Raw genomic sequence first — 57035 nt, 5'->3', positions numbered from 1 at the left:
ACGGCCGGGCGCCCGGGCTTCCAGCGTCCCCCGACTCGCTGAGGGCTGCACGCACCCTCTCCCGCAGCCGTATGCCGTGTGGCTCGGCGGTCCTGTGGAGCTCGGCCTCGGGCCGAATCAGCACGAGTTGTGCCGATTCGGGCCCGGGACCCGCTCGTCGTTCCCTAGAGTCGCGACGCGGCACGGGACAGGGGAAGACGACATGGCGGACGGTGGGTCGGCTCGCACGCGCGCGGAGGAGCTGTGGGCGCGCGCGGCTGCTGAGCGAGAGCGGGAAGAAGTGGCTCGGCGCCGGGCAGAGCAGCTCGAGGCACGGGCCGGAGCCTGGGCTGCGGGCGCCGAGGGTGAGCGCCGGGTGGCGCGTGTTCTCCGGGACCTGCCCGAGGGGTGGGTCGTTCTCCACGACCGGCTGCTGCGACCCGGCACGGGCCTGACGAACCTCGACCATGTCGTCGTCGGCCCAGGCGGCGTGTTCCTCGTCGATGCCAAGAACTGGGCGGGCGGCGTCAGCGTGCACGACGACAACCTCTGGCAGCACGCCGGCCGCAGCTCCGCCAAGGGCGCCGAGCTCGACAAGCTGGCCGGCTTCGCCGGAGAGATGGAGACGGTCCTCGGCGTGCCGGTCGTACCGGTCGTCGCCCTCACGGGTCGTCACGGCGCAACGTTCCGCGCCCAGCGCGTCCGCGGTGTTGAGGTCGTCCCGCACGGCCGGCTGACGAAGTGGCTGCGACGCCAGCCCGCAACCACGGACGCGATCTCTGCCGAGCTCCTGTCTCGCAAGATCGCCCACACCTACCCGCCCGCCTCGGGCGACGTCCCGACCGACGGGGGTCCGTCGACGACGAACCTCACCGTGCCCGCAGTACTCAGCGCCCCTCCGTCGAGCAACGGGACCTCAGCGAAGCGACACCGCGCCACGGCACACCCGCGCCGCCGGCGACCGTCCGCGCTCAAGGCCCTCGCCGGTTTCGGCCTGCTAGTGGCGCTCAGCCAGCTGGGGCCTCGCCTTCCCGACGTCGTGGCCGGTGCAGTGCCGAAGCTTTCGTTTCCCCAGTCACGTTCATCGGGGACGACGCCGGCGGCGCCCGGGAAGGACTGCCAGACGTTGATGAGGCCCGTGATCGCCAGCACGACCGGCGCGAAGGTCGTCATCGAACAGGCGCGCGCCGGCGATGTCTGCGCCTGGTGGCTCAGCAAGCCCCGGTACTCCAGCGACCGGGCTGACCTCACCGTGACCACGGGCATGTCGGTTCGGGTCAGCCTGTCCGTCACGGGATCGGCGGAGTCGAGGATCGACACGATGCCGGGGGAAGTGACCGCATGGCTGCCTGAGGGCACGACACTCGCGGGGTGGAAGCCGAGCAGCAAGGCGTCGCAAGCGTTCTCGCTCTCATTGCGTTTCAGCTACCCCGAAGGTGCCAGCCGCAGGGAGGCGCAGGCCGCCGAGACTGCGGCTGAGAAGACGGTGACTCGGCTCGCCGAGCAGACAGCCATCGCACTGGCTCGGCGCGAGACCACTCGGTAGCCCCTTCCCTCCCGGTCAGCGGACGACCATGACGGGGCACGGGGCGTCGTGGATGACGCGGTGACTGACCGAGCCGAGCAGCATCCCGGTGAAGCCGCCGTGTCCGCGCGAGCCCATGACGATCAGGCCCGCCGCGACGTCCGTCGCGTAGCCGGCGATCGCCCGTCCGGCCGCTCCCCCGACGACGTTGGTGCGCACGTCGAGACCCGGGTGGGCCCGTCGTGTCTCGTCCGCGACGTCGCGTGCCGTCTTCTCGACCTGGCGGTGCAGCGACTCGGCGACCTCCTCACGGCCGAGCATCGTGTCGGTCTCCGGCCACGCCTCGAGGCCGCCGACGTTGTCCACCGACACGATGTGGAGCGCGGCCTCGGCTGCCGCCGCGACCTGGGTGGCGGTCCGGAGGGCGGTCTGGGCCGGCTTCGAGTCGTCGAAGGCGACCACGACGGGGTGGTTCGGTCCTGCATGGACGACGGACGGGCCACGCACGACCACCGCTGGGCAGTGCGCGTGGGCGGTGACGGCATACGACGTGGAGCCGAGCAGCCCCGACGAGATGGTGCCGTGACCGCGCGACCCGGTCACGAGAAGGTCTGCCTGTGACGACACACCCACGAGTTCCGCGGAGGCGTTGCCGACGGCGCTCAACGGGTGGATGTCGTTGCGGCCCAGCTGGTTCGAGGCGATCTCGATCGCCTCGGCGAGGACGCCGCGCGACAGCTCGTCGTACGTGTGGGCCTGGACGTTGGGGTCGTACGCGCGGAAGGTCGGCGTCATCGTCAGACCCACGCAGTGCAACAGGGTGAGTGGGCGCTCGTCGCGCTTCGCGGTCTCGATCGCCCAGTCCAGGGCCAGACGCGCCCCTGGCGACCCGTCGTAGCCGACGACGATGCCCTGGCTGGTGGTGGTGTTCGTCGGGTCGGCTTCGGCGCCCATCGCTCTGCCCTTCCGTGCCGGTCGAGGCCGTGTGCTCTCGGCCACGTCCATCGTCCCGCCTCTCGGCCCTGACGGCACCAGCCGGTGACCATCGAGACCGCCGGCGGCGGGCGGCACGTGCCTGCGCGCCCGCCGCCGGAGGTGTCACTTGCCGAGCAGGACGCTCACCGAGGTGTTGCCCGTGCAGTCGGGGATCTCACGGATCGCCCACCTGCCACGCAGGCCGTTCCCGTCGAAGTTCGACTCGGCGTCGCGGTCCTCGACCTCCCCCTCGGACGCCGTCCAGCCACGGGTCGTGTACGCGTGCTGCATGTCCTCGAGGGTCTGGGCGAACGGCTTCGGTGACACGGCAGTGACCACGGTCCGCCCCTGGGTGCGTGCCTGGACGCCGGTCACGACCATGCCGTCGGGCAGGGCCGCCTGCGCTGGGAAACCCTCTGGCAGGTCGACCGGCTTCGCGTCCGCTGCGCACACGAGGGCGGCAGAGGTGGAGCCCGAGACCGTCTCCGCCATCGCGCCCTCCATCTCGTCGGCGCAGCCGGTGAGCAGGCTCACCGCGGCGACGGCCCCGACGGCGACCAGGGCGCCGCGCACCCTCATCGGGTGACCTGTGCCTGGCGCCGGTTGTCGGCCTCGTTCGACTCGCGCACGTGACCGTCGGGGTCGGCCAGCACCGCGAAGGTGTGGGTGCCCTTGCCCAGGCGTACGCCCGGGAAGCTCAACGTGGTCGACCGTCCGGCGACGAGGTCGGTGGGAACCGACGTGCCTGCGTTGACGCCGTCGACGAAGAGGCGGGTCGTGACGCCGGTGGCGACGGACCTGCCGTTGTTCGCAACCGTCGCGTTGGTGACGTAGAGCCCGTTCGCCTTGGACACCGACAGTGCCGTCGGCGTCAGGTTGGGCAGCGGGTCGTTGGCCGCGTAGAGCGTGTTGCCGGACTGCTGGCGGGCGATGGTGGCGTACGCGTCGAAGTTCTGGGCGCCGCCGGGCTGGGCGCACGCACCGGTGCAGCCGTCGGCGTAGCCGACCTCGACCCGGCCCGTCCGGTCGACCGTGGCGTCCATGAAGTCGAGCAGGTTGCGGTCCTTGCCGCACGTCGTGCCGGCAGTGCAGATGGACCCGCGCTGCACCGGGTCGCTCGGCGTCGTGTCGACGGTGACCCAGCTCTTGCCACCGTCGTACGTCGTCGAGACGTAGAGGTGCCAGACGCCGGTGAACGTCGCGGCGTCCTGGTAGTTGCCGGGGGTGGTGGTGCCTATGAAGGCGAACGAGGCCCGGTCGTCGTCGCCGGCCACCACGGCGGGGAACACGGTGTTGTGGATACCGAGGCCCGCGCCGACGTTCTGGTCGTCGGTCCACGTCTTGCCCTTGTCGCGGCTGACGGCGATGCGCGGCGTGCCGTCAGCGGCCTGGTAGCCCATGTAGACGGTGCCCCTGGCGCCGATGCCGACGCTGGGATCGGAGTCGCCGACGGTGCTGGCCGGGTTCTTGCGCACCGACCACGTCGTGCCACCGTCCTCGGAGACGGCGACGGCCTGGTTGCCACCGCACGACTTGTTCGGGACGTAGACGGTGCCGTCGACGGGTGCGACCTTGACGTGCCCGTGGAGCCCTCCGCAGTCGAGGAGGGAGTACATCGGGACGGCTGGCCCGAACGTCACGCCACCGTCATGGCTCGACGCACAGTTGGCGTCGGCGATGTCCTGGCTGCAGTAGTACACGGCGTTCGGGTAGGTCGAGGTCGGCAGCGGGCCGACGCCGTTGGGAGAGTAGGGACCCCCACCGACGGTCTGGTGGTCGACGCCAGAGTTGAGGCCGCCGCCCTGGCTGGGCGACCAGGTCTTGCCCGCGTCGTCGGAGTAGCACATGAGGGACGTCTTCCCGGCGAGCTGGCTCTCGAAGACACGGCCCGTGGCCGGGTCCGTGAAGCCGATCGGGTCGAGCGAGGTGGCACCGCCGGTGGCGCAGCCGTTGGACGGCGTCGCAGACACGTCGGCCCAGGTCACCCGCGACGGTGAGACGCTGTCGTCCCAGCTCGCCTTGAAGGTGCCGAAGAGCGCCTGGTAGAAGGTCGCGTCGGCCTTGTGGCTGCTGCCGATGGACGGCTCGCCGGCGTCGTGCGCCTGCGCGAACCCCTCCGGTGCGCCGTACTGGCTGAAGGTCGGGGGTGTCGCCGTGCCGGGCGGCGGGTTGGCCGGCAGGTCGGTCAACGTCGCCGTGCCGGTGACGGTGTCGCCGAGCGGCGCAAAGGGCACGACCCGCACCGTGTAGTCGCCGCTCGCCGGCGGTGCCACGATCACCTCCGGGTCGGACGACGACGCTGCCGATGCGACGACGGCGCCGCTCCGGTCGAGCAGGTAGACGTCGAAGTCGGCAGCAGCGGTGGGCCACCCGACCTTGATCGTCAGCTGATGGGTGTCGCCGTAGCCGCTCGGCGTGGCCACGTGCAGTGCGAAGTCGTCACACAGCCCGGGCCCGCACGTGACGTCGCCGGCGGTGCCGGTGACGTTGGGAGCGGCGAAGGGTCCAGCGCTCCACTGGACGCTCGTGCTCGTGTCGGATAGGGACCCGGAGTCGGGGGTCGCCGCGAGCGCCGGTGCGGCTGCACCGAAGGCAGCGAGCAGGGCGGCGGCCGCCACGAGTGGCAGAGCACGGGAACGTTGACGGGTGGATGGTGTCGGCATGCGGGCAGCTCCTGGATCCGCTGGGAGGAGAACACCCCCGAGGCGTTCGGTCCGGTGACCGGCGAGCGACTACACGCGTGTACTCGCTCTCCGGGTCCAACGAGATGCGGTCGGCGCCGGCTATGCCTCCGTTGGTCAAGAGACGGTCAGGATGTGCTGAGGTCTGGCTGGGGCATGACTGGACGATCGCTGGGAGGACGCAGTCGGGTGTCGTACGGGATGTCGACGCCCTCCTGCCCCTGGGCGACCGCCGGCCCTGCGGCCCGGCGGGTCACCCCTGGGACGCGGAGGCGAGGATCGCGTCGGCGGACGCGTCGATGTCGGCCTCCGTCGTCGTCGCGTTCGAGACCGAGACCCGGATGAGGCGCAGCCCCCGCCAGGTGGTGCCGCCGACCCAGCACGTGCCGTCCCGCTGCACGCGCTCGATGACCGCGTCAGTGTCAGCGGGGTCCCCGATGCTGACGAGCACCTGGTTGAGCACGACGTCGTTGTGGATCGTCGCACCACCTGCACGGAGCCGCCCGGCCATGCGCTGCGCCAGCGCGCACGACCGGTCGACGAGATCGGCCACCCCGTCGCTCCCCAGCTCTCGCAACGCCGCCCAGACCGCGAATCCCCTTGCCCGTCTGGAGGACTCGGGAGTGAGGTCGCCGAGGACGAAGTCCGTCGCCGCCCCCGACCCGGTGAGGTACGCGGCGGCATACGACATCGTCGAGGCGTGCAGCGCCGCGTCGGCGCAGATGGCGAGCCCGCAGTCGTAGGGGACGTTGAGCCACTTGTGGGCGTCGACACCCCACGAGTCGGCGAGGTCCAGACCGTCGACGAGGTGGGCGGTCCGTGGAGACGCCGCCGCCCACAGACCGAAGGCACCGTCGACGTGCACGAAGGCTCCGTGTTCCCGTGCGATCGGGATCGCCGAGCGCAGGTCGTCGCACGCGCCGGTGTTGACGTTGCCTGCCTGGAGGCAGACGACCACGGGACGCCCGGCCACCGCCTCCAGCGTCCGGGCCAGCTCGCCGACGTCGATGGCTCCCTGCGTCCCGCACTCCACCGGCACCACGCTCGCCGTGCCGAACCCGAGCAGCCGCGCGGCCCGGTCGATCGTCGCATGCCGCTCGGCCCCGGCGACGATCGCGACGCGCGGCGCCCCGAACAACCCGTCGCGCGCGACGTCCCAGTACACGTCTGCCAGCACCCCCTGCCGCCCGACCGCGAGCCCCACGGTGTTCGCTGCCTGCGCCCCGGTCACGAAGCCGACGGATGCCGTCGCCGGAAGGCCCAGCAGCTGCCTGACCCACGATCCCGCGGCCCGCTCGGCGGCACCCGCGGCCGGTGACAACGCCTCGTTGTACGCGCACTGGTCCCACCCGGTGGCCAGGAGGTCGGCAGCGGTGGCTGCGGGAGAAGAGCCACCGATGACGAACCCGAAGTAGCGCGGACCCACGGTGCCGACCAGCCCGGGGGTGGCGGCCGCGACCAGCTCGTCGACGACCTGGGCGGGCTCGGTCGGACCCGCCTGGAGCGGAGGTCCGAACGCCTGGGCGAGGGCGACGGGGTCGGCGTAGGGGTGGACGGGGCGATCGGCCACGGTCGCGCGGTGGCGGGCCCCCTCGGCGGCCGCGCGGGTGAACAGCTTCTCGAGGTCGGTGTCCATGTGCGCACGCTCCTCTCGCGCAGACGGAGGGCGCAAGGGCCGCGGTCGACGTCCCCGGGCCCGGTCGGCAGCGCACTTGCAAAATACGTTAGTGGTCACTAACGTTTTACTCGTGATCGACGCCCTCTCTGCCGCCGCAGAGCCCAACAGGCGCCGCATCCTCCAGCTGCTGGCGAAGGGCCCGCTCACGGTCAGCGAGATCGCCGGGGAGTTCACCGTCACGCGGTCGGCGATCTCGCAGCACCTGCTCGTCCTCGCCGAGGCCGGTCTCGTGGAGGCGGAGAAGGTCGGTCGACAACGCATCTACCGCGTCCTCCCGTCCGGGCTCAGCCGCCTGCAGGCGGAGATCGACCGGTTCTGGACCGACGAGCTGGACCAGCTCGTCGCCGACGCGCACACCATGAGGAGCACCAGATGAGTTTCACCAAGACCGCACACCTGCCCGTCACTCCCGACGAGGCGTTCGCGTTGGTCACCGAGCCCGAGCGCCTGCGCCGCTGGCAGACGGTCTCGGCCGTCGTCGACCTGCGCGCGGGCGGCGACTACCGCTGGACCGTCACCCCGGGGCACGTCGCGGCCGGCACGTTCCGAGAGCTCGAGCCCGGCCGGCGCGTCGTCTTCGGCTGGGGCTGGGAGGGCAGCGACGAGCTGCCGCCCGACGCCTCCACCGTCACCGTGACGATCGAGGCCGCCGAGGGCGGATCCACCGTGACCCTGGTGCACGAGGGCCTGTCGGCCGAGCAGGCGGCCATGCACGCCGAGGGGTGGAACCACTACTTCGACCGTCTCCAGCGCCTGGCCGCCACAGGAGACGCCGGGCGGGACGACTGGTCGAACGTCCCTGCCGAGATGACGCCGGTGACCGTGGCCGAGGCCGCCCTCGCCGGGCTCCAGCCGGTCCTGCGTGCGCTCACCGACACCGACCGCAGCAAGCAGACGCCGTGCGACGACTTCACCTGCCACGAGCTGGTCGAGCACCTCTTCGCGTCACTCGAGCAGCTCGGTGCCATGGCCGGGACCACCGTGGTGAACCCGGAGCAGGGGTCCCTCGAGAACCGCGTGTCCGTCATGGCTGCCCAGGCAATCGACGGCTGGCTCTCGGTCGACCTCGAGGGCACCGTTCCGGGGCCCGGAGGCAGCGAGATGCCCGCTGCCTTCGCGGCGAGCATCCTCCCCGTGGAGCTCGCCCTGCACGGGTGGGACCTCGCGCAGGCGAGCGGCCAGACCCTGGTGCTCTCGGACGAGGTCGTCGCCTACCTCAGGACACTCGCCGAGGGCCTCGTCCCGGCCGGTCGCGAGTCCGGCTCGTTCGCCGCAGAGGTGGGTGCGCACGACGACGCGAGCCCCCTCGACCGGCTGGCTGCCTTCTCGGGGCGTACGCCGCTCCTCGCCCCCTCCACCATCTGAACCAGCAACCCGCACAAGGAGATCACCATGAGCAAGTACGTCTTCATCTACCACGCCCCCGTGACGCCCGCCGAGGCCGCTCCCCCTTCGCCCGAGCAGATGGATGCCGTCATGGGTGAGTGGAACGCCTGGGCCGCCCGGGTCGGCGACGGACTCGTCGACTTCGGCACCCCCCTCGCCGGGGGCGTGCGCGTCACCAAGGACGGCACCTCGCCGAGCAGCCGTGAGGTGGCCGGCTACTCCATCATCGAGGCCGACGACATGGATGCCGCTCTCGAGCTCGCGAAGGGGCACCCGCACCTCAACATGCCCGGAGGCTGCGAGATCGAGGTCCACGAGGCCCAGCAGATCCCGGGGATGTGAGCAGGTAGCAGCCACCCTGCGCCTCGGACGAGGCGCAGGGGGCTGCGCCGGGTCACCTCACCGTGAGGACGACCCGCATCCACGGGTGGACGCAGCACTCGAACATGTACGTGCCCGGCATGAGACCTGCCGTGCTGAACGCCTCCTTGGTGCCAGCGTTCACGAAGACGTTGACCGGCGACGGCGGCTGGGGGGCGAGATCGCCGTTGGGCAGCGTCGTCGCGCACTCGGGGGCCGGCACGGGGTTGCCCGACAACCCGTTGAGCGGGGCGATGAAGCCTCCACCGAACATCTTGACCAGCGTGAACGTGTGGGTCTCCCCGCCGCGGTTGTCGAGGATGACCGGACGGCCCTCCTTGATCTTGAGCATGGACGGCTTGAACGTCCAGTCCTCGACCGCCTTGGTGGCGGTGAGCTCGGCCAGGAAGGCGTTGACGTTCGTCTCCCCGTCACCGACGCACACGCCGGGCCCGAAGGCTGCGTTGAACGACGTGGGATCACAGTCGTCGAGGATCCTGATGCGTTGGGCCCCCTGCCGGGCCGCCTCGGTGGGGACGGCGAACGCGAGGGCGCTCAGTGCTGCGAGAGAACCGGCTGACAAGGCGATGCTGATCTTCTTGGGCCACATGTCATCTCCACTGCGGGCGCGGGCGTCGGGTGCCGGGTGCGCCCTAGCGGGGGCCCGCACATGCCGCAACCCAGCACGCTACGCCCGGGGCCGGGGGCAGGTATGGCGATTGCGGAAAGCGGCACCTGCGGATGGGGTGAATGTGCACTTGCATCCCAATTGTGCTGGGCCAGCTCGTGATTCGACATCCGCACCGGTCGCGAACGGCTCTGTCAGCGAGGCTCCAGCCCGAGGCGCGCCGCCACCTGGTTGCCGCCGATCTCGCGGACGAAGTCGGGGTCGCCGACGACGACCAGCTGGTCGGTGGCGCGGGACATGCCGACGTAGAGCATCTCGCGGGCCCGGTCGGTCGACGTCGCGTTGACGCACAGCACGACGGCGCGCCGTTCGAGGCCCTTGCAGCCCAGGACGTGGCCGTAGAAGACGTCGTCGTCCTCCCAGAACGACCGCCAGTAACCGACGTGGCCGTCGGCTTCCTGCCGCTCGACCTGCGCGGGGTGACGTGACCCCATCGTCAGCAGGGCCACGTGGTCGGGGCGCCACCCGGCGGCCAGGAGCAGGTCGACCTGGTCGTCGGCTGCCGCGATGGCCCCGTCGAGGGCGGTCGGCACGAACGTCACGTCGGCGCCGTCTCCCCCGCGCAGCCGCATACGCGTCGGGGCCAGCGGGCCGAACGCCTTGGCGATCTGCTGGGTGTTGCGCAGGTTGTGGTCCAGGACCAGCGGGACGAGCGGCACCGGTGGCCGGCCGTAGCGGGCGAAGATGCGCTGGTTCTCGTCGCTGTAGACGAAGAGGCCGCCCTCGTCCTCGTCGCGCAGGGACCTCATGAGCGGGTGCCACCAGTGGTCGGCGAAGTCCTGGGCCTCGTCGACGATGACCGCGTCGAACCGCTTGCCCTCGGGAAGCGCCGACGCGACCTCGGCCATCCGGGCCGCGAGGTCGCGTTCCCAGAAGCTCGCGTCGTTGCGGTCGTGCGAGGCCGTGTCGATGCCCCAGAGGTTCGCGAGGTCCTCGAACGACCCGACGAACGCGGGCTGGTGGTTGCGGGGCACCCCGGCGAGCTGCCGCTTGAAGTACTGGGAGAGCCCGATCGAGTAGCAGACGAGCGCCACCCGCTGTGCCTTGCGGTCGCCCTGGCCCCGGGTGAGGTCCTTCGCCTGGGTGAGGGCGAGGATCGTCTTGCCGCTCCGGGCGCCGCCGCGGATCTCCATGCGCCGGATGAGCCGGGTGACCTGGAGCAGGGCAGCCTGCTCGAGCGTCAGCCGGTCGGCCGCGGCCTCGCGGTCATCGGCATCGGCCGCGATGTCCGGCGCGGGAAAGCTTCTGCCCGCGAGGATCTCGACGATGAGGTCGATGTCGTCGCGGGTCGGGACGCGCTGCTCGTTCGTCTGGCGCGCTGCGACCTCGTGGAGTCGCCCGGCGAGGTCGTCGAGGTCTCGGCTGCCGCTGATCATCCATCGCGGGCAGTCCGTGGTGGCGAAGTCGTCCGCGACGTCGGTGAAGGGCACGACGACCGCGTGACCGAAACGCACCCTGCTGCGGTGGTTCTTCCAGCGGGGGTCGGCCTCGATGAACTCACGCAGGGCGTACTTGCCGTCGCGGCACTGCTCGACGGGCCGCACCCGGCTCTTCCGGGCGCCGCCGCCCGACCACCACCGTTCCTGCCCGTCGACCGACACGCTGCCGCCCTTCACCTCGACGACGACGATGCCGACGTCCGGCATGAGCACGACGACGTCGAGCTCGTGGTCCTTGCGCTGCGACGTCAGCCGCAGGTTGGGCAGCAGGACGGTGCCGTCCGTCACCGTGCCACTGAGCCGCTCCCAGACGAGGCGCTCCGACTCGTGCGCGAACCGCGCACCCTCCCCCTGTGCCGTGGCGGCAGGCTAGCCACCACGGGCGACCGGATGCCGCACTTCGGGCGTCTGCCGTCCGGCGCGGCGAGGGGCGAATGCGGTCATCGGGTCCTCCTCGAGGGCAGATCCCCCAAAGCGGTCCCGGGGAGCACGTCCGCGCGTACGCTCGGGAGTCGTGTGGACTTCCGCTCCGCATGAACGACCCCGAGTGAGGCCCGCGCGACGCGTCGGTGCAGATACCCCTCGGAGGTGCTCATGCGAAAGACCATCGCCACCGGCGGAGCCGCAGCCATCGCTGCAGCCCTGCTGAGTCTGCCAGGAGCCGCGAACGCCGCCCCTTCTGACACCCGCCAGGTCCCATCCACTGGCACGACATCCATCCGTTCGCTCGCTGCTGGCGCCGACGGGCTGCAACAGCCTGAGCTGCGAGCCGGACCCGACGACGAGGAGGCCGGGGTTCCTTCCACCCGGCCTGATCCGAACTTCAAGCACGGAATCTTCCCCAAGCACCCGCTCGATGCCCCGGTGGTGGCATCCAGTGCTGTCGCGGCCACCAACCCGGCCGTGCAGGCCAGCATCCAGGGCCTCAACCATCGCGACCAGCGCCTCGCCAACGGCGGCAACCAGTTCTCGCTCGAGCCACCCGACCAGGCTCTCTGCGTCGGCAACGGCTTCACCGTCGAGTCCGTCAACAGCGTGCTGCGCGTGTACGACTCGCACGCCCAGCCGCTCACCGGGGTGCAGGACCTCAACACGTTCTTCGGCTACCCAGCGGCGATCAACCGCACGACCGGCCTCCAGGGCCCCGACGTCATCGACCCGATCTGCCACTTCGACCCCGACTTCGGGCGCTTCGTCGTGGCCATCACGACCCTCCACGTCGTGCCCGAGACGGGCGACTTCACGGGCCGCAACACCATCGACGTGGCCGTCTCGAACACCGGGGACCCGACGGGGAGCTGGACCATCTACTCCGTCCCGGCGCAGAACGACGGGACGGAGGGTACGCCCGACCACGGCTGCACGACCGACGGCACCACGCACGGCCCGTGCTTCCAGGACTACCCGCACATCGGTGGCGACGCGAACGGCATCTACATCACGACCAACGAGTACGACCTCTTCGGCCCGAACTTCAACGCCGCACAGGTCTACGCCTTCTCCAAGGCGCAGCTCGCCGCCCACCCGGGCTCGGTCCGGGTCACCCTGGTGCCCAACCTCGAGCTGGCCGGCACGCCCGGCTTCACCGTGTGGCCCGCGACGTCACCGGCCAACCAGTACGCCACCGACGCCAACGGCACGGAGTTCATGCTCAGCTCGGTCGCCGGCGACGGCTCCGAGACCGGCAACCCGACCGGTACCGCACGGCGCATCGGCCTGTGGGCGCTGACGAACACGGCGTCTCTCAACGCCGCGACGCCGGACGTCCGTGTGACGAACCGTCTGGTCACGAGCCAGACGTACGTCTTCCCGCCCAAGGTGGAGCAGAAGCCCGGCGACTTCCCGTTGGGGCAGTGCATCAACGACACGACGACGGTCGTCGCGGGCCTGACCGGGTGCTGGCAGCTCTTCTTCGCGCCCGCGGACGAGCCGGCCCATGACGAGGTCATCTCGAGCCTCGACGCCAACGACACCCGCATGCAGCAGACCTGGTTCACCAACGGTGTGCTGTGGGGGGCCCTCGACACCGCGGTGCGGGTCGACGGCGAGCTGCGGGCCGGCATCGCCTGGTTCTCGCTCGAGCCGAAGATCAACGGCAGCGGCAAGGTCGGGGGTTCGATCAAGAAGCAGGGCTACCTCGCGCTCGGCAACAGCGACCTGACCTACCCGGCGATCACGATGCTGCCGAGTGGACAGGGCGCCATGGCGTTCACCGTCGCCGGCCCCAGCCACTACCCGAGCGCGGGCTACGTCTCGATCTCGTCCTCGGGCACGGTCGGACCGATCCATGTCGTCGGCGAGGGCCTCGGCCCGGCCGACGGGTTCACGAGCTACAAGGCGTTCGTCGGCACGCCGATCCGCACCCGCTGGGGCGACTACGGCGCGGCCGTCACCGACGGCAGCTCGATCTGGATGGCGTCGGAGTACATCGCCCAGACGTGCACCCTCGGGCAGTACCTGACCGCACCGATCGGAAGCTGCGGCGGCACGCGGACGTCGCTGGGAAACTGGTCCACCCGCCTGACGAAGATCACGCCGTAGTGTCCGCCTGACACCCGGCCACACACGTGTGCCGCCCAGCCTCTCGAATCCGGCTGGGCGGCATACGTTCTCGGGCGGGAGACCTCAGGCGACGCGCTGCTGCGGTGCCGTCTCGGTCGTCTTGCCGGGGTCGCGCTCGACGACGTCGCCCAGGACGTCGTCGATCTTCTTCATCAGCTCGGGCTCGAGCTTCACTCCGGCGGCCTTGACGTTCTCGGCCACCTGCTCGGGACGCGACGCGCCCACGAGAGCCGCGGCGACATTGGGGTTCTGGAGCACCCACGCGACCGCGAGCTGAGCCATCGTGAGGCCCGCCTCCTCGGCGACCGGCTTGAGGCCCTGGACGCGCGTGAGCACCTCGTCGTTCATGAAGCGCTTGATCATGTCCGCACCGCCCTTCTCGTCGGCGGCGCGCGAGCCCTCCGGAGGCTGCTGGCCGGGCTGGTACTTGCCGGTGAGCACACCCTGGGCGATAGGGCTCCACACGATCTGGCTCACGCCGAGCTCCTCGCACGTCGGCACGACCTCGCCCTCGATGACGCGCCACAGCATGGAGTACTGCGGCTGGCTCGAGATGAGCTGGAAGCCCAGTTCCTTTGCGAGAGCGACGCCTTCGCGGATCTGGTCAGCGGTCCACTCGCTGACGCCGATGTAGAGCGCCTTGCCCTGGCGCACGACGTCGGCGAACGCCTGCATGGTCTCCTCGAGCGGAGTCTCGGTGTCGTAGCGGTGGGCCTGGTAGAGGTCGACGTAGTCGGTCTGGAGTCGCTGCAGGGAGCCGTTGATCGACTCCATGATGTGCTTGCGGGACAGCCCGGTGTCGTTCTTGCCGCCCGGGCCGGTGGGCCAGTAGACCTTGGTGAAGACCTCCAGGCTCTCGCGCCGCTCGCCCTTGAGGGCCTCGCCGAGCACCGTCTCGGCCTTGGTGTTGGCGTAGACGTCGGCGGTGTCGAAGGTGCTGATGCCCGCCTCGAGCGCGGCGCGGACGCACTGCGTCGCGACGTCGTTCTCGACCTGCGAGCCGTGGGTGAGCCAGTTGCCGTAGGTGATCTCGGAGATCTTGAGTCCGCTGTTACCCAGGTATCGGAAGTTCATTCCCCCACCGTATGCCGCCCTGTGCGTGAGGACGCAGTGGGCAAATCGGGTGGTGAGACGGGTGTCGAAGGAACTGTCCGGGCGGGTACAGACGTTGCGGTGAGACCAGCGGCAACGCTGCTGGCCTCGGTGGAATCTTCATGTTCACTTGAACGTTGATCAGCTGAGTGACGCGTGGACAGAGTGTCCACGCCTGGACCTGAAGGGGGTGCACCCGATGCGGCAGAGGAAGTATGAGGAGTTCGAAGAGGACAACGGCACGATGCTGCGCTACGTCCGCCACGAGAACGGCGGCGGCTTCGTGGAGTCGCACGCCCACGTCGACCCGACCGCATACATCGGGCCATCTGCGTACGTCGACCGCGACGCGGTCGTCGGAGCCGGAGCCCGCATCGGCAAGGGCGCGTGGGTGGACCGGGAGGCTGTCGTGCACCCACACGCCGTCATCGGCTCGACCGTGCACGTCGGTGCCGGAGCCGTCGTCGGGCGTGACGCCAAGATCGGGGCGCGCGTCAAGATCGGCAGCCACGCCCACATCTGGGACGGCGCGCGTGTCGACAGCGACGACGTCGTCCGCGACGGCACCGTCGTCAGTGCCGGCTCGCGGGACCGCAGGGCGGCCTGAGGTTCGGGGCAGCTCTCGCGCCGGCTGACCGGTGCGCGGCCTCCCGGGCCGGGCCGGCGTCAAGCCGTTCCCGCCCCTTAATTTTGGGGGCTTTGAGCCCCTCAACAGTGGCTTCGGGGCCCTCGGCCCGGTGCATACCCTTCACCGCATGGTCCACGCGCACCTGCGCGCGGTGAAGAAGAGCACTGGAGGCCACCATGGCCACGTCACACTGGTTCGCGCGCGCCGCAGCGGACCCCGCATCCCCCACGTGTCCCTCGTCCGCCTCTGCTCCCAGACCCGGTGCCCCGCACGGCCCGGGTGCCCGGCGCGCCCGGCAGGCCGTCGCGGCCGGCGCCGTCGCGATGCTGATCACGGCCGGCGGGCTCTCGGCCCTGGGAGTCGGGGTGGCGCAGGCAGCGGTGCCCGGCACCGCGCCCGGCGTCGTCAACGAGCCGCCGACGGGCGGCCACTCCGTCATCGCCTTCCCCCAGCGCGACTTCGTGTCCGCCAGCGGCTTCGCGGAAGGCCACACCTACACGGTGGACCTCCTGCACCCCAGCGGTGTCGTGGTCACCGCGGGATCCGGCCTCGTGCCGCAGGACGACCCGCGGACCGCGGGCTTCGACGGGCTCGTCGAGGTCAACCACCCCGGCGGGTACTGCTGGGCGGGCCTCACGCCAGACATCCGGCCCGGCGACAAGGTCCGGATCGTCGACGACGCGGACGGCGTCACCGACCAGACCACGGTGGCGAACGTGACGGCCGCCCGCCCCGTCCAGACTGCTCCTGACACGGTCGTGGTCCACGGCACCGCGGCGCTGGCCGACGGGTCCCAGATCCCCGTGGCCGAGATCGAGCAGCGCCTGGTCGCCAACCGGCAGCTCTTCCTGGCCAGCGGGTCGCGCACCCTGCGTGCCGCCTCCGTGGCACCTGTCAAGGGTGGAGGCCTGCTCACCTACGACAGCGCCACCGGAAACGCGTGGACGGCCACCTACACCGGCCTCGCCCCGGCCGATGTGACCATGGCGCTCGGTGCCGAGTCCCGCGGCCTGTGGCTGGGCAAGGCGATCGCCCCCGCCGTGGAGTCCACCATCTTCGAGAACGGCGCCGGCATCGTCGCCGGACCGGCGGCGCCGTGCACCGCGCCGCTGGAGAAGATCCCGCCCCCGCCCGGCGGCGACGTGTCCGCCCCGTCCGCCCCGTCGAGCGTGACGGCGACGGTCAGCGACAACAACACGGTCACGCTCGGCTGGTCGGCGTCGTCCGACGACGTCGGAGTCGTCGACTACGGCGTCTTCCGCGACGGCACAGCCATCGCGACGGTGCAGAACCCCGACGGCACGGCTCCGGCGCCGACGACGTTCGTGGACAAGAATGTCCCCCCGGGCACCTACACGTACACCCTCGACGCCGGTGACGCGGCGGGTAACCGCTCCGCGGAGTCGTCGGGCGCCACCGCGACGACCACTGGTGCCCCGGCGCCGGCTGTGCCGGTCAACGAGCCACCGTCGTCACCCGTGTCGATCATCTCCTTCCCCTCGCGCGACTTCGTCTCGCCGGCAGGTTTCGAGCCCACGGACCTCGTCAACATCTACGTCATCCGCAGCGGCAAGGTCATCAGCAGCGCCACCGGTCAGGTCCCGCAGGACGACGAGCGCACTCCCGGCTTCGACGGGCTCGTCGAGGTGAACCACCCCGGTGGTGGCTGCTGGGAGGGCATCACCCCCGAGCTGCGCCCGGGTGACGTCGTGCGCACCGTCGCCTACGCCAACGGGGTGGTCCGGACCATCGACCAGACCCGCACCTCCGACGTCACGGCGACCAGGGTCTCGATCGTGAAGCCGGCCAGCAGCGCGACCGCGCGGGACGGCGTGGTGGAGATCCACGGCACCGCTGTCGGCCCGGACGGCAAGCCGATCGCCTTGGCCAACGTCGAGCAGCGCCTGGTCGCCAACCGGGACGCCTTCGACCTGACCGGCAAGCGCACCCTCCGCGCCCCGGGCAGCGGCACCATGACCTACGACACCACGGGCAACCCGACCGGGGAGAAGTGGACAGCGACCTACAGCGGCCTGTCGTCCGACGACGTGTACCGCGCCGCCGGAGGTACGAGCCTGACCGGTCGCACCTTCGCCGGTTCGGAGTCCCGCGTGCTGTGGCTCGGCGCCAATCCCCTGTCGGGCCAGGAGCTGACCATCTTCGAGGTCGGCCTCGCCGACCCGCCGGGTCCGGTCGCCGCCTTCTGCACCGCACCGCTCGAGCGGCCCGACAGTGCGGCGCCCTCGGCGCCGACGGGCCTGACCGCCACCCAGACCGGAGCGTCCGACCTGACGCTGTCCTGGACGGCCTCGACAGACGACTGGTACGTCGCCGGCTACCAGGTCCTCGACAACGGGGTGCCCGTCGCGAAGGTGGGCGGCAGCTTCGCAACCGCGGGCGACAGCACGAGCACGTTCACCGTGCCCACGTCGTACGCGCTCACGAACGTGGCAGCGGGCGCGCACCGCTTCACGGTCAAGGCGTTCGACGACGCCAGCCCGCTCGGACCGGGTGTCACCGACGTCGAGAAGGTGGGGGCCGGCATCGGGAACCCCTACGGCAACGTGTCCGCGCCGAGCGATGCGGCAGCAGTGACCCAGCAGGACGTCACCAAGCCCACCGTGCCCGGAGCCGTCACCGCCAAGGTCACCGGTTCCGACGTCGCCATCACCTGGAACGCGTCGACCGACGACGTCGGTGTGACCGCGTACCGCGTCTACCGTGACGGCGTCCAGCTGGCCGACCTGGCCGGCACGGCCACCTCCTACACGGACACCGCCGTCAGCCCGGGCTCCTACGGCTACACCGTGGACGCCGCCGACGCCGTGGGCAACCGGTCGGCGCAGAGCACCCCGCCGGCGACCGCGACGGTCACACCGGCACCTGACACCACGCCACCGTCCGAGGTGCCCGGCCTCAAGGCCGGCAACAACCCCGACATCCACGGCAGCAACGTGCTGGTGCAGTGGAACGCGGCGACCGACGCGGTCGGCGTCTCCGGCTACGGCGTCTACCGCAACGGCACCAAGGTGGCTGACGTCAACGCGCCGTCGCTCTCCTTCCTCGACGTCAACCTGCCGGCGGGCACCTACGCGTACACCGTCGACGCGGTCGACTCCGCGGGCAACCGCTCGCTCACGAAGCCCGCGCCGGTCACCGTGGTCGTCGCCAACGACCCGCCCGCGGCGGGGCACGACATCATCGGGTTCCCGGCCCGAGACTTCATCTCGGCCACCGGCTACCGGCCCAACACGCCCTACACCTTCGCGCTGGTGCACCCGGACGGGACGACCTTCGCCTCGACGACGGTGTCCTCCGACGCGACGGGAACGGTCGAGGTGAACCACCCCGGTGGGGCCTGCTGGATCGGCCGGACGCCGAACATGAAGCCCGGAGACGTCATCCGGGTCACGGACCCGTCGACCGGCGTCGCCGAGCAGACGACCGTCTCCAACGTCACCGCGGAGCGGCCGATCGTCACGGCGGTCGACCCGGTCACGGGTGGCGGCACGGTGGAGGTGCACGGCACCGCTCAGGACACCGCGGGCAAGCAGCTGCCCGTCGACCAGGTCGAGCAGCGGCTGATCGCCAACCGCGACGCCTTCGACCTCAACGGTCGCCGCACCCTGCGGGCACCCGGCGACGGGACGCTGGCGTACGACTCGGCGACGTCGGTCCGCTGGACGGCCCGGTACACGGTGCAGACGCCGAACGACCTGGCCCGTGCAGTCGGGGGGAGCTCCACCAGCGGGCAAGCCTTCGTGGGCGCCGAGTCGCGGGCCCTGTGGCTGGGCCGCACCCCCCTCGTCGGGAACGAGCAGACGATCTTCGAGAACGGCGCCGGGGTCGTCGGCGGGCCGGCCGGCCTGCCCGGCTGCACCGACGTCGCGGAGACACCTGCGCCCGGTGCTGCCGTCTCGGCCGCGCCGACGTTCGCCGACACTGCGGTGGGCAGCACCAGCGCGGCCCAGTCGGTGACCCTGACCAACAACGGCACCGCGCCGCTGACGGTGGGCAAGGCCTACATCGTCGGTCTCAACCCCGGTGACTTCGTCAAGGGTGTCGACAACGCGACCGGAGCCACGGTGGTCCCCGGGGCCAGCGTCACCGTCCAGGTCTCGTTCAAGCCCAGTGCGACCGGCGTGCGGCAGGCCTACCTGGCATTCGTCGACGACGCGGCCAACACCACCGACCAGACGGTCGCCCTCAAGGCCCAGACCCCTGTGGCTGCGACCCCGACGGCCACGGCGCCGGTGCAGAGTCTCGCCGGGAGCACCTTGACGGTGAAGCCGGTCCTCGCCGACAGCACCATCCCGGTCGACCTGCGCTGGAGCGGGAGCGGCGCGAGCCGGTACGAGCTCCAGATGGCCACGGGCAACGGTCCCAGCACGCTCGGTGCCTTCAGCGCGGTGACGCTGGCGCCCTCGGCGACGAGCACCACGGTCGGCCTGAGGATGGGCTCGACCACGGGCGTCGGCTACCAGTTCCAGGTCCGGGCCTGCAACGCCACCACCTGCGGCGCCTGGGCCACGGGGCCGAAGTTCACCCTCGTGGCCGCGGACGACAACGCCATCACCGGGTTCAAGGGCACCTGGACCGCCGAGAACCTGACCGGTGCCTACGGTGGCGGCGTTCGCTGGGCGGCCGGCTCGGCGACGGCGACGATCGTGCAGACGAGCTTCACCGTGAGCGGGAACGCCGCCTGGGTCAGCACCTTGGGCCCGGACCGTGGCCTCGCCCAGGTCCAGGTCGACGGCGGCACGCCGCAGGTGGTCGACCTCTATTCCAGCACGGTGCAACCGGCCCGGGTCGTCTGGGCGCGTGACGCGCTCCCGGTCGGCTCGCACACGGTGACCGTCACGGTGCTGGGCAAGAAGAGCACCCTCAACCCGGGGGCATGCACCACGAGCACCAAGTGCGCTCGCGTCGACGTCGACGCCGCGGTGATGATCCGGTAGCCGCTCGATGGCACAGACGGGAGGGGGCTCGCCGGCCGGCGAGCCCCCTTCTCGTCCTCGATGACGAGCGACCCCGAGGATCAGGGCCGGGCACCCAGCCGGCCGGTGAGGGCTCCGGTCAGGAAGTGCCCGCCACACGGCATACGGCCGCGGCCACCGCAGGGGCGATGGTGGAGTCGAAGACGCTGGGGATGATGAAGCTCGCGTTGAGCTCGCCGGGCTCGACCGTGTCGGCGATCGCCGTGGCCGCGGCGACCATCATGTCGTCGGTGATGTCGGAGACCCCGGCATCGAGCAGGCCACGGAAGAAGCCCGGGAACACCAGCACGTTGTTGATCTGGTTCGGGTGGTCGGAGCGGCCGGTTGCGACCACGGCGGCGTGCTCACCGGCGGCGATGGGGTCGACCTCCGGGACCGGGTTGGCGAGTGCGAAGACGATCGCGTCGTCGGCCATGGTCGCGATGTCGTCGCCCGTCAGCAGGTCGGGCGCCGAGACCCCGATGAAGACATCCGCGCCAGCGAGGATCTCGCTGAGCGAGCCACTCTCGCGGCGGGCGTTGGTGTGGTCGGCGATCCACCGGCGAAAGGGCTCCATGTCCTTGTCGCCGTTGTGGACCGCGCCCTCACGCCCGGCCGCGACGATGTCGGTCGCGCCCTGGCTGAGCAGGAGCCGGATGATGGCGTGACCGGCCGCGCCCACGCCGGAGACGACGATGCGCACGTCGTCGATCGACTTGCCGACGACACGGAGCGCGTTCTTCAGTGCAGCGAGCACGACGATCGCCGTGCCGTGCTGGTCGTCGTGGAAGACCGGGATGTCGAGCAGCTCACGCAGCCGCCGCTCGATCTCGAAGCAGCGCGGGGCCGAGATGTCCTCCAGGTTGATGCCCCCGTAGACCGGAGCGATGGCGCGGACGATCTCGACGATCTGGTCGGAGTCCTGCGTGTCGAGGCAGACCGGCCACGCGTCGACTCCCCCGAACTGCTTGAACAGCGCGGCCTTTCCCTCCATGACGGGCAGCGCTGCCAACGGTCCGATGTTGCCCAGTCCGAGTACGGCCGTGCCATCCGTGACGACGGCCACTGTGTTGCGTTTGATGGTGAGGCGCCGGGCGTCCTCGGGATGCTCGGCGATCGCGCGGCAGATGCGGGCAACCCCCGGTGTGTAGGCACGGGAGAGATCGTCGCGGTGCTTCAGCGGCACCTTGGGAACGACCTCGATCTTGCCGCCGAGGTGCAGCAGGAAGGTCTGGTCGCTGACCTTGCGCACCAGCGCACCGGGAATCGCGGCGATGGCGTCCGTGATCAGCCGTCCGTGCTCCTCGTCCGTCGTGTCACACGTGACGTCGACGACGAGCCGGTCGGTGCGGCTCTCGGCGACGTCGAGCGCGGTGAGCGCCCCTCCCGCGGAGGCCACCGCGGTGGTGAGGGCAGCTGTGGCGTTGGATGCGGCCGGCAACTCGACCCGGATGGTGATGGAGTAGCCAGGACTCGGTGTGGCCATGTCCGTCCTCTCGCGCGTGCAACACTGCCCGACCAGCCCATCCTGCACCCGTCGGCGCCTCGGCGCGGAGGATGCGTCGGCGCGGACGACCCGTCAGTGCGGAGGACGCGTCGGCGCGGAGGACGCGTCGGCGCGGAGGACGGGTCAGCGCGGAGGACGCGTCAGCGCGAGGAACTCCGCCCTCGACCGCGAGTCCTCGCGCAGGACGCCCAGCAGGCTCGAGGTGATCGTCGTGGTCCCGGGGGCCTGGACGCCGCGGAGGGTCATGCAGAGGTGCTCGGCCTCGATGACCACGCCGACTCCCACGGGTCCGAGCTGCGCCTCCAGCCAGTTGGCCACTTGGACGGTGAGGCGCTCCTGCACCTGGGGACGCGACGAGAAGTGCTCGAGAACCCGGGCCAGCTTCGAAAGGCCCAGGATTCGTTCACCTGGGAGATACCCGATGTGCGCCGTGCCGATGAACGGCAGCATGTGGTGCTCGCAGAGCGACCGGACCGGGATGCTGCGGGCGACGATGAGCTCGTCGTAGCCGCCGTCGTTCGGGAACGTGGTCAGCTGGAAGGGGCGCGGTGTGATCAGCTCGACGAACGAGGCGGCCATCCGTTCGGGGGTTCGCGCCATCGACTCGTTCTCCAAGTCGATTCCCAACGCCTCCAGCAGGATCCGCGCCCCCGTCGTGGCCCGCTCGAGGTCGGGTTCAGCGACTGCTCCGGTGCCTCGCCACGCTGGACGAGTGCGGTGGTGCGCCGTGGGGGCGGTGGCCTGGGACGCGGGTGCGGGGTTCATCTGATCAGCCCTTCCTCGGGATGGGTAGCGCGCTCCGCCGCGGTGTGCGGCGGACGGTGATGGACGTGGAGCGCCAGGACGCTCGCGTCCTCGAGCCGGTGCCGGCCCTCGAGCCAGTCACTGGTCGTCCCGCGTGCCCGGGTGAGGAGTGTCGCCGTCTGGGTGAAGTCGGCCGGAGACACCGCCAACGGGCACAGCGGCGGGACGACGTGGAGCCGGGCATCGCCGCGGTAGCCGTTCACCTGCGCCATCAGCTGCCGGTGCAGCAGGAGGCTGAGCGCCGTCAGGGCCGCGCCCAGGGCTGAGGTGGGGCGGGCACCGGCGCACGGGTAGCCGGCCGGGAGGAGGTAGATGTCGCTCACGCCGCGGGCCGCGGTGTGAGCTAGCAGGTCGAGCTCGCCGATGGCGCCGTCGACGAGGGTGCGGCCGTCCCTGGCCACCGGAGGGAGCACCCCAGGAACGGCCGCCGAGGCTCGGACCGCGCTGACCACCGGCCCGCTGTCGAGCACCAGACCCTGTCCGGTGACGAGGTCGGTCGAGGTGACCTCCACGGGGATCCGCGCCTGCTCGAGGAGCTCGTAGCCGAGGTTGCGACGGAGCAGCTGGTCGAGGCCCTCGCCGTCGAAGAACGAGGCGCGTGCACCTCGGACAGCGCCGAACCAGCGGCGCAGGTCGACGGCGAAGACGTCCTGCCGACGCATGCGCTCCCACAGCGACGCGAGCGTGCGCAGTCGGTCGGCGCTGCGTCCAGGCCCCCCGAGGTATGCCGCATTGACCGCACCGACGGACGTGCCGACGAGCAGGTCGGGGCGGACACCGTGCTCGTGCAGGGCGGTCAGCATGCCGACCTGCACAGCACCGAGGCTCCCGCCACCCGTCAACACGAACGCTGTGGTCACGTTCAGGTTCTGGGTCGCGCCGCGTGCGAGGAACGAGACCGGTGGCAGACCGTGGTACGCATGTGTTCCTCCTTGGCTGGTCGGCCGACCGCAGACGACCACTCGGCGAAGCGCTTGGGTGAGCGAGTCGCGTACGTGTTAGCGCGTCGGAAGTCGCTCGTCTTACCGAACCCGCAACCGAGGCGCCCCAGATGGCCACTGACGCACATCCGGACGCCCGTCCCCTGTTGCGCCTGATGCGCAGTGACCCAGGCCGCCGAAGGCTCGCTCCCGGCCGGGGTGGGGGTCTCAGCCAGAGGTGGGCTTTCCGTCAGCAGTGCCCGATGCACTGCGCACTGATACAGGAAGCGCGCACCCGTGCGGGCGAGTGGGCGCCACCCGCGGAGGGTACGACCCGCCGTTCTGCCCGAGACGCCGAAACGGCCTGACCCCGCTGGGGGCCAGGCCGTTTCGGTTGTTCAGGTGGTCAGGCTCAGCTGCAGCCGCTGGTGCTTCCGCAGCCCTCGCACACGTAGCAGGAGCCGGCGGGACGCATCTTCGTGCCGCAGGTCATGCAGATCGGGGCGTCGGCGGTGATGCCGCCGAACTTCTCGAGCAGCTCGGCCGAGGAGTGGACGTCGCCCGAGGCCTCACGAGCAGAGGCAGCGCCGGCACCGAACTTCACCTCGACGGCACCGACCTTCTCGACCTTGGGCTCCGACTTCGCCGCCGGCGTCTCCTTTTTGGCGACCGGCGTGGACTGCTGGAGCGTCTCGAGCTCATCGGCCAGCTCGTCGCCGTCCTCGTCGTCGCTCGACTCGATGGCTTCGTACGAACCGGTCTCGACCTGGCGGGCGCGCTCCTCGGCGGTGTGGATGCCCATGAACGAGCGGGTGTCGAAGTCGAGGTAGTCGAGCGCCAGACGGCGGAAGACGTAGTCCATGAGCGACTGGGCCATGCGCACGTCGGGGTCGTCGGTCATGCCGGCCGGCTCGAAGCGCAGGTTGGTGAACTTCTCGACGTAGGTCTCGAGCGGCACACCGTACTGGAGGCCGACCGACACCGCGATCGAGAACGCGTCCATCACACCGGCGAGCGTCGAGCCCTGCTTGCCGAACTTGAGGAAGATCTCGCCGAGCTCGCTGTTCTCGTAGGTGCCGGCGGTGAGGTAACCCTCGGCGCCACCGACGGCGAACGAGGTGGTCTGCGAGGTGCGGCGCTTGGGCAGGCGACGACGAACCGGGCGGTACTCGATGACCTTCTCGACCTTGACCTCGGAAGCGGCCGCAGCCTTGTCGGCAGCGGCGTCCTTGGCGGTGGAGCCACCGTCGGAGAGGGGCTGGCCGACCTTGCAGTTGTCGCGGTAGACGGCGAGCGCCTTGATGCCGAGCTTCCAGCCCTGCATGTAGACGTCCTGGATCTCCTCGACCGTGGCGGTCTCGGGCAGGTTGACCGTCTTCGAGATGGCACCGGAGAGGAACGGCTGTGTCGCGGCCATCATGCGCACGTGGCCCATCGGGGAGATGGCGCGCTGGCCCATCGCGGTGTCGAAGACCTCGTAGTGCTCCGGCTTGAGGCCGGGCGCGTCGACGACGTGGCCCTTGTCGGCGATGTACTCGACGATGGCCTCGATCGACTCCTGCTGGTAGCCGAGCTTCTTGAGGGCCCGCGGGATCGTGAGGTTCACGATCTGCATCGAGCCGCCACCGACGAGCTTCTTGAACTTCACGAGGGAGAAGTCCGGCTCGATGCCGGTCGTGTCGCAGTCCATCATGAAGCCGATGGTGCCGGTGGGGGCGAGCACCGACGCCTGCGCGTTGCGGTAGCCGTGCTTCTCACCGAGCTTGACGACGTCGTCCCACGCCTTCGTCGCGAGCTTGTGGACGTCGGAGTCCATCGCGTCGAGGGTCTTGATGTTGTCGTTGGCGGCCTGGTGCTTGCGCATGACCCGCTTGTGCGCGTCGGCGTTGCGGGCGTAGCCGGCGTAGGCACCGACGACCTGGGCCATCTCGGCGGAACGCTTGTAGGCGGCGCCGGTGAGCAGCGAGGTGATCGCCGCGGCGAGCGAGCGCCCACCCTCGGAGTCGTAGCCGTGGCCGGTGGCCATGAGCAGCGCGCCGAGGTTGGCGTAGCCGATGCCGAGCTGGCGGTAGTTGCGCGTGGTCTCGCCGATCGGCTCGGTCGGGAAGTCCGCGAAGCAGATCGAGATGTCCATGGCGGTGATGACCAGCTCGGCGACCTTCTGGAAGGTCTCACCGTCGAACGTGTCGTCGTCACGCAGGAACTTCAGCAGGTTGAGCGACGCCAGGTTGCACGAGCTGTTGTCGAGCGACATGTACTCGGAGCACGGGTTGGACGCCGTGATGCGGCCCGTCTCGGGGTTCGTGTGCCACGCGTTGATCGTGTCGTCGTACTGGATGCCGGGGTCGGCGCACTCCCACGCGGCCTTGGCGATCTTGCCGAAGAGGTCGCGGGCGTCGACCTCCTCGATGACGCTGCCGTCGAGGCGCGAGCGCAGCCCGAAGTTCGTGCCGTCCTCGACGGCCTTCATGAACTCGTCGTTGACGCGGACCGAGTTGTTGGCGTTCTGGTACTGGACGGAGACGATGTCCTTGCCGCCGAGGTCCATGTCGAAGCCGGCGTCGCGCAGGGCGCGGATCTTGTCCTCCTCGCGCGCCTTCGTCTCGACGAACTCCTCGATGTCGGGGTGGTCGACGTCGAGCACGACCATCTTGGCCGCGCGTCGCGTGGCGCCGCCCGACTTGATGGTGCCGGCGGACGCGTCGGCGCCGCGCATGAACGAGACCGGGCCGGAGGCCGTGCCACCGGAGGAGAGGAGCTCCTTGGAGGAGCGGATGCGCGAGAGGTTGAGGCCGGCACCGGAGCCGCCCTGGAAGATCTTGCCCTCCTCCTTGTACCAGTTGAGGATCGAGTCCATCGAGTCGTCGACGGCCAGGATGAAGCAGGCGGAGACCTGCTGCGGGCTCTTCGTGCCGACGTTGAACCACACCGGCGAGTTGAACGAGAAGACCTGGTGCAGCAGCGCATACGTGAGCTCGTGCTCGAAGATCTCGGCGTCGGCGGCCGAGGAGAAGTAGCCGTTGCTCTTGCCGGCCGCGACGTAGGTCAGCACGACCCGGTCGATGAGCTGCTTGAGCGAGACCTCACGCGCCGCCGTGCCGACGGCGCCGCGGAAGTACTTCGTCGTGACGATGGTGCTCGCGTTGATCGACCAGAAGTCGGGGAACTCGACCCCGCGCTGCTCGAAGATCGTTTCGCCGGTCTTCCAGTTCTGCTGGACGACGTCGCGCTTCTCCCACTTCACCTCGTCGTACGGGTGCACGCCGGGCGTGGTGTAGATGCGCTCGATCTTGACACCCTTGGCGCTTGCCTTCGAGCGTGAGCTGCGGTTACCGATCTCCGTCATTTCGTGCGGCCTCCCTGACCGATGTGCTTCTGGTTTGAGTCTTGCTGATGGCACCGACAGTGGTCGGTGCCAGATGTTCGTGGAGGGTGGTTACCGCGGTGCATCGAGCTGCGAGGGAGCAGCGGACTCCTCCCCCAGCGCCTCGCGCTCGGCCCGAAGGAGCGCGATGGCTCCCTCGAAGTCCTCGAGGCTCTCCCACGCCTGGTACACGCTGGCGAACCTGAGGTATGCGACCTCGTCGAGCTCGCGGAGCGGCTCGAGGACGGCCATGCCGACCTCGTGCGCCTCGATCTCGGCGTTTCCCTGCGACCTGATCGCTTCCTCGACCTTCTGGGCGAGGAGCGCGAGGTCGTCCTCGCTGACGGGCCTGCCCTGGCACGACTTGCGCACACCGGAGAGGACCTTGGCCCGGCTGAACGGCTCGGAGGCGCCCGACCGCTTGATCACGTTGAGGCTGGAGGTCTCGAGCGTGGTGAAGCGGCGGTTGCACTGCGGGCACTGGCGCCGGCGCCGGATGCAGGCGCCGTCGTCGGTGGTGCGCGAGTCGATGACCCGCGAGTCGGTGTGGCGGCAGAACGGGCAGTGCACGTCCGGTCACCTTCCCTTCCCCGAGACCGTGTCGTTCAGTGTGGTGCGGCCGTCCCGTACGCAGTCCTCGCCTGTCCTCGACTGCGCCGGGTGTTCGTGGGACCTGGCGGGCCTGGGGATGGGCCTGGGGACGACATGGGGATGACCTGTGTGTAACCCCCGATTCGCTGGGGACTACATGTGGACGTCTTACATCTGTGTAACTACTAGATGTAGGGGTAACTGTAGGCACGCTGCGACCCCGATCGCAAGCGAATCGCCAACCTCCGGCGCGCCGTGTCGCTGACCTGCACAAACGTCACATCAGCCCCATTCGTCCCGGCGTGTCGCAGCAGCTGATCTGTCGCCGCACCCCAACATCTAGGGGTTCCTCCGCCGCCGACGTCCCCCATCTGGCACCCCCGTGGGACGTGGGCACGAGGCCTGTCAGCGTATGCCGTACGGAGCGCGAAGCGACCGCCAGCCCTCGTCGGGGCCGCGCCCTGCGGAAGCCGCGTGACCGACACGGCCCGGCGTGCTTGCCGAAATCGGCCCCGGTGACGCAGGCTTCGCATCGTGACAAACCGGACGGCGCTCGAGGAGAACCCGGACCAGGCCCAGCGACGCGACGACGCCCTGTGGCGCTACGACGTTCTCGGCCGAGCGCCGGGCCGCGAGCTGCAGGCACTCGTCGACATCGCCGCGCAGCTGTGCGCCGTACCCACGGCCGCGATCAACCTCATCACCCCGACCGAGCAGCAACAGATCGCAACGACCGGCTTCGAGCCGTCGATCTGCGCGCGGGAGGACTCGATGTGTGCCGCCGTGCTCGAGCACACCGACCCGGTCGTGGTTCCGAACGCCAGCCTCGACGACCGGTTCAGAGAGAACCCGTTCGTCACCGGCATCCTGGGCGACGTCCGGTTCTACGCCTCGGCTCCCCTCACCACCCCGGAGGGCGTCATCATCGGCCGGCTGTGCGTCTTCGACTCCACGCCTCGCGAGCTCGACCAGGCGCAGGAGCACGCTCTGGTCGCCATCGCAGAGCGCGTCGTCGACGTGCTAGAGCTGCGCCTGCGCAGCCGCGAGCTCGAGGACTCCCTGGCCGCCCTCACCCAGGCCCGCGACGAGCTCCACCGCTCCAACGAGGCCCTGTCGGTCTTCGCCGGACAGGTCAGCCACGACCTACGCACTCCCCTCACCGCCATCATGGCGAGCACCGAGATGCTCGGGCAGCAGCCGGCCGTCGTCGGCGACCAGTGGTCCGAGCGACTCGTCGCCACGGCGTTCCGGTCCGCCACCCGCATGGCCGGCATGATCGAGCAGATACTGGCGCATGCGCGCGTCGGCGCCGACCTGCGCAAGGCCCCGACCGACCTGCGCCAGGTACTGGACTCGGTGCTCGAGGACCTCGAACCCACGCTTTCGGCGCGGCGCGCAACCGTCGAGGTGGGAGACCTGCCCACCCTGCCTTCCGACGCGCAGCAGCTCTACTCCGTGCTGCTCAATCTGGTCTCCAACGCCGTGAAGTACGCCAGGCCCGGCGTACCGCCAGCCATCGGGATCGCCGCAGAGCGCGCCGGTAGGGCATGGCGCATCTCCGTGCGTGACAACGGCATCGGTATCGCACCCGCTGACCGCGAGCGCGTGTTCGAGCTGTTCAGGCGGGTCGAGACGTCGGTCGACGGCAGCGGCATCGGGCTGGCCACGGTGAAGCGGATCATCGAGGCCCACGGGGGCTCCATCGGCATCGGCTCTCTCGACGAGCCCGGGACCGTCGTGTGGTTCGAGCTGCCGGCAGCCGACGAGAGGGTCAGCCAGCGACAGGCCTGAGCGGTCGCTGCGCTCGTGCCAGCACGACCCAGGCCACCGCGAACGCGACCGGGGCGCGAGCGTCGATGAAGCCGCTCTGGACGACCAGGAGCACGAACGTCCAGACGGCGGAACCGTCGTCCAACGCTGCGAGGAACGACTCGGCGCCCGCCCTCAGGCCGCCGTCGACCACCACCGCTGCCGCCAGCACCGCGAGCTCGACCAGCGTTGCGATGGCCGACCAGCGCACCCGCGCCCCGACCGTGCCCGATGGAGCACCTGACTGGACGGGCCACGGGGGCCGGGCCACGTCGGGACGCTCGTCCACGGGACGCGCGCCTCGCTCGTCGACGGGGCCGTGCAGCTGGTCGCTCCTCGGCTCGAGCCCCGGGCTGTCCAGGGCGAGACCCACGACGACACCGAACGCCACGACACCCAGCAACACCGGTGAGGACAGGGCGATCAGCGCGGCGTCTGCAGCTGCGCCGGCGCCGTAGCCGCCCCAGGCGATGAGCACGGGAGGCACGGCCTGCAGCACCGCGCAGCCCAGACACGCACGACCGACCAGGATGTCCCTGCGGCGCTGCGCTGGCGGCGCGCTCATGGCAGCGGCCTCGGCCACCGCAACGGGTCGGACCCGAGGCTCGGCCCGGTGGTGGTGCAGGCCCGCTCGTCGGCACCCTGCAGGATGCGCAGGTCGGGGCGCCCGGCCGCGACGGCGACGAGGTTGTGTGCGCTGTCGGTGCCCGCCCTCAGGTAGTCGGAGTGACCGGCGGACGTGCGGCCGACGTCGACGAAGGCGGATCGCGGCCGAAGCCAGTGGTTGCAGCCCACGCCCGGTTGCTTGGGTGCGAACGTGGAGAGCCGCACGGCGCCACCGACCTCCTGTGGGGGCGTGCCGTGCACCATCCAGCCGTAGCTGAAGACGTCGTCGCCGATCGCGCCGAGCACGTTGAGCCCACCGGGCTTCAAGGCTGTCTGCGCGATGTCGGTGAAGGGCAGCCCGGGCGCCCCGAACACGGCGACGTCGTCGATCGCGCTCGTGTGCAGGCTGGCGAAGCCCGCGAGCGTGCCACCGTAGGAGTGCGCCCACACCGTCTGGTGGGCGGGTCTGTCGCGCGCGGCCTCGAGTCCGGTGACGAAGCCGGCGAGAGCGCCGGCGCTGTCGCGGGCGAGCTTGGGGTTGAGGACGTTCCGGTCGATCGACGACGTGATCTCGTGCATCTGCGGTGCGTCGTAGCCCATCCACGTGACGACGGCGACGTCCTGTCCCGGCGCCATCGCCAGCGCCTCTGAGCGCATGCGCGCGAACGTCGTGTCGTAGCGCCGCAGGTCGGCGCCGACCATGGTCGAGAGGCCGCCGACGAACGTGACGACGTGCTCCGCGCGGTCGACGTCGCCCACGGCGACGACAGCCCTGAGGTCGGCCTCCTGTGTGTCGAGGAGCAGGAGCCTTCGCGGACCACCGTCGCGGCGGCTCAGGACGTCACGCACCGCCCGTATGCCGTCCACCTCCTCCTGCGCCCGCGTGCGCTCTTCGGCGTTCCAGGGTGAGCCTCGGCGCTGCGCCTCCGACGCGCGGGCGGTCGCCGTGCGCTCGGCGCGGTCGAGGAGCAGCAGGTTGGCCTCGTGCCGAGCCGCCGCCGGCACGCCGTCACGAGGACCGACCCACTCGGGCCGCTCACGAGTCAGGGCGCGCCGCTCCTCGTCGGTCAGGGACCGCCACCACGCCGCCGAGGCGAACACCCCTGCAGCGGTCGGGGGCGGCACGGGCCAGTCGCCCACCCCGACCTCGGCCCACGCGGGCGAGCCGTGGGACGCCGCGGCCGTCGACGCCGTCGTCGGGCTCCTCGTCGATCCGCCCGGCTCGGCCGTGGACACTCCGCGGGCGGCGACCAGGAGCACCCGGTGCAGCTCCTCGTCGGTCTGCGTGGCTGCACGCCGAGCCTGCTGGAGGCAGGCGTCCACCTCAGCCCTGAGCAGGTCGTCGAGGCGCGCCCGGTGGGCTTCCCCGACGCCATCGCCGAGTGAGGCGCGAACCGGGAGGAACAGCCGGCCGTCGTCGTCGACCCACGCGCCCTCGTCGGCGGCCCGGCGGTCCGCGCGCCCCACGAGATCCAGGGCGCTCTGGAGCCGCTGCGCCGCGTGCCCAAGGGCATGGCCTGCCACCGCGATGCTGCCCGCGAGCTGCCCCAGCCCGGCGACCACCGTGCCGTAGCGGTCTGCCGCCGCGCTCGAGCCGGCACCGGACCAGCGAGGGGCAGCAGCCCGCCGCCAGAGCACCAGCTCCGCGAGCACGAGGAGCCTGCGACGGCGCGCCTCCAGACGCCGACTCACCTCGAGCAGCAGCTGCGGACGGCCGGCCCGGATGTCGCGCACGGCGATGCCGCCGCCCATCGCTGCCGCAGTCATCACGTGCTGCCGTCGGCGCCACCGCGGACGACACCGGGGAAACCACTCCGGGCGCCACCCCCAGTACTGCCCGCAGCGCTGCCCCCAGTGCTGCCCGCAGTGCTGCCCAGCACCTGTCGCGCCGCCTGCTCGACTGCGTCGTAGCCATCGGCGGCCAGGCTCACGAAGCGACCGAGCTCGCGCAGCTCCCACTGCGTCGACGCGAGGCGCGTCTGCCAGGCGGCCGCCACCTGCGGCAGGCCCGAGGCGCAGCGGCCCCCCGGCAGGGCCGCCCCGACCGGGCGGAGGTCGTCGACGACCCCGAGCCGGCGCACCTGGGCCAGGACCTCCTCGATGGTGGCGGCGCTGGCTCGCAGCGTCGCGGTGTCGATCTCGTATCTCATCCCCTGCTCCCTTCCCGAGAGCAACCACGCTAGGTCGCCGGTGGCGGACCCGGTCGGCGTCATCCACAGCCCCGATGGACCGAGCGGGTGGACAGCAGAACGCCGCACCCCCTCCTCGGGGGTGCGGCGTCCGGGCGGGAACGACGGGGTCGAAGCGCCGCTACCGCCAGCCGCTGGAGGTGGAGCCAACGCGGCCGATGGGGTGGGGCGAGGCGAGCGCACGGCGAGTGCACGGCATACGCAATGAACCTCGAGCCCCGGTGATCCTGGAGAGCCCGGGCGTCACCGACCCGGGATGACGAGCTGCTGCCCGACGTGGATCTCGGTGGTGCTGAGGCCGTTGGCGACCTGGAGCTCGACGACGCCGTCGGTGACGGACAGCTGCGGCAGCTCGTGTGCGGCGATGCCCGACAGCGTCTGCCCCGAGGTGACCGTGACGGTGCGCGAGCCGGATGACGCCGACGCGAGCTGGCCGGCCAGCCCGACCGCGAGCAGCGAGACGACCGTTGCGACCAGCAGCGCGACGACGAAACGACCGAAGCGGGTCAGGCGAAGCGGCGGCCGCGCGGACCGGGCGGCGCGGACGGCCTCGCGCCCGGTCGGGACGAGGACGAGGTGCGGGCGCGCGACGGGCCGCGGCTCACTGGTCTGCGGCTGACGAACGGTCTCGAGGACGATGGCGCTCATGGTGACCTCCCCTTGCTCCTGATCTGGCGAACACGTGTTCGATAGAACGTCTGTACGATTTGTAGCACGTATGTTCGAGGAAGTCGAGACACGCATCGAACAGGTGTTTGGCAACTGTGTTCGAACCTCGGTACTCTTTCCTCACACCACACACCTCACCAGCCACCACTGACACTGGCCCTCGAGCAGCTCGCGAGCCGCTCACGAAGCCGGTCCAGCGCACGGTCTGACGAGCCGACGAAGGGGACACCATGGGCGTGACCGAGCTTCCCGATCGCGAGACCGGCGGCGCACTGACCGTGCGTCAGCGGCGAGTGCTCGAGGTGATCCGCAACTCCGTCGACCGCCGGGGCTACCCGCCGAGCATGCGCGAGATCGGCGACGCCGTCGGGTTGGCGAGCCCCTCCAGCGTCTCCCACCAGCTCAACGCCCTGGTGGCCAAGGGCTACCTGCGGCGCGACCCCAACCGCCCCCGCGCCCTCGAGATCGTCTCTCCTGACGCGACGGCCGAGGAGGTCGGGAGCCGCGGCGGCGACCACTACGACACCGAGACCGACTCGGGGGACGCCCGTCCGGAGGCCTCCTACGTGCCGGTGCTGGGGCAGATCGCCGCCGGCGTCCCGATCACCGCCGAGGAGGTCGTCGAGGACGTCTTCCCGCTGCCCAAGCAGCTCGTCGGCGAGGGCGACCTCTTCCTGCTCAAGGTCAACGGCGACTCCATGGTCGACGCCGCGATCTGCGACGGCGACTGGGTCGTGGTGCGCCAGCAGCAGCACGCCGAGAACGGCGACGTCGTCGCGGCCATGCTCGACAACGAGGCCACCGTCAAGACCTTCAAGCGTGTCGACGGCCACGTCTGGCTGATGCCGCACAACGAGGACTTCTCCCCCATCGACGGCGACCACGCCACGATCCTCGGCAAGGTCACCGCGGTCCTGCGCCGCATCTGACGGGCGGTCCGGCCGCGGCCCTTCCAGCAGGCGCATCGCCGCGGCGGACGCCAGACTCTGAGGACGTGAGTCCCGCAGAGGAGACCGCCATGGCAGCCGGGCGCACCCGCGACGTCGTCTACACCTACCGCTACCTGCGGGGCGCGATGATCGCCCTGCTGCTCATGCTGTTGCTGTCCGTGGCCTACCAGTGGTGGTGGGAGACCGACCACAGCTGCTGGCTCGGGTCGATCAGCGCCTACTACTACACGCCCGCGAGAACCGTCTTCGTCGGCTCACTCTGCGCGCTGGGCGCCAGCCTCATCGCCTACAAGGGGCACTCCTCCGAGGAGGACGTGCTGCTCAACTTCTCCGGCTTCATGGCGTTCGTCGTCGCCATGGTCCCGACGGTGCCCGACAACCGCTGCGGCCCGAACGCGTACGCCCAGACCCCGAGCGAGATCGCCGCGGCGGTGCGCAACAACATCTGGTCGCTGGTGGTCGTCGCGGTCATCGCGGCCGTGATCGTGGCAGCGCTCAAGCGGGGCGCCATGATGCGTGACGCGTCAGCCCGCCCCACCGCGCGGTCGGTACTCGTGACCCTGGCGTGCGGCGGCGTGCTGCTCGTCGAGCTGACCCTCTTCCTCGTCCTGCGCGACCGCTTCATCGCCCTGAGCCACGGCATCGCCGCCGTCACCATGGTGGCCGGGATCATCGCCGTCATGGTCCTCAGCGCCCTGCGCACCGTGGAGCGCCACCGGGCCGTCGGCGACGACGACGGCCGCGGCTACCGCCGCATCTACCTCGCCATCGCCCTGGCTCTCACGCTGGCGCTCGCCGCCACGGTCGTCGCCAAGCTCACCGTCACCGGCTTCGCCCACGTCGTCCTCGTCGCCGAGGTCATCGTCATCGTGCTGTTCGCGACGTACTGGGGCGTCCAGACGAAGGAGCTGTGGGACCTCGGCGAGGTCTCGGCCGACGAGGCCCGCGACCTCGGCGCCCCCGCCGAGTAGGCCACCTCGAGCGCCGAGGCCGAGCCCGCACCCCCAGACCCGGCCCGTCAGAGCCGCGCGTCGTCGGGCCCCGTCCCGACCTCCGGCAGGACGGCACACCACCTCGGCTCGCCCTCGGGCGGGCACCGGCGTCGCCCCGATCAGTGACCGAGCGCCTCGCGCAGCGCGGTGAGGGTGTCGCCGAGCGGCGCGTGGAGGCGGATCGTCGCCTCGGCGTCGCCCCGGGTTGCGGACCGGGTGACGATGGCGACGGGCACGTCGCGCTGGTGGGCCCGGCGCACGAAGCGGTAGCCGCTCATGACCGACAGCGACGACCCGAGCACGAGCACGGCGCCGGCCGCCTCGACGAGGCCGAAGCACCGCTCGACGAGCGCCCTGGGCACCGACTCGCCGAAGAAGACGACGTCGGGCTTGACGGTGTCGTTGCCGCAGACCAGGCATCTCGGCGCGTGGAAGGACTCGACGAGGGCGTCGGCGAGCACGATGTCGCCGTCGGGCCGCACCTGCTCGCCCCACTGCGACCCGAACGAGGTTGCCGCCTCGGCAAAGCGGGTCATGAAGCCGGGGTTGGCCTCGGTCATCCTCTCGTGCAAGCCGATCCGCGACGTGTACTCGCCGCAGGTGAGGCAGACCGCACGCTCGAGCGACCCGTGCAGCTCGATGACGTCGGTCGCCCCGGCGGCCTGGTGGAGGCCGTCGACGTTCTGGGTGATGACGGGCCCGACGTAGCCGGCGCGCTGCAGGTCGGTGACGACCCGGTGACCCTCGTTCGGTGCCGCCGCGTTGAACCGCTGCCAGCCGATGTAGCTGCGGGCCCAGTAGCGTCGGCGCGCCTCGCTGCTGCCCGCGAACTCGCCGTAGGTCATCGGCTCGACGCGGCGGGTCCCGTCCGGACCGCGGTAGTCGGGGATGCCGGACTCGGTGGAGAGGCCCGCGCCGCTGAGGACGACCACGCCTCCGCCGCTGACGAGGTCGACGAGGTCCTCGAAGGTGCCGAGGTCGTGCGTCTGGAGCGGCAACGTGCGCGAGGTCGACAGTCGGCTGGTCGCGCCCGTCGCGTTCGTCGCGGCGGTCGCACGAGAAGGTATGCCGGTCGGCTGGTGCACCCGGCAAGCCTACGTGTCGACACGACCCCTTCCTGATCGCGCGGAACTCACGGGATTCCATAATCACCGGTTATGATCGGTGCATGATCGACGCTGCGGGCCTCCGGGTCATGAAGGCCATCGCCGACGAGGGAAGCTTCACGAGCGCCGCCAACGCGCTCGGCTTCACCCAGCCGGCCATCTCCCAGATGGTCCGACGCCTCGAACAGCGCACCGGCACGGTGCTCGTCGAGCGCTACGGCCGGCAGGTCCGCCTCACCGAGGCCGGGCAGGTCCTGGCGCGTCACGCGGTCGGTGTCCTCGCCGCCCTCGACGCCGCTGAGGAGGAGATCACGGCGATCGCCGGGCTCCGTGCCGGCCGCGTGCGCCTGCAGGCCTTTCCGAGCTCGTCGGCGACCCTCGTGCCGAGGACGCTGGCCATCCTCAAGGCGAAGCACCCCGACATCACGGTGACCTTCACCGAGGCGGAGCCGCCCGAGTCGCTCGCCGCGCTGCGCAACGGTGACTGCGACGTCGCCGTCGCCTTCGCCTACGAGGGGGGCGACCTCGGCGAGCTCGAGGAGGACCTCTCCCTGCTCGTCACCCGACGCCTCATGGACGACGAGGTGCGACTCGTCGTGCCGGGGGCGCACCCCCACGCCGGCGACGAGGCCGCCGTGCTCACGGACTTCTCCGGTGACGAGTGGATCGCCGGGTGTCCCCGGTGCCGGGGCCACCTGCTCTCGCTCGCCGACACCGCCGGCTTCCGGCCCAACGTCGCCTTCGAGACGGAGGACTACGTCGCGCAGCTCGGCCTTGTCACGGCCGGCCTCGGTGTGGCGCTCGTCCCCGACCTGATCCTCAACGCAGCCAAGCACGACGAGGTCGCGACCCTGCCGCTGTCACCCGCGTCGCGCCGTCAGATCCTCGCCGTCACGACCCCCGACCTGCAGCGGGTGCCCGCCGTGGCCGCGGCCCTCGACGCGCTCTGCGAGGCCGCCGGCGCCGACCCGAGGACCTCCACCGCCGAGCTCGTCGGCGCCAGGGCCTGACACTCCCCCACGTCGACACCGCGCCAGACGGCCGCCCGACCGGCAGAATGCGGTCATGACACGGGTCGCCCTCGCCGCCACCGGTCCAGCTCCGCTCGAGGCAGGCCTCGAGGCCGCGGCCGACGGCGGCAACGCGGTCGATGCGGCCATCGCGGCTGCGCTCAGTGCGATGAGCACCGAGCCCGGCGTCGTCAGCCTCATGGGCGGCGCGTACGTCAACGTGTGGCCGGCCGGCTCGGATCCCGTCGTCGTCGACGGCAACGTCGAGATGCCGGGCCGCGGGCTCGACCCCTCGGCCTTCGGTCAGGGCGTGCGCCAGGTGCACACCGACTACGGCGGAGGAGTGACCATCGGTGCCGGGCACGGCTCGGTCGCGAACTCCGGCGCCCTGCAAGCACTCTCGCTCGCGCGCGACCGGTTCGCGGTGCTTCCGTGGCGGCGGCTCGTCGAACCGTCCGCTCGCGCGTGCCGTGAGGGCTACCGCATCGGTGCGGCGGCGGCGCTCTACCTCGGCATCGTGCGCGACACCCTCTTCGGCGACGACGCCGAGGCGCACGCCCTCGTCACCGGCGCAGACGGCGGCGCCGTGCAGCCGGGCGAGACGTGCCTCAACGTCGACCTCGCCGACATCCTCGAGCTGCTCGCCGTCCAGGGCGTGTCTCTCTTCACCACCGGTGCCGTCGGACGTGTGTTCGTCGACGACATGGCCGCGAACGGTGGCCTCGTGACCGCCGCCGACCTGACGGCATACGAGGCGGTCGTGCGCACCCCGACGATGCGGTCGGTCGGCGACTGGAGCGTCGCGCTGAACCCACCACCGTCGGTCGGGGGGCCCATGCTCGCGGCGATGCTCGGACAGCTCGCTCACCACGAGCAGTGGACCTCGGCGGAGGTGATCGACATCCAGCGGCGCGTCCTCGCCTACCGGCTCTCGGTGCACGACCGGTCACGCGACCTCGACGCCGACGGTCACGCCCTGCTGGCCTCGGTCGAGCGCCACGGCCTCGCGGGCCTGCCGACGTCGGCCTCCACGGCCCACGTGTCCGCCGTCGACGAGCACGGAAACGCTTGTGCCATAACGATGTCGGCGGGCTATGGAGCCGGCATGGTGATCCCCGGCACCGGCATCCTGCTCAACAACGCGCTCGGCGAGCCCGAACTCAACCGCCTCGGGCTGCACGCCGTGCCGCCCGGCACCCGGCTCGCCTCGAACATGGCGCCGACGACCGCCCGCAGCGCGGTCGGGTCCGCGCTCGCGGTGGGCTCCCCCGGCGCCGACCGCATCACGACCGCCCTGATGCAGGTGCTGGGGCGCAGCCTGCTGCTGGGCGACGACCTCCAGCAGGCGATCGACGCGCCGCGGCTGCACGTGCGTTTCCTCGACGACGGCTCGCCACGGGTCGAGCACGAGCCGTCCGACGAGATCGCCGCGGCCGCTGCTGGTAGCGGTCTCCCGGCCCACCGCTACCCCGGGCCCCACATGTACTTCGGCGGTGTCGGCGCGGCCCGGCTCGGGGCCGACGGTCTCTTCGCGGCAGGCGACGCGCGGCGCGAGGCTGCCGTCGGGGTATCTCCTTGACGCTCGTCACGACCTGCCGATGGCCCAGCGGCCCACCCATCCGGGGCCCCCGCCGCACCGAACCTCTGGCGTCGACCCCTACGAGAGGCCACCTGCTATGACCATGACCGACGACCGCCCAGACGCCGAGGCCTTCCCGGCGACGGCGACGGCACCCGCTCGACCCGATGCCGTGGCCGCCCGGGTGGCATCCGTCGTCTCCCCCTTGTTCGGCGGCCGGCTGCCCGTGCGCCTCAGGGCCTGGGACGGCAGCGTCGAGGGCCCGGCCGACGCGCCCACGGTCGTGCTGCGCGACCCCGCCGCCCTGCGGCGACTCGTGCGTCACCCCGGCGAGCTCGGGCTGGCCCAGGCGTACGTCACGGGCGAGCTCGACGTCGAGGGCGACCTGCTCGACGGGTTCCGCCGGGTGTGGTCGACCGCGCGAACGCTCGCCGGCGGGCGTCCCTCGGCGGCGACCCTGGCCTCGGTCGCGAGGACGGGCATCAGGACGGCGCTCGACCTGGGAGTGCTCGGTCTGCCGCCCGAGCCGCCGGTCACGCAGGCGCGGCTGCGCGGGCGGCTGCACACGAAGTCCCGCGACCGCAGCGCCATCGAGCACCACTACAACCTCTCCAACGACTTCTACGCGCTCATCCTCGACCCGCACATGGCGTACTCCTGCGGCTACTGGACCAGCAGCGACGCCGGCTACACCGTGGAGGACGCCCAGCGCGACAAGCTCGACCTCGTGTGCCGCAAGCTCGGCATCGAGCCCGGCGGTCGGCACCTCGACATCGGCTGCGGCTGGGGATCGCTGTCCCTCCACGCCGCCGAGCAGTTCGGTGCGCAGGTCGTCGGTGTCACGATCTCGAGCGAGCAGAAGGCGTTCATCGACGAGCGCATGCGCGAACGCGGGCTCGAGGGCCGCGTCGAGATCCGGCTGCAGGACTACCGCGACGTGCCGGACGGCCCGTTCGACACCGTGAGCTCCATCGAGATGGGTGAGCACGTCGGCCAGAGGAACTACCCGACGTTCACGCGGCAGGTCGAGCGGCTGCTGCGCCCGGGCGGCCGTGCGCTCATCCAGCAGATGTCACGAACCACCCGACCGGGCGGCGGCCCTTTCATCGAGGCGTTCATCGCCCCCGACATGCACATGCGGCCCGTGGGCGAGACGGTCGACCTCATCGAGAAGGCCGGCCTCGAGGTGCGCGACGTGCACGCGCTCCGCGAGCACTACGTGTGGACCGTGAACGCCTGGTACGACACCTTCGAGGCGAACTGGGACCGCGTCGTCGAGATGGTCGGCGAGGAGGTCGCCCGCGTCTGGCGGCTCTACCTCGTGGGCGGCGCCCTCGCCTTCGAGGAGGGGCGGATGGGGGTCGACCAGATCCTCGCGGTGAAGCCGACGGCCGACGGCCGCAGCGGTATGCCCTCCGTCCGCGCCTGGTGACGCCGTGGGCCTCGTCGGGGTGACGCTCTGCGCGGCTCTCGCCGTCGTCGTGGTGCTCGGCATCACGTTCGCGGTCGCCCTCCGCGTCGGCAGGCAGGCGGTCATCGACGTGACGTGGGGGCTTGGCTTCGTCGCGATCGCCCTGACCGCCTTCGTCGTCACGGGTGGGCAGGCTGACCCGCTGCGACGGTGGCTGGCGCTGCTGCTGACGGCCGCGTGGGGACTGCGGCTCGCCACCCACATCCGCCTGCGTTCGCGCGGGAAGGGTGAGGACCCCCGCTACGAGGCGATGCTCGCGCGAGCGAGCGGCAACCCCAAGGCGTACGCCCTCCTGCACATCTACCTGCCCCAGGGCGTCATCATGTGGTTCGTGTCGCTGCCGGTGCAGGTCGCGATGCTCGTGGGCGGCGGCCTCCCGTGGGTGATGTGGCTCGGTGTTGCCGTGTGGGCGGTCGGCTTCGTCTTCGAGTCCGTCGGCGACCTGCAGCTGACGCGCTTCCGCGACGACCCGTCGAACAAGGGCAAGGTGCTCGACACGGGCCTGTGGCGCTACACCCGCCACCCCAACTACTTCGGCGACGCCTGCGTCTGGACCGGCCTCTTCCTCGTCGCGGCCAGCGCGTGGCCCGGCGTGCTGACGATCCTGTCGCCTGCCGTCATGGTCTGGAACCTCTACGGCGGCACGGGAAAGAAGCTGCTGGAGAAGGACATCGGCGACCGTCGACCCGAGTACGCCGACTACGTCCGCCGTACGAGCGGCTTCTTCCCGCTGCCCCCGAAGCGGACTCGCTGACGCCCCACCCGGCGCAGGTCGGCGATGATGGGGCCATGCGCCCGCTCCTCGCCGACGTTCTCGACCTGCAACCGCACCCAGAGGGAGGCTGGTACCGCCAGACGTGGGTGGCCCCCGAGACGGTGACGCTGCCCGACGGGCGGACGCGGGCCACCGCGACCCTGATCCACTTCCTGCTGCCCGCCGGTGAGTCATCGGCGTGGCACCGGGTGGCCTCCGACGAGGTGTGGATCGCGCACACCGGGTCGGTGGTGCTCGAGCTGGGCGGTGACGGCGCGGCCCCACAGGCAGCCGTGCAGACGGTCGTGGGCCTCGACCTCACGGGCGGCGAGGTGGCCCAGGCGGTCGTACCGGCCGGCGTCTGGCAGCGCACCGTGCCGGGCTCCGCGGAGGCACTCGTCAGCTGTCTCGTCTCCCCCGGCTTCGACTTCGAAGACTTCGAGCTGGTCGAGTACCCCGACGTGCGACGCGCCCCGGCAGGCCCGGAGGACGAGCCCGTCGACCCCGGGGTGCCCACGAACCCGGCCTGACGGGGAAGCGTCTCAACCCGAGACGGCCGACACCTCGGTGCCGTCGGTGACGATGGCGATGTCGCCCTCCGTGTCGGTGCGGTGGACGGCAAAACCTCTGTCCTGCAAGGCTTTCATGGTTGCCGGTGCCGGATGACCGTAGTCGTTGCCTTGCCCGACGCTGATCACCGCGAGGCGACCAGCGACCCGGTCGAGGATGCGGTCGTCGCGGTTGCCGGAGCCGTGGTGGGCCACCTTGAGGACGTCGATGCTCCCCCACCGCGACGGGTCGAGCTGGGACTCGCGCAGCACCTGGGCGGCGGCTTCGCGTTCGATGTCGCCGGCGAGCAGGATGCTGACTCCGCGAACGTGCATCGTCAGCACGACCGAGCCGTTGTTGGGCACGGAGCCGGCGTCGATGCGTCGAGCGGGCCACCACACGTCGGCGCTGACACCGCCGACGGTGAGCGACTCGCCCGCCCGCAGCTCGCCCAGGGGGGTGCGGTGTGCGGCGGCCAGGCTGGACACCCGGCGTGCCTCGGCCGGCGGGTCCAGCACAGGTGAGGCGCGGATCTCGGTGACCGGGCGCTCGAGCACTGCCGTGAGGCCCCCGACGTGGTCGGCGTGGTAGTGGGTGAGCACCACGAGGTCCACGACGGTGGCTCCGACGCGGTCGAGGCATCGGCGCATCAGCTCGGGCTCGGGCCCGGTGTCGATCACGACGACGTGGCCGTCGCCGTTGTCGACGACGAGGCCGTCGCCCTGCCCGACGTCACAGGCGATGAGGACCCAGCCCGGCGGTGGCCACGCGATCGGCGTCGTCGGAACCGCCATCCCGGCGGTGAGGACCACGACGGCGACCGCGACCGTCGGACGGTGGCGGGTGCGGTGCCACGCCCAGGGCGCCAGCGCGATGACCAGGACCGTGATAACGGCGAGCAGGACTGCCGCACCCGCCGACTCACCCCAGGCGACGCTCCCGAACGGAAGCCCGGAGCACCATCGCGCGACGGCGCCGATGGCCTGCGCAGGCACGGCTGCTCCCCACGCCAACCAGGAGGCACCGGTGGTCCACGCCACCGACACGATCGCGACAGCGACGCCGACGACCGTCGTGGGCGCCACGAACGGAGCCGCGAGCAGGTTTGCCAGCACGGCGACGAGAGAGACGCTGCCCTGCAGTGGCACGACGACCGGGGCGCACACGGCCTGCGCGGCGACGGGGATGGCGAGCACCGGTCCGAGGGGCTTGAGCGGCCCGGGCAGCACGCGGGCGACGGCCCTCCCCCACGGCGGGGCGAGGACGAGCAGCCCGAGGGTCGCGAGGCTCGACAGGGCGAAGCCGTACGAGCGGGCGAGCCACGGGTCGCCGACGAGCAGCACCATGACGGCACCCGCGAGCGCCGGGATGCCCGCCCGGCGCCTAGAGGTCGACAACGCCAGGAGGCCGACGAGCCCCATGACGGCGGCTCGCACGACACTCGGCTCAGGTCGCGCGAGGATGACGAAGCCGAGCAGGGCCAACACCGCGACCGGCGCCCGCCACCGCCGACGCACGCCGACGAGACTGCAGGCCCACATGACGCTCGCCAGCACGAAGGTGACGTTGCTTCCAGAGACCGCGCTGAGGTGGGACAGGCCGGTGTCGAGCATCGCCACCGTGAGGTCGGGAGGGGTGCGCGACGTGTCGCCGACCACGAGGGCCGGCACGAGCCCACGAGCATCGGCCCACACGGGGTCGGTTGCGGCGCGGAACCGCTCACGCACGATGTCGGCCGCTGCGAACACACCGCCCGCCCGCGACACCACCCTCACGGCGCCCTTCGGAGCAGCCACGGCGACCACGTCGTCGCCGGGCTCCGCGGGTTCGAGTCGCACGACTGCCTCGACCTCGTCGTGCCAGTGCAGCGCCGACCAGTCCGCACCGCGCCCGATGACCAGCACCGGTGAGTCGACCACCGTGGCGCGGCCCCGACCGGCCACCTCGGACACCTCGAGGCGTACCAGACTCAGGGCAGGAGCGCCGCCACCCGCGGACCCGCCACCGTGGTCGGTGCGCACCGGGCGCGGCTCAGCGGCGACCGTCGCCCTCAGCGTCACGACGGCCCGCTCGGCGGCGAGGGCGCCGAGGGGTCCCGCCGACGCCACGGCGCGGTGGGCGGCGGCAGCGCCGAGGAGGAGCGCGAGCACCGCACCCGCGAGTGCGACGGCGCGCAGGACCGCGTGTGCCCTGCCGGCGATCGCGACCGTCGCGGCACCGATCGCCACGAGGGCCACGAGGGCGACGACCCAGACCGGCGCAACGAGGCCCCAGAACGCCACGACCGGCCAGGCGAGGAGCACCGGCACGAGCCGCCGCAGGTCGAGCTGACGAGCCGTCCTCGGCATCACCCGCCGCACCGTCGGCCGGCCCGTCAGGACGACGAGGGACGGCCCTCGCGGCCGCTGCTCCCGCGGCGCGTTCGAGCCCCGGCCGTGACCCGACGTCACAGCGTGACCCGCGGCCGGAGTCGCTCGAGGAGCTTGTCGCCGATGCCGCTCACCTCGCCCAGCTCGTCGACGGACGTGAAGCGGCCGTGCTCGGTGCGCCAGTCGATGACCCGCTGCGCCAGCACCGGGCCGACGCCCGGCAGCGAGTCAAGGGCAGCGGCATCCGCCGTGTTGAGGCTCACCGGGGCTGCCGAGGGGGAACCGGCGCCGGCGGACGAGGACCTACCGCCCCCACCGAGCCCCGGGTCCGTTGCAGCCGTGACGGACTCGCCCGGACGCGGCACCCTGATCTGTTCCCCGTCCGTGACCGGGCGAGCCAGGTTGAGGATGGCGAGGTCGGCGCCCGGCCGTGCTCCGCCTGCCTGCTTGATGGCGTCGGCGACCCGCGCTCCGGCGCGCAGGCGCACGAGCCCCGGCCGCAGGACCTGCCCGACGACGTGGACGACGATCTCCGCGCCAGCGGTCGGAGCGGCCTCACGCCCGAGCACCCCCGTGGGCCCGGTGGGCCCGGTGGGCCACGTGGACCCCGTCGACCCGGAGCCCGCGGACGGCACCGATGCCCCGGCGGTGGCCGCGCCACCGACGACCTGCACCGAGCGGGACGGTCCCTGGGCCACCTCGGACACCGACGACGAACGCTCTGCCCACAGCACCCGCAGCACGAAGGCACAGCCCACGGCCACCACGAGCGCCAGCAGCGAGACGAGCGCCGCACTGCTGACGGCGCGTCGACCCGACCGCAGCTCGTCGGGCACGGTCAGCAGGGCCGGCCGGCGGGCCCGGCGCAGGTCGGCGTCGAGCTGGGTCACCTCGTCGTCGGTCGCCCGTGCCGTGAGGCGGCGCACGGCAGCTCCTGCGGCTGCGACGGAGACGGCCCCGCGGGCCGGCGACCGCGGGTCGCTGGGAGGCTGCGGCACCCAACCACCGTCGACCGGCGCCTCACCCGGCACGTCACCCGGCTCGTCCCCCTGACCGACAACCGGATCGGGCTCCGGATCGAGCCCACCCGGCCACGCGGCTCCGTGGTCGTGCCGGACCGCACCCAGGACCCGTGCCGCCCGCTCGAGGTCTGACGGTCTCTGGGAGGCACGGAACGGCATACGTCGACGGTAGGAAGCCCACCACCTCGACGCCCGAGCCCGGCGCGCCCCTGGGGACAACGCCCACCCCCGCCGAGGGGGTGTGGACGGCCACAGCCCGAGACGCCCCGCGCGTCGATTCACGCCAGCGCGGCCCGCTGGGCCAGAATCTCCGGATGGCCCGGCACATCATGACCCTCACCTGCGACGACCGACCCGGCATCGTGGCTGCCGTCTCAGGAGCGCTCCTCCAGGTTCAGGCGAACATCGTCGAGAACCAGCAGTTCTCCGACGAGGACACCGCCCTCTTCTTCATGCGTACCGTCTTCGACGCGGAGGCCGACGACGTCGAGACGGTGCTGGCCGCCGTCCGCGAGAGCCCGGCCGTCGCGCACCAGCACCTCGCCGTGCGCCCGGCCGACGAGCACTGCCGCACGATCATCCTGGTGAGCAAGTTCGACCACTGCCTGCTCGACCTGCTCTACCGCTGGAAGTCGGGCGACCTGCCCATCGACATCGTCGGGGTCGTCTCGAACCACGAGGACTGCCGGGCGCTGGTGGAGTACTACGGTCTGCCGTTCACCGTCATCCCCGTGACGGCCGAGACGAAGGCCGACGCCGAGGCCGAGCTGCTGCGCATGGTCGACGCGAACGATGTCGGCCTGGTCGTGCTCGCCCGCTACATGCAGATCCTCAGCGACTCGCTGTGCCGAGCGCTCGAAGGCCGCGCCATCAACATCCACCACTCGTTCCTGCCCGGCTTCAAGGGTGCCAAGCCCTACCACCAGGCGCACGACCGCGGTGTCAAGCTGATCGGGGCCTCCGCCCACTACGTGACCGCCGACCTCGACGAGGGCCCGATCATCGAGCAGGACGTCGTGCGCGTGACGCACGCCGAGACACCCGCCAGGCTCGTGGCGCTCGGACGTGACGTCGAACGCCGCGTCCTCTCGCGTGCCGTGCGCGACCACGCCGAGTCGCGGGTCTTCCTCTCAGGCCGGCGCACCATCGTCTTCTGACCGACAGAGGTCGTATGCCGCCGGGCGGGGCAGCTGGGCGGCCCGGGTAGCGTGCGGGCCATGAGCGACAGGCAGTTCGTCGTCGGCCGGCCCCACTTCGGGCGTGTGACCCGCACGCCCGAGGAGAACGCGGCGGCCTTGTCGGAGGCCCGCGACGCCCTGGCGACGGCTGTTGCCGCCGACCCGACGCAGCCCGGGGCCGCCGACCTGCTCGACGCCACCGTCGACCTGGCCGAGGCGCTCACCATCGCGGGCCGGGAGCGCGAGGCGGTCGCCCTGGCCCGGCCGGCCGTGCAGCTCGCCCGCGACGCCGACCGCACCGAGAGCCTCGGGTGGGCCCTGCTGGCGCTCGCGACCGCCGAGCACTACGCCGGCCTGGCCGCCGATGCCGAGCCGGACTTCGACGAGGCGCTGTCGGTGGCGCGCCTGGGTGCCGACCGCGTGCTCGAGCACTACGCGCTGCACCACCTCGGCCGGTTCCTCGTGGACGAGGGGCGCACCGACGACGCGGTCGAGGCCTTCACCGCCTGCCTCGCGATCCGCGAGCAGCTCGGGGAACCCCGCGCGGCGAGCACCCGCGCCGCGCTCGAGGCCGTGCTCAGGTCTCGTCGGTGAGGTGACGCTGGCGCCACCAGCCGACGACGTTGTTCTTGTGCCGCGCCAGCACGAGCAGTCCGATCGCCATGAGCCACAGGCCGGTCCAGACGTCACCCGGTGCATGACCGGTCCAGATGAGGACTGCCACCACGAGCATCGCCAGCGACCCGAAGATCGACCCGGCCGCGACCCATCGCGTCAGGGCGACGCCGACCGCGAAGACGACGACCACCACCAGCGCCACCCACGGGTGCACGCCGAGCAGCGCGCCCAGTGTCGTCGCGACCCCCTTGCCGCCGCGGCCCCGGAGGTAGGGCGACCAGATGTGGCCGAGCACGGCGGCGATGCCCGCGGCGTAGGCCGCGTGCGCCCCGCCGAACCAGTGGCCGGCCACGAACGCCGGCACCAGGCCCTTGAGCACGTCGAGCACGCCGACGACGACGCCCCACTTGCGGCCGAGCACCCGCGCGGCGTTCGTGGCCCCGGGGTTGCCGGACCCGGACGAGGCGAGGTCCTTGCCGAGCAGCCTGGCGATCATCGTCGCGGGGTTGAGCGAGCCGACGAGAAAGGCCGCGACGACGACTGCCGCCCAGGCGAGCACGGTGCCGGCGCTCACGACCCGGCGGGCCCGTCAGCAGCCGGGGCCGACTCGGGCAGGCTCTCGCCCGGACGCGGGGACACGGCGATGGCCACGGTTCCGGGGCCGACGTGGGCGCCGACGACCGCACCGAGCTCGACGACGACGACCTTCGGGGAGCCGGGCACCATCTCGCGCAGCTCGGCGGCGATCTGGTCGGCGCGGGCCGCGGCGTCGAGGTGGTGCACCGCCACGTCGGCGACGGTGCCGCCCTTCGCGACGTGCTCGACGACCATTGCCTCGATGCGGGCGACGGCACGTGACGACGTGCGGACCTTCTCCACCGGGACGATGCGGCCGCCGCGGACGGCGAGGATCGGCTTGATCGCGAGCGCCGACCCGAGCAGGGCCGATGCCGCACCGATGCGCCCACCCCGCCGCAGGTGCTCGAGCGTGTCGACGTAGAAGAGCACCCCGGACGGCTCGAGACGGGCGCGGATGACCTCGAGAACGCTTGACACGTCGGCTCCCCCGGCCGCCGACTCCGCTGCCGCGACGACGGCGAACCCCATCGCCATGCCGATCGTCTCGCTGTCGACCACCTCGACGGGCACGGGCGCCTCGGCCGCGGCGAGCCGCGCGGCCTCGACCGTGCCCGACATCTGCGAGGACAGGTGGACCGAGACGATGGCGGTCGCCCCGGCGTGGGCGAGGCGCTGGTAGGTGTCGGCGAACACCTGGGGTGTCGGCCTGGAGGTCGTGACGATGGTGTAGTCGCGCAGCGCCGCGGCGACCTGCTGCGCCGTGATGTCGCGGCCCTCGACGTGGTCGCGACCGCCGACGACGACGTGCAGGGGCACGACCTCGATGTCGTGACGCTCGATGACCTCGGCCGGCAGGTATGCCGTCGAGTCGGTGACGATCCGCGTGGTCACGTCGCGCTCCTTCCGCAGGTCGGCCCGGTGGCTGGTCTCAACCTAGCGGCGCGGCACACGCGTATGCGGGAGCCTACGCGTGCCTGACAGCGATCGAGAGAGCACTCCGTCACGACGGAGTGCTCTCTCGATCGGGGTCTCGCTCAGAGCGGGACGACGTTGACGAGCTTGGGGGCACGCACGATGACCGTGCGGATGCCGCCCTCGGTCGCTGCCTTGACCTTCTCGCGGCCGAGCGCGAGCTCGCGCAGGTCGTCCTCGGAGATGTCGGGGCTCACCTCGACGCGGTCGCGCACCTTGCCCTTGATCTGGATCACGCAGGTGACCTGCTCCTGCACGATCTTCGCGGGGTCGCTCACGGGGAACGCGGCATACGCCACCCCGCCGTCGTGGCCGAGGCGCTGCCACATCTCCTCGGCGATGTGCGGGGCGACGGGGGCGAGCATGAGCACCATCGCCTCGACGACCTCACGCGGGGGTGCGGCGAGCTTCGTCACCGTGTTGTTGAGCTCGATGAGCTTGGCGATGGCGGTGTTGAAGCGCAGCCCCTCGAAGTCCTCGCGCACGCCGGCGATCGTCTGGTGCAGCTGCGTCGTCAGCGCCTGGTCGACCTCGGCGTCGACGACGCGCACCTCACCGGTGGCCTCGTCGACGACGTTGCGCCACAGGCGCTGGAGGAAGCGCTGCGACCCGACGACCGCGCGGATCTCCCACGGCTTGGACAGCTCGAGGGGGCCCATCGACATCTCGTAGACACGGAAGGTGTCGGCGCCGTACGCGTCGTACATCTCGTCGGGGCTGACGGAGTTCTTGAGCGACTTGCCGATCTTGCCGTACTCGCGGCTGACGGGCTGGCCCTCCCACGTGAAGGTCGGCTCCTCGCCGTGAGCAGTGGGGGTCTCCTCGACCTCCGAGGCCGTGACGTACTGCCCGCGGCTGTCGGTGTACGCGTACGCCTGGATGTAACCCTGCGAGAAGTACTTCCGGAACGGCTCCTCGCTGCGCACGTGGCCGAGGTCGAAGAGGACCTTGTGCCAGAAGCGGGCGTAGAGCAGGTGCAGCACGGCGTGCTCGACCCCACCGACGTAGAGGTCGACACCGCCGGGGTCCCGGGTGCCTGCAGGCGCTCCGGCAACGGGCTCGTCATGGCGCGAGAGCCAGTACGCCTCGTTCGCGGGGTCGACGAACGCGTCGTGGTTGGCCGGGTCGAGGTAGCGCAGGTAGTACCAGCAGGAGCCGGCCCAGTTGGGCATCGTGTTCGTCTCGCGGCGGAACTTGCGCAGGCCCCGGCCGTCGCCGAGGTCCTTCTCGACCTCGACCCACTCGGGCACGCGCGACAGCGGCGGCTCGGGGCTGCTCTGGGCGTCCTCGGGGTCGAACGTCTTGGGGCTGTAGTCCGGCACGTCGGGGAGGGTCAGAGGCAGCTCGTCGTCGGGGACGGCATACGCGACCCCGTCCTCGTCGAACATGATCGGGAACGGCTCGCCCCAGTAGCGCTGGCGGCTGAAGAGCCAGTCGCGGATGCGGTAGCTGATGGTCCCCTCGCCCAGCCCCTCCTCCTCGAGGAAGTGGATGATGCGCGCCTTCGCCTCGGCGACGTGCAGCCCGTCGAGCGAGATGCGCTCGTTGGCGCTGTTGATCGCGACGCCGTCGCCGAGGAACGGCTCGTCGTCCGGGTGCCCCTCGGCCGGCTGGACGGTGCGGACGATGGGCAGGTCGAACTTCTCGGCGTACTCCCAGTCGCGGGTGTCCTGGCCCGGCACCGCCATGATGGCGCCCGTGCCGTAGCCCATCAGCACGTAGTCGGCAACGAACACCGGGATGCGTTCTCCCGTAACGGGATTCGTGGCCCAGGAGCCGGTGAAGACGCCGGTCTTGTCCTTGCCCTCCGTCTGGCGCTCGACGTCACCCTTGCGCGAGGCTGCGAGCTGGTACGCCGCCACGGCCTCCTTCGGGCTGGCGCTCGCGTCGGCGTCCGCTCCCTTCCAGGCGTCCTTGGTGCCCTCGGGCCAGGAGCCCTGCGGGACGAGCGCGTCGACGAGCGGGTGCTCGGGCGCGATGACCATGAAGGTCGCACCGAAGATCGTGTCGGGGCGGGTCGTGAAGACGTCGATACCCGCGTCCTCGCCGGTGCCCGTGACGACGGGGAAGGTGACGCGCGCGCCCTTGGACCGACCGATCCAGTTGCGCTGCATGAGCTTCACCTTCTCGGGCCAGTCGACCGCGTCGAGGTCGTCCGCCAGGCGGTCGGCGTACGCGGTGATGCGCATCTTCCACTGGCTGAGGTTGCGCCGGTACACCGGGAAGTTGCCGCGCTCGGAGCGCCCCTCGTTGGTGACCTCCTCGTTGGAGAGCACCGTGCCGAGGCCGGGGCACCAGTTGACCGGGGCCTCGGAGGTGTACGCGAGGCGGTGGCCTTCGAGCACCCTCGCCTGCTCGGTGGCAGACAGCTCGGCCCAGCCGCGGCCCTCGGCGTCGCCGACGGGCCGACGACCGGAGGCGAGCTCCTCGACGAGCTCGCTGATGGGGCGCGCCCTGCCCCTGCCGCCGTCCTCGCGGACCGCGTCGACGTCGTACCAGGCGTCCCAGATCTGCAGGAAGATCCACTGCGTCCAGCGGTAGTAGTCGTCGTCGATCGTCGCGAAGGTGCGGCGGTTGTCGAAGCCCAGCCCCAGTCGGCGCAGCTGACGCTTCATGTTGGTCATGTTCTCCTCGGTGGTCTTCCGAGGGTGCTGCCCGGTCTGGACGGCGTACTGCTCGGCGGGCAGGCCGAACGCGTCGTAGCCGAGCGCGTGCAGGACGTTCTTGCCGAGCATCCGGTGGAAGCGGCTGTAGACGTCGGTCGCGATGTAGCCGAGCGGATGGCCGACGTGCAGGCCGACCCCCGACGGGTAGGGGAACATGTCGAGGACCACGAGCTTCTCGCCGCGCTCGGCGACCTTCTCCGGCTCGGCCCACGGCCCGGCCGGGTTGGGCGCGTCGAACGTCCCCTCCTCCTCCCAGCGGTCCTGCCAGGCGGTCTCGATCTGCTGCGCCATCGCGGCCGTGTAGCGGAAGGGAGTCTCGTTCGTCTGCTCGCTCATGTCGTCTCTCTCGTCGCTGCTCGTCGGGCAAAAGAAAACCCCTCGCACAGGAGGGGAAGCCGCGTTGATGTCGGGAGTCCCGACCTTCGTCAACGCGGCTGCGGAAGGAGCAGCAGGCCAGCCATGCGCCCAAGGTTAGCGCAGCCCGCGGCGGGCCCGCGTGGAGGTTTGGGCGCCCCTCGACGCCACCACGTCGGGGCCCTCTCGCGGGTCGGCGTCAGCGGAAGAGCGCGACGACGATGAGGGCCTGCGCCACGTGGTAGCTGACGATCACCGTCAGCGGCGCCCAGCCCCGGGCCTGCACGAAGCGGTCGTGCCCCAGCACGGCGTCCGAGGTGACGAAGACGGCGCAGCCGAGCAGCAGCAGCCAGTCACCTCGGGAGGCTGCGACGAGGAGCAGCGCACTGAGGACGAGCTGGTAGACGAGCACCGGCACCTTCTGTGCGCCGGAGTGGCGCACGATGTCCCGCCCGAGCTTTGCGTGCAGCAGGACCACCGCGGGAGCGGCCAGGAGCAGCAGCCACGCGAACCCGTCGGCCGGGGTCGTGCCGAGGATCGCCCAGATGTAAGCCACGTGGGCGAGCAGGAAGGCTCCGAGCCCTACGAGGAAGCGGGTCTCGGTCGAGTCGAGCAGCGCGACGTCGCCGACGAGGCAGAGGACGAGTGCGACGAGCACGGGCAGGAGCCCCGGCGACCCCGGAACCCGCCCCTCCCCGTACAGCGACCAGGCGACGCCCATGAGGAGCACGACGACGAGGGGCTTGGTGACGCGCTCGAGGAGCTGGTCGGCGCGCCGCACCGAGCTCCAGTTGATCGCTGCCGTCACGGCGAGCGCCACGCTGAGAACCCACAGGTGGGTGGTCACGGGGCAACGCTCCCAGCCTCGGCGTGCTTTCGCCGCCCGAACCCGCGGCACGGGCCGCCCAGCCGCCCACCCAGCCGCCCACCCAGCCGCCCACCCGGCCGCCCAGCCGGCGGTCGAGTCACCTGTCGAGACGAATCGGCAGACGACCGGTTCTCTGCCAGACTCGTCCAATGCCCATGCGCAAGTTCCAGCACACCGTCACCGCCGACGACACCTCAGCCCAGGTCGGCAGCGGTGACCTCGACGTCCTCGCCACCCCCCGCCTCATCACGTGGTGCGAGAACGCCGCCTTCCAGGTCTGCAAGCAGAACATCGACGACGACCACACGACGGTCGGCACGATGGTGAAGATCGAGCACGTCAAGGGCAGCCCGGTCGGCTCCGAGGTGACGGTGCACTGCGCCGAGCCGATCAACGACGGTCGCCGCCTCGTCTGCCACGTCACCGTCACCGACCCCGAGGGCGAGGAGCTCGCCAAGGGTGAGATCCACCGCGCGGTCGTCGACCCGGACCGCTTCATGAGCAAGTGCCAGCGCGTCCTCTGACGCGCTCCCCTCAGAGGCCGATCTCCCTGCGCGACAGGCAGAAGCGTCAGAGCACGTACGCGTCGCCGTCACGGCGCAGCCCGAGGCCGGCGTAGTAGGGCTCGACCATGCCCGGTGGTGGCAGGAACCGGCGGTATCCCCGCCGGCGCAGCAGTCCGTCCTTGCCGAGGATGAACTCGCCCGGCGAGAGGTCGCGGTGACGAGGCGTCACCCAGTCGAGGAGCAGCTGGGCCGTGCCGCCACCGGCGTCACGGCCGATGACGACACCGACCGTCTCGTCATCCTTCAGCACGAGGTAGCAGACGTCGCCGGAGAACGGGTCGTAGACGAAGTCCGGGTTGTAGTGGCGGACGTCTGCCTCGTGGACCCGCAGCACGTGCCGCAGGTAGGTGTCGTCACCGGCGACCTGGAGGACCTCGTAGACGCGGGCGTCGTGCTTCTCGCGCGACATCCGGACGAGGTAGAAGACGTTGATCGCCGCGAGGACGACGTTGAGTCCCACCATGGGCCAGACGTGGTTGGCGGCGTTGTAGACGATCAGGACGACGCAGCCGACCAGGTTGACGAGGCGCAGCCGGCGCAGCTGCGTCTGCAGCAGCGACCAGACGAGCACCGCCGACCCGATCCAGCCGATGACCTCGAGCCACCACGAACCCATGCGGCGACCCTAGTGCGGCCCGGGCGGTGCTGCGAGTGCCCTGCCGACCAGCGGCAGGGCACTCGTCGTCACCGTGTCGGGCCGGACGCGATGGCGCGCCCGGCTGTCCGGGGACCGCTCAGGCGTCGGGCGCGACGAGCTCGGGCAGCTTCGCCTCGAACTGTGCGTCGAGGGTCAGGGACGGCAGGACCTGGCCCTGCTTCTGGGCAGCCTTGGCGACCGACCAGCCCCACGTGGACGCCCGCAGGCGCTGGTTCGGGGTGCCGTGGTGGTTCTGGCTCGCGAAGTTGCAGTCGCCGACCTGGTAGAACGACTGCTCCGCCTCGAGCACACGGGCGGCGTTGAGGGCGAGGCCGCGCTTGTGCGTCACGAAGTACGTGCCGAACGCGTCAGCCATCAGCTCGGTGCGGCGGGTCGCCTCCGCTCCGGTCAGAGGCGACGCGGCGAGGTTGGCGTCGTACTGCACGTGGTGCGCGTACTCGTGCCCGAGGACCGCGCGGGGGCCGACGTCACCGACACCGACCGCCTGCAGGGCATCGAGCATGCCGTCGCCGAAGACGAGCTTGTCGGGGATCGCGGAGAGGACCGGGTCGGGCTCTCCCGCGGCGGTGAAGGCGAAGGCGTTGAGCGTGAAGAGGGGGCTCTGGCCGCCCTTGAGCGCGGGGTCGGCGGCGACGACCTGGACCAGGATCGCGGCGATCTCGGCGGCGTTCGCCTGCGGCAGGCCGAAGAGGGTCTCGAGGAGGCGGGCGAGCCGGGGCTGGTCGGTCATGACGTCGCCGTGCATCGCCATGAGCTGGATGTCGGAGCCGTCGGTGTCCCAGAACTTCTGGGCTGCGCGGAACGAGTGGGACAGCTCGTTGTCGTACGCCTTGGGGAGGGCGTAGCGCGGGTCGCCTGGCTCACCGAAGAGGATGGCGTCGTAGGTCGGGAAGTCGAACGCACCCACGCTCGCGAGCACGGCCAGGCTCCCCGGGTCGATGTCGCCCAGCACGCCGGCGACGTACGCGTCGAGCCGGGTCGGCGCGCACTGGAGCTGCGTCGGGTCGATGACCCGCTCGAGCGCCTCCTGCGCCGCAGACCGTTCGATGCCGAAGCGGCCGAGGGCAGCGGCCTGCCGCGCCTTCCAGTCGGCCGGGAGGTTCGCCCGGAGCCGCGCGATCAGGCTCGCTGACCCCGGGTCGTTCGTCGTGCCGGTGGCGATGTCGTAGGTGTAGCCGTTCGCGCCGGCCGTTGCCGCGGGCGCGCCCGCAACAACGGGCGTCGTGGTGGCCGCCGAGGCGGCCGTTGCTCCTGTGGCCCCCGAGATGGCCAGCGACGTGACGAGAGCGATCGACCATGTCGTGGTCCTGCGCACGTGAAGTCCCTTCGTGTCGTGCCCGGACCGACTGTCGCGGGCAACGCGACCATCATCACCGGGCCCCCCGACATCGCACCACGGAACGTCTCAAAAGGGTGCACTCCGGGGTCCGCCCGCGCCGAGCCGCGCAGCGACCGGCGGCCGACCGCTCAACCGTTCGGTGACCCAGACCGGGCCGGCCGCTCGTGGCCGACGAGCTTGAGCCCGATGACGGCTCCGACGATCCCGGTCAGCAGCAGCACCCTGACGAGCGAGAACGCCTCGTCGCCGGTGGCCATGGCCACCGTGACCGTCAGAGCGGCACCCACGCCGGTCCAGACGGCATACGCGGTGCCGATGGGGATGGTGCGCACCGCGCGCGCGAGCCCGACCATGCTGAGCGCGCCGGCGACCAGGAACAGGGCGGTGGGAACCGGACGGGAGAGCCCGTCGGACGCTCCCAGGGCCGAGGCCCAGACGGCCTCGAGCACGGCGCTCGCGAGCAGGACGACCCACGGCATCACGCCACCGCCTTGAGACCGGCGACGCAGCCGACGAGGACGACGAGCAGCGCGGCGCGAGGGGCGTCGAGGCGCTCCTCGCGCCGGGCGACCGCGAGCAGCACGGTGCCGACGGCGCCGATCCCGACCCACACGGCATACGCGGTGCCGGTGGGAAGGCCCGTCATGGCCCACGCGAGGCCGAGCATGCTCAGCACGAGGGAGACGGCGAACAACAGCGTCGGTCGGCGACGACGGAAGCCGTCGGAGGCGGCGAGCGCGGTGGCCCAGACAGCCTCGAGCGCGCCGGCGAGGATGAGGACGAGCCAGAGCATGGCATTCCGATCTGGCCGTCTTGTCGCTGGGCGGGTACGGCTCCCTCGTCCGCGAACGCGGCTCGCGCGCTCGCCACGATTCTACCGAGACGTGGCGTTCGGGTCGAAACGACGTATCAGGCAGGTGCGCCCGGCGTACTGTCTCCTGCAAGCGCGTTCCTGCGGACAGAGGATCGCCATGGGTCGCGAGTATCTCGACTTCGACGTCGCCGTCACGCGTGAGGGCCAGGGGTATGCCGCTCGCGTCCTGGCCTCGCCGGCCGGCGAGGCGTCGGCACCGTTCACCCTCCCCTTCACCGCCACCGACCTCGCGCAGTTCATGGTCGCGGTCGGGCCGCCCCGCGTCGTCTCGCGCCGGCTCGTCCCGGCGGAGGCGCGCGTCGTCGACGTCAAGGAGTACGGCCGACGGCTCGGCGACGCCCTGCTCGGCGGCGACGTCGGGCGGGCGTTCCGCGACAGCCTGGCTGCGGCGGGCGACCAGGGCCGGGACCTCCGGCTGCGGCTGCGCCTCGACGCGGTGCCCGACCTCGACCCGGTGCCGTGGGAGTACCTCTACGACTCCAGGCTGGGCCGCTTCCTCACCCTGTCGCAGGAGACTCCGGTGGTCCGGCTCATCGACTCGCTGGAGCGTCCCCCGGTGGTCACCGTCGACGCTCCGCTGCGGGTGCTCGTCATGGTCTCGAGCCCGAGCGACCTGCCCCAGCTCGCCGTCGACCGCGAGGAGCAGCTGTTGAGGGCCACGACGGGCGACCTGCTGGCCAGCGGCCGGCTCACCATCACGGTGCTCGACGACGCGACCCTCACCGGGCTGCAGCGTGCCCTGCTCGACGACTACCACGTCTTCCACTTCATCGGGCACGGCGGCTTCGACCAGCAGGCCCAGGAGGGCGTGCTCGTGCTGGAGCGCGAGGACGGCACGGCCCACCGGGTCTCGGGATCCCGCCTCGGCACGCTGCTGCACGACGCACGGACGATGCAGCTGGCCGTGCTCAACGCGTGCGAGGGTGCCCGGACGTCCGGGCGGGACGCCTTCTCGGGAGTGGGACAGGCCCTCGCGAGGCAGGGCCTGCCGGCGGTAGTCGCCATGCAGACCGAGATCTCCGACCGTGCGGCCCTCGTGTTCAGCCACGAGTTCTACTGGTTCCTCACCCGCGGCCTCGGCATCGACGCCGCGATGTGCGAGGTGCGCAAGGCGATGGCCGTCTCGGACGAGGCGTCGGAGTGGGGCACGGCCGTGCTGCTGCGGTCGGGGGCCGAACAGCCGTTCAGCTTCACGGCCGGCGCGGCCGCGGCCGACGACTGCCCCGAGAGCCGGCTCGAGTCCCTCTACGACGCGGCGCGGGGAGCGATCAAGGCCGACGCCCCGGCGACGGCACTGCCGATGCTCGAGCAGATCGCCAGCCAGCGGCCCGACTACCTGGACGTCACGCAGCTGCTCGAGCGCGTGCGGCCGGCCGTGCAGCCGGAGCCCGCGACCCGGCCCGAGACGGTCGCGGCCGTCCCCGAGACGGTCGCGGCGGTGCCCGAGACCCGTCCTCGCACGAGGCCCGTCGAGACAGGGCCCGGGCCCTCGCCCACCTCCGGACGGCAGGACCGGCAGCGACGCAAGCGGCCGATCGGGACGTGGGTGAGGGCGACCGTCCTCGTGGTCGTGCTCGTGGGCTGCTGGCTCGCCTGGCGCGTCCTGCCGACGCTGCTCCAGAAGGCCGACCCGCTGGTGTCCGCGGCGTGCGGGTCCAGTGCGGCCACGCCCGGAACGACCGACCTCGTCATCGGGTGCGCGCCGATCGCGCCGACGGTCGACGGCTCGTTCGACGACTGGCGGTCGGTGCCCGAGCACGACGTCGACGCCGCGGTCTTCGGCGCCGCGAACCGGAGGGCCGGACTCACCGGCACCTGGCAGGCCCTCTGGGACGGCGAGGCCCTCTACCTCCACGCCGTCGTCACCGACCCGGTCGTCACCACGGCCGAGGGCGCGGCCGCCCAGTGGTGGAACGGCGACGCCGTCTCGTTCGAGATCGGTCCGGACGCCCGGGCCCTGAGCCGCACCGCTGCCCTGCGCAAGGGACAGGACTTCCACGTCATCCTCGCCCTGCGCGACGGCACCGACCGCCGGGCGGCGGCCGACGTCAACACGGTCGGCCCCAGCCCGAAGGGCAAGCCCGTCTTCGCGACGGGTGCCGAACGCCCCGAGATCTCGGTCGTCGCCCGCTT

The 57035-nt window shown here is 71.4% G+C and carries 47 protein-coding genes, 1 pseudogene and 1 riboswitch (2 of these 49 cut by a window edge); of the genes and pseudogenes, 20 read left to right on the top strand and 28 right to left on the bottom strand.

All coding sequences use genetic code 11. The features are described from left to right. Positions 1–42, top strand: the 3' end of a protein-coding gene (locus ACFQ2V_RS14795; protein WP_386053609.1) for a universal stress protein. Its footprint begins 513 nt before the window's first position; only the last 42 of its 555 coding nucleotides appear in the window; the start codon falls outside the window, past its left edge; its stop codon occupies positions 40–42. A gap of 160 nt (positions 43–202) precedes the next feature. Next, positions 203–1525: a nuclease-related domain-containing protein gene (locus ACFQ2V_RS14790; RefSeq protein WP_386053608.1), complete on the top strand. Its 1323-nt coding sequence runs from the start codon at positions 203–205 to the stop codon at positions 1523–1525. A gap of 15 nt (positions 1526–1540) precedes the next feature. On the opposite strand, the gene ACFQ2V_RS14785 is transcribed toward ACFQ2V_RS14790, so the two are convergent. The 4 genes from ACFQ2V_RS14785 to ACFQ2V_RS14770 form a co-directional block, all read right to left on the bottom strand. After that, the gene (locus ACFQ2V_RS14785; protein WP_386053607.1) at positions 1541–2458 is read right to left on the bottom strand and encodes a universal stress protein; all 918 of its coding nucleotides are present in this window, start codon (positions 2456–2458) and stop codon (positions 1541–1543) included. A gap of 144 nt (positions 2459–2602) precedes the next feature. Further along, on the bottom strand, positions 2603–3058 hold the full coding sequence (locus ACFQ2V_RS14780) for a hypothetical protein (RefSeq protein WP_386053606.1): 456 nt from the start codon (positions 3056–3058) through the stop codon (positions 2603–2605). Next, on the bottom strand, positions 3055–5097 hold the full coding sequence (locus ACFQ2V_RS14775) for a CARDB domain-containing protein (RefSeq protein ID WP_386053605.1): 2043 nt from the start codon (positions 5095–5097) through the stop codon (positions 3055–3057). Before ACFQ2V_RS14775 ends, ACFQ2V_RS14780 begins: the two co-directional genes overlap by 4 nt. Positions 5098–5413: 316 nt before the next feature. Then, positions 5414–6796, bottom strand: coding sequence for a pyridoxal phosphate-dependent decarboxylase family protein (locus ACFQ2V_RS14770; RefSeq protein ID WP_386053604.1), 1383 nt, complete (start codon positions 6794–6796; stop codon positions 5414–5416). 112 nt (positions 6797–6908) lie between these two features. Between ACFQ2V_RS14770 and ACFQ2V_RS14765 the strand changes: the two genes are divergently transcribed. Genes ACFQ2V_RS14765 through ACFQ2V_RS14755 form a run of 3 tightly spaced genes read left to right on the top strand, consistent with a single transcriptional unit; the run spans position 6909 to position 8566 of the window. After that, positions 6909–7214, top strand: coding sequence for an ArsR/SmtB family transcription factor (locus ACFQ2V_RS14765; protein WP_386053603.1), 306 nt, complete (start codon positions 6909–6911; stop codon positions 7212–7214). Then, positions 7211–8203 (top strand): TIGR03086 family metal-binding protein, encoded by a 993-nt coding sequence (locus ACFQ2V_RS14760; RefSeq protein ID WP_386053602.1) that lies wholly within the window; start codon positions 7211–7213, stop codon positions 8201–8203. The genes ACFQ2V_RS14765 and ACFQ2V_RS14760 overlap by 4 nt, the downstream gene beginning before the upstream one ends. A gap of 27 nt (positions 8204–8230) precedes the next feature. Then, positions 8231–8566, top strand: coding sequence for a YciI family protein (locus ACFQ2V_RS14755; RefSeq protein WP_386053601.1), 336 nt, complete (start codon positions 8231–8233; stop codon positions 8564–8566). Positions 8567–8618: 52 nt separating this feature from the next. On the opposite strand, the gene ACFQ2V_RS14750 is transcribed toward ACFQ2V_RS14755, so the two are convergent. The 3 genes and pseudogenes from ACFQ2V_RS14750 to ACFQ2V_RS14740 form a co-directional block, all read right to left on the bottom strand. Beyond that, positions 8619–9194, bottom strand: a complete 576-nt coding sequence (locus tag ACFQ2V_RS14750) for a hypothetical protein (RefSeq protein ID WP_386053600.1) — start codon at positions 9192–9194, stop codon at positions 8619–8621. Between the two features lie 212 nt (positions 9195–9406). Beyond that, the gene (locus ACFQ2V_RS14745; protein WP_386053616.1) at positions 9407–9706 is read right to left on the bottom strand and encodes an ATP-binding domain-containing protein; all 300 of its coding nucleotides are present in this window, start codon (positions 9704–9706) and stop codon (positions 9407–9409) included. A 1005-nt stretch (positions 9707–10711) separates the two neighbouring features. Then, positions 10712–11026: pseudogene (locus tag ACFQ2V_RS14740) on the bottom strand (nuclease-related domain-containing protein); the annotation flags it as partial. A 279-nt stretch (positions 11027–11305) separates the two neighbouring features. Here ACFQ2V_RS14740 and ACFQ2V_RS14735 point away from each other — a divergent pair. Next, entirely contained in the window at positions 11306–13252 is a 1947-nt protein-coding gene (locus ACFQ2V_RS14735; protein WP_386053599.1) for a hypothetical protein, read from the top strand. Positions 13253–13336: 84 nt separating this feature from the next. On the opposite strand, the gene ACFQ2V_RS14730 is transcribed toward ACFQ2V_RS14735, so the two are convergent. Beyond that, the gene (locus tag ACFQ2V_RS14730) at positions 13337–14347 is read right to left on the bottom strand and encodes an aldo/keto reductase family protein (RefSeq protein ID WP_386053598.1); all 1011 of its coding nucleotides are present in this window, start codon (positions 14345–14347) and stop codon (positions 13337–13339) included. 217 nt (positions 14348–14564) lie between these two features. On the opposite strand from ACFQ2V_RS14730, the gene ACFQ2V_RS14725 reads away from it, so the two are divergent. Both ACFQ2V_RS14725 and ACFQ2V_RS14720 read left to right on the top strand, forming a co-directional pair. Continuing rightward, positions 14565–14972: a transferase gene (locus tag ACFQ2V_RS14725; RefSeq protein ID WP_386053597.1), complete on the top strand. Its 408-nt coding sequence runs from the start codon at positions 14565–14567 to the stop codon at positions 14970–14972. Positions 14973–15169: 197 nt separating this feature from the next. Beyond that, positions 15170–19951, top strand: a complete 4782-nt coding sequence (locus ACFQ2V_RS14720) for a choice-of-anchor D domain-containing protein (RefSeq protein ID WP_386053596.1) — start codon at positions 15170–15172, stop codon at positions 19949–19951. Between the two features lie 118 nt (positions 19952–20069). Here the strand turns inward: ACFQ2V_RS14720 and ACFQ2V_RS14715 are convergent, their stop codons facing one another. From ACFQ2V_RS14715 to nrdR, 5 genes are all read right to left on the bottom strand, one after another. Beyond that, on the bottom strand, positions 20070–21455 hold the full coding sequence (locus ACFQ2V_RS14715; protein WP_386053595.1) for an NAD-dependent malic enzyme: 1386 nt from the start codon (positions 21453–21455) through the stop codon (positions 20070–20072). 144 nt (positions 21456–21599) lie between these two features. Further along, entirely contained in the window at positions 21600–22241 is a 642-nt protein-coding gene (folE, locus tag ACFQ2V_RS14710; RefSeq protein ID WP_386053594.1) for a GTP cyclohydrolase I FolE, read from the bottom strand. Further along, a complete protein-coding gene (locus ACFQ2V_RS14705) occupies positions 22238–23140 on the bottom strand; it encodes a patatin-like phospholipase family protein (protein ID WP_386053593.1) in 903 nt (300 codons plus the stop codon). Before ACFQ2V_RS14705 ends, folE begins: the two co-directional genes overlap by 4 nt. Before the next feature lie 472 nt (positions 23141–23612). Further along, positions 23613–26546, bottom strand: coding sequence for a vitamin B12-dependent ribonucleotide reductase (locus tag ACFQ2V_RS14700; RefSeq protein WP_386053592.1), 2934 nt, complete (start codon positions 26544–26546; stop codon positions 23613–23615). A gap of 90 nt (positions 26547–26636) precedes the next feature. Beyond that, positions 26637–27134: a transcriptional regulator NrdR gene (gene nrdR, locus ACFQ2V_RS14695; RefSeq protein ID WP_386053591.1), complete on the bottom strand. Its 498-nt coding sequence runs from the start codon at positions 27132–27134 to the stop codon at positions 26637–26639. A gap of 555 nt (positions 27135–27689) precedes the next feature. Between nrdR and ACFQ2V_RS14690 the strand changes: the two genes are divergently transcribed. Then, on the top strand, positions 27690–28946 hold the full coding sequence (locus tag ACFQ2V_RS14690) for a sensor histidine kinase (RefSeq protein ID WP_386053590.1): 1257 nt from the start codon (positions 27690–27692) through the stop codon (positions 28944–28946). Here ACFQ2V_RS14690 and ACFQ2V_RS14685 read toward each other — a convergent pair. The 4 genes from ACFQ2V_RS14685 to ACFQ2V_RS14670 all read right to left on the bottom strand — a co-directional run bounded on the left by ACFQ2V_RS14685 (position 28927) and on the right by ACFQ2V_RS14670 (position 32407). After that, positions 28927–29529: a hypothetical protein gene (locus ACFQ2V_RS14685; protein ID WP_386053589.1), complete on the bottom strand. Its 603-nt coding sequence runs from the start codon at positions 29527–29529 to the stop codon at positions 28927–28929. The two genes, ACFQ2V_RS14690 and ACFQ2V_RS14685, sit on opposite strands and share 20 nt — an antisense overlap. Beyond that, positions 29526–31337 carry an alpha/beta hydrolase gene (locus ACFQ2V_RS14680; RefSeq protein ID WP_386053588.1) on the bottom strand — a complete coding sequence of 604 codons (1812 nt, stop codon included), beginning with the start codon at positions 31335–31337 and terminating at the stop codon, positions 29526–29528. The genes ACFQ2V_RS14685 and ACFQ2V_RS14680 overlap by 4 nt, the downstream gene beginning before the upstream one ends. Further along, positions 31337–31720, bottom strand: a complete 384-nt coding sequence (locus ACFQ2V_RS14675) for a hypothetical protein (protein WP_386053587.1) — start codon at positions 31718–31720, stop codon at positions 31337–31339. The genes ACFQ2V_RS14680 and ACFQ2V_RS14675 overlap by 1 nt, the downstream gene beginning before the upstream one ends. A 282-nt stretch (positions 31721–32002) precedes the next feature. Then, on the bottom strand, positions 32003–32407 hold the full coding sequence (locus ACFQ2V_RS14670) for a LysM peptidoglycan-binding domain-containing protein (RefSeq protein ID WP_386053586.1): 405 nt from the start codon (positions 32405–32407) through the stop codon (positions 32003–32005). A gap of 251 nt (positions 32408–32658) precedes the next feature. Between ACFQ2V_RS14670 and lexA the strand changes: the two genes are divergently transcribed. Both lexA and ACFQ2V_RS14660 read left to right on the top strand, forming a co-directional pair. Beyond that, positions 32659–33357, top strand: coding sequence for a transcriptional repressor LexA (gene lexA, locus ACFQ2V_RS14665; protein WP_386053585.1), 699 nt, complete (start codon positions 32659–32661; stop codon positions 33355–33357). Between the two features lie 89 nt (positions 33358–33446). Continuing rightward, a complete protein-coding gene (locus ACFQ2V_RS14660; RefSeq protein WP_386053584.1) occupies positions 33447–34349 on the top strand; it encodes a hypothetical protein in 903 nt (300 codons plus the stop codon). Between the two features lie 140 nt (positions 34350–34489). Here the strand turns inward: ACFQ2V_RS14660 and ACFQ2V_RS14655 are convergent, their stop codons facing one another. After that, the gene (locus ACFQ2V_RS14655) at positions 34490–35455 is read right to left on the bottom strand and encodes a Sir2 family NAD-dependent protein deacetylase (RefSeq protein WP_386053583.1); all 966 of its coding nucleotides are present in this window, start codon (positions 35453–35455) and stop codon (positions 34490–34492) included. An 83-nt stretch (positions 35456–35538) separates the two neighbouring features. Between ACFQ2V_RS14655 and ACFQ2V_RS14650 the strand changes: the two genes are divergently transcribed. From ACFQ2V_RS14650 to ACFQ2V_RS14630, 5 genes are all read left to right on the top strand, one after another. Beyond that, the gene (locus tag ACFQ2V_RS14650; protein ID WP_386053582.1) at positions 35539–36486 is read left to right on the top strand and encodes a LysR family transcriptional regulator; all 948 of its coding nucleotides are present in this window, start codon (positions 35539–35541) and stop codon (positions 36484–36486) included. 55 nt (positions 36487–36541) lie between these two features. Next, complete coding sequence (locus ACFQ2V_RS14645) at positions 36542–38065, top strand: gamma-glutamyltransferase (RefSeq protein ID WP_386053581.1); 1524 nt, start codon at positions 36542–36544, stop codon at positions 38063–38065. Positions 38066–38162: 97 nt separating this feature from the next. Then, a complete protein-coding gene (locus tag ACFQ2V_RS14640) occupies positions 38163–39497 on the top strand; it encodes a class I SAM-dependent methyltransferase (RefSeq protein ID WP_386053580.1) in 1335 nt (444 codons plus the stop codon). Positions 39498–39501: 4 nt separating this feature from the next. Next, positions 39502–40290, top strand: coding sequence for a DUF1295 domain-containing protein (locus ACFQ2V_RS14635; protein WP_386053579.1), 789 nt, complete (start codon positions 39502–39504; stop codon positions 40288–40290). A gap of 35 nt (positions 40291–40325) precedes the next feature. After that, positions 40326–40820 carry a cupin domain-containing protein gene (locus ACFQ2V_RS14630; protein WP_386053578.1) on the top strand — a complete coding sequence of 165 codons (495 nt, stop codon included), beginning with the start codon at positions 40326–40328 and terminating at the stop codon, positions 40818–40820. A 12-nt stretch (positions 40821–40832) separates the two neighbouring features. Here ACFQ2V_RS14630 and ACFQ2V_RS14625 read toward each other — a convergent pair whose 3' ends face one another. After that, the gene (locus ACFQ2V_RS14625) at positions 40833–43187 is read right to left on the bottom strand and encodes a ComEC/Rec2 family competence protein (protein WP_386053615.1); all 2355 of its coding nucleotides are present in this window, start codon (positions 43185–43187) and stop codon (positions 40833–40835) included. Between the two features lie 98 nt (positions 43188–43285). Next, positions 43286–44206, bottom strand: a complete 921-nt coding sequence (locus tag ACFQ2V_RS14620) for a helix-hairpin-helix domain-containing protein (protein WP_386053577.1) — start codon at positions 44204–44206, stop codon at positions 43286–43288. 338 nt (positions 44207–44544) lie between these two features. Between ACFQ2V_RS14620 and purU the strand changes: the two genes are divergently transcribed. Continuing rightward, complete coding sequence (gene purU, locus ACFQ2V_RS14615; protein ID WP_386053576.1) at positions 44545–45387, top strand: formyltetrahydrofolate deformylase; 843 nt, start codon at positions 44545–44547, stop codon at positions 45385–45387. A gap of 60 nt (positions 45388–45447) precedes the next feature. Further along, entirely contained in the window at positions 45448–46002 is a 555-nt protein-coding gene (locus ACFQ2V_RS14610; protein ID WP_386053575.1) for a hypothetical protein, read from the top strand. Here ACFQ2V_RS14610 and plsY read toward each other — a convergent pair. The 4 genes from plsY to ACFQ2V_RS14590 form a co-directional block, all read right to left on the bottom strand. Continuing rightward, positions 45986–46600 carry a glycerol-3-phosphate 1-O-acyltransferase PlsY gene (gene plsY, locus ACFQ2V_RS14605; protein WP_386053574.1) on the bottom strand — a complete coding sequence of 205 codons (615 nt, stop codon included), beginning with the start codon at positions 46598–46600 and terminating at the stop codon, positions 45986–45988. The two genes, ACFQ2V_RS14610 and plsY, sit on opposite strands and share 17 nt — an antisense overlap. After that, positions 46597–47496, bottom strand: coding sequence for a DegV family protein (locus ACFQ2V_RS14600; protein ID WP_386053573.1), 900 nt, complete (start codon positions 47494–47496; stop codon positions 46597–46599). The genes plsY and ACFQ2V_RS14600 overlap by 4 nt, the downstream gene beginning before the upstream one ends. Positions 47497–47639: 143 nt before the next feature. Continuing rightward, positions 47640–50579: a leucine--tRNA ligase gene (gene leuS / locus ACFQ2V_RS14595; protein ID WP_386053572.1), complete on the bottom strand. Its 2940-nt coding sequence runs from the start codon at positions 50577–50579 to the stop codon at positions 47640–47642. Between the two features lie 217 nt (positions 50580–50796). Beyond that, positions 50797–51444, bottom strand: coding sequence for a lysoplasmalogenase family protein (locus ACFQ2V_RS14590; protein ID WP_386053571.1), 648 nt, complete (start codon positions 51442–51444; stop codon positions 50797–50799). 170 nt (positions 51445–51614) lie between these two features. Here ACFQ2V_RS14590 and ACFQ2V_RS14585 point away from each other — a divergent pair, with 170 nt between their 5' ends. Beyond that, a complete protein-coding gene (locus ACFQ2V_RS14585; RefSeq protein WP_386053570.1) occupies positions 51615–51989 on the top strand; it encodes a thioesterase family protein in 375 nt (124 codons plus the stop codon). 46 nt (positions 51990–52035) lie between these two features. On the opposite strand, the gene ACFQ2V_RS14580 is transcribed toward ACFQ2V_RS14585, so the two are convergent. The 4 genes from ACFQ2V_RS14580 to ACFQ2V_RS14565 form a co-directional block, all read right to left on the bottom strand. After that, positions 52036–52647 carry a YgjV family protein gene (locus ACFQ2V_RS14580; protein ID WP_386053569.1) on the bottom strand — a complete coding sequence of 204 codons (612 nt, stop codon included), beginning with the start codon at positions 52645–52647 and terminating at the stop codon, positions 52036–52038. 118 nt (positions 52648–52765) lie between these two features. Further along, a complete protein-coding gene (locus tag ACFQ2V_RS14575; protein WP_386053568.1) occupies positions 52766–54004 on the bottom strand; it encodes a hypothetical protein in 1239 nt (412 codons plus the stop codon). A gap of 152 nt (positions 54005–54156) precedes the next feature. Further along, positions 54157–54507, bottom strand: a complete 351-nt coding sequence (locus ACFQ2V_RS14570) for a DMT family transporter (protein WP_386053567.1) — start codon at positions 54505–54507, stop codon at positions 54157–54159. Continuing rightward, entirely contained in the window at positions 54507–54821 is a 315-nt protein-coding gene (locus tag ACFQ2V_RS14565; protein ID WP_386053566.1) for a DMT family transporter, read from the bottom strand. Before ACFQ2V_RS14565 ends, ACFQ2V_RS14570 begins: the two co-directional genes overlap by 1 nt. Before the next feature lie 9 nt (positions 54822–54830). Beyond that, a riboswitch (guanidine-III (ykkC-III) riboswitch) is annotated at positions 54831–54896 on the bottom strand. A 103-nt stretch (positions 54897–54999) separates the two neighbouring features. On the opposite strand from ACFQ2V_RS14565, the gene ACFQ2V_RS14560 reads away from it, so the two are divergent. Next, positions 55000–57035, top strand: the 5' portion of a protein-coding gene (locus ACFQ2V_RS14560) for a CHAT domain-containing protein (RefSeq protein WP_386053565.1). 232 nt of this gene lie beyond the right edge of the window; 2036 of the gene's 2268 nt are visible here — the first part of the coding sequence; it begins with the start codon at positions 55000–55002; its stop codon lies beyond the right edge, outside the window.

This window comes from Terrabacter terrigena, assembly GCF_042676085.1.
In the GTDB taxonomy this organism is placed as follows: Bacteria; Actinomycetota; Actinomycetes; order Actinomycetales; family Dermatophilaceae; genus Terrabacter; species Terrabacter terrigena.
The sequence above is the reverse complement of the archived record's forward strand: the minus strand, read 5'-3'. Positions and strand labels throughout refer to the sequence as shown.

Excerpts from the sequence above, each read along its gene's own strand:
- ACFQ2V_RS14680 (WP_386053588.1), bottom strand. The coding sequence starts at position 31,337 with ATGACTGCGGCAGCGATGGGCGGCGGCATCGCCGTGCGCGACATCCGG.
- purU (WP_386053576.1), top strand. The coding sequence starts at position 44,545 with ATGGCCCGGCACATCATGACCCTCACCTGCGACGACCGACCCGGCATC.
- ACFQ2V_RS14725 (WP_386053597.1), top strand. The coding sequence starts at position 14,565 with ATGCGGCAGAGGAAGTATGAGGAGTTCGAAGAGGACAACGGCACGATG.
- ACFQ2V_RS14630 (WP_386053578.1), top strand. The coding sequence starts at position 40,326 with ATGCGCCCGCTCCTCGCCGACGTTCTCGACCTGCAACCGCACCCAGAG.
- ACFQ2V_RS14755 (WP_386053601.1), top strand. The coding sequence starts at position 8,231 with ATGAGCAAGTACGTCTTCATCTACCACGCCCCCGTGACGCCCGCCGAG.
- ACFQ2V_RS14720 (WP_386053596.1), top strand. The coding sequence starts at position 15,170 with ATGGCCACGTCACACTGGTTCGCGCGCGCCGCAGCGGACCCCGCATCC.
- ACFQ2V_RS14790 (WP_386053608.1), top strand. The coding sequence starts at position 203 with ATGGCGGACGGTGGGTCGGCTCGCACGCGCGCGGAGGAGCTGTGGGCG.
- ACFQ2V_RS14610 (WP_386053575.1), top strand. The coding sequence starts at position 45,448 with ATGAGCGACAGGCAGTTCGTCGTCGGCCGGCCCCACTTCGGGCGTGTG.
- folE (WP_386053594.1), bottom strand. The coding sequence starts at position 22,241 with ATGAACCCCGCACCCGCGTCCCAGGCCACCGCCCCCACGGCGCACCAC.
- ACFQ2V_RS14640 (WP_386053580.1), top strand. The coding sequence starts at position 38,163 with ATGACCATGACCGACGACCGCCCAGACGCCGAGGCCTTCCCGGCGACG.
- ACFQ2V_RS14670 (WP_386053586.1), bottom strand. The coding sequence starts at position 32,407 with ATGAGCGCCATCGTCCTCGAGACCGTTCGTCAGCCGCAGACCAGTGAG.
- ACFQ2V_RS14770 (WP_386053604.1), bottom strand. The coding sequence starts at position 6,796 with ATGGACACCGACCTCGAGAAGCTGTTCACCCGCGCGGCCGCCGAGGGG.
- ACFQ2V_RS14570 (WP_386053567.1), bottom strand. The coding sequence starts at position 54,507 with ATGCCGTGGGTCGTCCTGCTCGCGAGCGCCGTGCTCGAGGCCGTCTGG.
- ACFQ2V_RS14785 (WP_386053607.1), bottom strand. The coding sequence starts at position 2,458 with ATGGGCGCCGAAGCCGACCCGACGAACACCACCACCAGCCAGGGCATC.
- ACFQ2V_RS14645 (WP_386053581.1), top strand. The coding sequence starts at position 36,542 with ATGACACGGGTCGCCCTCGCCGCCACCGGTCCAGCTCCGCTCGAGGCA.
- ACFQ2V_RS14730 (WP_386053598.1), bottom strand. The coding sequence starts at position 14,347 with ATGAACTTCCGATACCTGGGTAACAGCGGACTCAAGATCTCCGAGATC.
- leuS (WP_386053572.1), bottom strand. The coding sequence starts at position 50,579 with ATGAGCGAGCAGACGAACGAGACTCCCTTCCGCTACACGGCCGCGATG.
- ACFQ2V_RS14660 (WP_386053584.1), top strand. The coding sequence starts at position 33,447 with ATGGCAGCCGGGCGCACCCGCGACGTCGTCTACACCTACCGCTACCTG.
- ACFQ2V_RS14625 (WP_386053615.1), bottom strand. The coding sequence starts at position 43,187 with ATGCCGAGGACGGCTCGTCAGCTCGACCTGCGGCGGCTCGTGCCGGTG.
- ACFQ2V_RS14565 (WP_386053566.1), bottom strand. The coding sequence starts at position 54,821 with ATGCTCTGGCTCGTCCTCATCCTCGCCGGCGCGCTCGAGGCTGTCTGG.
- ACFQ2V_RS14585 (WP_386053570.1), top strand. The coding sequence starts at position 51,615 with ATGCCCATGCGCAAGTTCCAGCACACCGTCACCGCCGACGACACCTCA.
- lexA (WP_386053585.1), top strand. The coding sequence starts at position 32,659 with ATGGGCGTGACCGAGCTTCCCGATCGCGAGACCGGCGGCGCACTGACC.
- ACFQ2V_RS14760 (WP_386053602.1), top strand. The coding sequence starts at position 7,211 with ATGAGTTTCACCAAGACCGCACACCTGCCCGTCACTCCCGACGAGGCG.
- ACFQ2V_RS14700 (WP_386053592.1), bottom strand. The coding sequence starts at position 26,546 with ATGACGGAGATCGGTAACCGCAGCTCACGCTCGAAGGCAAGCGCCAAG.
- ACFQ2V_RS14580 (WP_386053569.1), bottom strand. The coding sequence starts at position 52,647 with ATGGGTTCGTGGTGGCTCGAGGTCATCGGCTGGATCGGGTCGGCGGTG.
- ACFQ2V_RS14745 (WP_386053616.1), bottom strand. The coding sequence starts at position 9,706 with ATGGGGTCACGTCACCCCGCGCAGGTCGAGCGGCAGGAAGCCGACGGC.
- ACFQ2V_RS14715 (WP_386053595.1), bottom strand. The coding sequence starts at position 21,455 with ATGGCCACACCGAGTCCTGGCTACTCCATCACCATCCGGGTCGAGTTG.
- ACFQ2V_RS14685 (WP_386053589.1), bottom strand. The coding sequence starts at position 29,529 with ATGAGCGCGCCGCCAGCGCAGCGCCGCAGGGACATCCTGGTCGGTCGT.
- ACFQ2V_RS14750 (WP_386053600.1), bottom strand. The coding sequence starts at position 9,194 with ATGTGGCCCAAGAAGATCAGCATCGCCTTGTCAGCCGGTTCTCTCGCA.
- ACFQ2V_RS14675 (WP_386053587.1), bottom strand. The coding sequence starts at position 31,720 with ATGAGATACGAGATCGACACCGCGACGCTGCGAGCCAGCGCCGCCACC.
- ACFQ2V_RS14780 (WP_386053606.1), bottom strand. The coding sequence starts at position 3,058 with ATGAGGGTGCGCGGCGCCCTGGTCGCCGTCGGGGCCGTCGCCGCGGTG.
- ACFQ2V_RS14650 (WP_386053582.1), top strand. The coding sequence starts at position 35,539 with ATGATCGACGCTGCGGGCCTCCGGGTCATGAAGGCCATCGCCGACGAG.
- ACFQ2V_RS14735 (WP_386053599.1), top strand. The coding sequence starts at position 11,306 with ATGCGAAAGACCATCGCCACCGGCGGAGCCGCAGCCATCGCTGCAGCC.